This is a genomic window from Vibrio sp. 1078-1 (assembly GCF_033340475.1).
The window spans coordinates 1-57,671 of sequence record NZ_JAWOWM010000007.1 but is presented as its reverse complement, the minus strand read 5'-3'; the positions used below and the strand labels follow the sequence as shown (position 1 = coordinate 57,671).

50 protein-coding genes (1 of these 50 running past the window's edge) are annotated in these 57,671 nt (G+C 44.6%); 21 read left to right on the top strand and 29 right to left on the bottom strand.

Features of this window, described 5'->3' with window-relative positions:
* Nucleotides 1-558, bottom strand: the start of a protein-coding gene (locus R7190_RS14760; RefSeq protein ID WP_186584813.1) for a sensor histidine kinase. 1,275 nt of this gene lie to the left of the window's left edge; 558 of the gene's 1,833 nt are visible here — the first part of the coding sequence; it begins with the start codon at nucleotides 556-558; its stop codon lies off the left edge, out of view.
* A 178-nt stretch (nucleotides 559-736) separates the two neighbouring features.
* Here R7190_RS14760 and dsrO point away from each other — a divergent pair, with 178 nt between their 5' ends.
* The 10 genes from dsrO (at nucleotide 737) to R7190_RS14710 (ending at nucleotide 12,817) form a co-directional block, all read left to right on the top strand.
* A complete protein-coding gene (gene dsrO, locus R7190_RS14755) occupies nucleotides 737-1,504 on the top strand; it encodes a sulfate reduction electron transfer complex DsrMKJOP subunit DsrO (protein ID WP_176311085.1) in 768 nt (255 codons plus the stop codon).
* Nucleotides 1,501-2,631, top strand: coding sequence for an NrfD/PsrC family molybdoenzyme membrane anchor subunit (gene nrfD / locus R7190_RS14750; protein WP_186584812.1), 1,131 nt, complete (start codon nucleotides 1,501-1,503; stop codon nucleotides 2,629-2,631). The genes dsrO and nrfD overlap by 4 nt, the downstream gene beginning before the upstream one ends.
* Before the next feature lie 17 nt (nucleotides 2,632-2,648).
* The gene (locus R7190_RS14745; RefSeq protein WP_186584811.1) at nucleotides 2,649-5,741 is read left to right on the top strand and encodes a tetrathionate reductase subunit A; all 3,093 of its coding nucleotides are present in this window, start codon (nucleotides 2,649-2,651) and stop codon (nucleotides 5,739-5,741) included.
* A gap of 277 nt (nucleotides 5,742-6,018) precedes the next feature.
* Complete coding sequence (locus R7190_RS14740; protein ID WP_390904734.1) at nucleotides 6,019-6,582, top strand: c-type cytochrome; 564 nt, start codon at nucleotides 6,019-6,021, stop codon at nucleotides 6,580-6,582.
* 8 nt (nucleotides 6,583-6,590) lie between these two features.
* Nucleotides 6,591-7,643: a c-type cytochrome gene (locus R7190_RS14735; protein WP_005376684.1), complete on the top strand. Its 1,053-nt coding sequence runs from the start codon at nucleotides 6,591-6,593 to the stop codon at nucleotides 7,641-7,643.
* A 303-nt stretch (nucleotides 7,644-7,946) separates the two neighbouring features.
* Entirely contained in the window at nucleotides 7,947-9,278 is a 1,332-nt protein-coding gene (locus tag R7190_RS14730) for a paraquat-inducible protein A (protein WP_186584807.1), read from the top strand.
* A complete protein-coding gene (gene pqiB, locus R7190_RS14725) occupies nucleotides 9,271-10,917 on the top strand; it encodes an intermembrane transport protein PqiB (RefSeq protein ID WP_017821656.1) in 1,647 nt (548 codons plus the stop codon). Before R7190_RS14730 ends, pqiB begins: the two co-directional genes overlap by 8 nt.
* A complete protein-coding gene (locus tag R7190_RS14720; protein ID WP_186584805.1) occupies nucleotides 10,917-11,495 on the top strand; it encodes a membrane integrity-associated transporter subunit PqiC in 579 nt (192 codons plus the stop codon). Before pqiB ends, R7190_RS14720 begins: the two co-directional genes overlap by 1 nt.
* 102 nt (nucleotides 11,496-11,597) lie before the next feature.
* Nucleotides 11,598-12,371 carry a hypothetical protein gene (locus tag R7190_RS14715; RefSeq protein WP_005385811.1) on the top strand — a complete coding sequence of 258 codons (774 nt, stop codon included), beginning with the start codon at nucleotides 11,598-11,600 and terminating at the stop codon, nucleotides 12,369-12,371.
* Nucleotides 12,372-12,577: 206 nt separating this feature from the next.
* Nucleotides 12,578-12,817 (top strand): hypothetical protein, encoded by a 240-nt coding sequence (locus R7190_RS14710; RefSeq protein ID WP_033905728.1) that lies wholly within the window; start codon nucleotides 12,578-12,580, stop codon nucleotides 12,815-12,817.
* A 60-nt stretch (nucleotides 12,818-12,877) separates the two neighbouring features.
* Here the strand turns inward: R7190_RS14710 and R7190_RS14705 are convergent, their stop codons facing one another.
* The 8 genes from R7190_RS14705 to sohB form a co-directional block, all read right to left on the bottom strand.
* Nucleotides 12,878-14,716 carry an extracellular solute-binding protein gene (locus tag R7190_RS14705; protein ID WP_005376669.1) on the bottom strand — a complete coding sequence of 613 codons (1,839 nt, stop codon included), beginning with the start codon at nucleotides 14,714-14,716 and terminating at the stop codon, nucleotides 12,878-12,880.
* 499 nt (nucleotides 14,717-15,215) lie between these two features.
* On the bottom strand, nucleotides 15,216-15,917 hold the full coding sequence (pyrF, locus tag R7190_RS14700) for an orotidine-5'-phosphate decarboxylase (protein WP_017821659.1): 702 nt from the start codon (nucleotides 15,915-15,917) through the stop codon (nucleotides 15,216-15,218).
* A gap of 84 nt (nucleotides 15,918-16,001) precedes the next feature.
* The gene (gene lapB / locus R7190_RS14695; RefSeq protein ID WP_186584803.1) at nucleotides 16,002-17,177 is read right to left on the bottom strand and encodes a lipopolysaccharide assembly protein LapB; all 1,176 of its coding nucleotides are present in this window, start codon (nucleotides 17,175-17,177) and stop codon (nucleotides 16,002-16,004) included.
* Nucleotides 17,178-17,195: 18 nt separating this feature from the next.
* Nucleotides 17,196-17,492 (bottom strand): LapA family protein, encoded by a 297-nt coding sequence (locus R7190_RS14690; protein ID WP_005376663.1) that lies wholly within the window; start codon nucleotides 17,490-17,492, stop codon nucleotides 17,196-17,198.
* Nucleotides 17,493-17,773: 281 nt separating this feature from the next.
* Nucleotides 17,774-18,055: an integration host factor subunit beta gene (gene ihfB / locus R7190_RS14685; RefSeq protein WP_005385816.1), complete on the bottom strand. Its 282-nt coding sequence runs from the start codon at nucleotides 18,053-18,055 to the stop codon at nucleotides 17,774-17,776.
* 213 nt (nucleotides 18,056-18,268) lie between these two features.
* Complete coding sequence (rpsA, locus tag R7190_RS14680; protein ID WP_005385817.1) at nucleotides 18,269-19,939, bottom strand: 30S ribosomal protein S1; 1,671 nt, start codon at nucleotides 19,937-19,939, stop codon at nucleotides 18,269-18,271.
* A 110-nt stretch (nucleotides 19,940-20,049) separates the two neighbouring features.
* Nucleotides 20,050-20,730, bottom strand: coding sequence for a (d)CMP kinase (gene cmk / locus R7190_RS14675; RefSeq protein WP_021033981.1), 681 nt, complete (start codon nucleotides 20,728-20,730; stop codon nucleotides 20,050-20,052).
* Between the two features lie 208 nt (nucleotides 20,731-20,938).
* Nucleotides 20,939-22,000 carry a protease SohB gene (gene sohB / locus R7190_RS14670; protein ID WP_186584801.1) on the bottom strand — a complete coding sequence of 354 codons (1,062 nt, stop codon included), beginning with the start codon at nucleotides 21,998-22,000 and terminating at the stop codon, nucleotides 20,939-20,941.
* Between the two features lie 254 nt (nucleotides 22,001-22,254).
* Here sohB and R7190_RS14665 point away from each other — a divergent pair, with 254 nt between their 5' ends.
* The 4 genes from R7190_RS14665 (at nucleotide 22,255) to R7190_RS14650 (ending at nucleotide 28,333) form a co-directional block, all read left to right on the top strand.
* Nucleotides 22,255-23,001 (top strand): YciK family oxidoreductase, encoded by a 747-nt coding sequence (locus R7190_RS14665; RefSeq protein ID WP_005372980.1) that lies wholly within the window; start codon nucleotides 22,255-22,257, stop codon nucleotides 22,999-23,001.
* Between the two features lie 129 nt (nucleotides 23,002-23,130).
* The gene (imuA, locus tag R7190_RS14660; protein WP_186584799.1) at nucleotides 23,131-23,823 is read left to right on the top strand and encodes a translesion DNA synthesis-associated protein ImuA; all 693 of its coding nucleotides are present in this window, start codon (nucleotides 23,131-23,133) and stop codon (nucleotides 23,821-23,823) included.
* A gap of 4 nt (nucleotides 23,824-23,827) precedes the next feature.
* Entirely contained in the window at nucleotides 23,828-25,231 is a 1,404-nt protein-coding gene (locus R7190_RS14655) for a Y-family DNA polymerase (protein ID WP_033905737.1), read from the top strand.
* Between the two features lie 27 nt (nucleotides 25,232-25,258).
* Nucleotides 25,259-28,333, top strand: coding sequence for an error-prone DNA polymerase (locus tag R7190_RS14650; protein ID WP_025767229.1), 3,075 nt, complete (start codon nucleotides 25,259-25,261; stop codon nucleotides 28,331-28,333).
* A 72-nt stretch (nucleotides 28,334-28,405) separates the two neighbouring features.
* Here the strand turns inward: R7190_RS14650 and R7190_RS14645 are convergent, their stop codons facing one another.
* Together R7190_RS14645 and R7190_RS14640 are read right to left on the bottom strand one after the other, a co-directional pair.
* On the bottom strand, nucleotides 28,406-29,359 hold the full coding sequence (locus R7190_RS14645) for a chemotaxis protein CheV (protein ID WP_005372976.1): 954 nt from the start codon (nucleotides 29,357-29,359) through the stop codon (nucleotides 28,406-28,408).
* A 363-nt stretch (nucleotides 29,360-29,722) separates the two neighbouring features.
* Nucleotides 29,723-30,940: an ROK family protein gene (locus R7190_RS14640; protein WP_005385828.1), complete on the bottom strand. Its 1,218-nt coding sequence runs from the start codon at nucleotides 30,938-30,940 to the stop codon at nucleotides 29,723-29,725.
* A 407-nt stretch (nucleotides 30,941-31,347) separates the two neighbouring features.
* Here R7190_RS14640 and pyk point away from each other — a divergent pair, with 407 nt between their 5' ends.
* Nucleotides 31,348-32,790, top strand: coding sequence for a pyruvate kinase (gene pyk, locus R7190_RS14635; RefSeq protein WP_005372972.1), 1,443 nt, complete (start codon nucleotides 31,348-31,350; stop codon nucleotides 32,788-32,790).
* 108 nt (nucleotides 32,791-32,898) lie between these two features.
* Here the strand turns inward: pyk and R7190_RS14630 are convergent, their stop codons facing one another.
* Both R7190_RS14630 and R7190_RS14625 read right to left on the bottom strand, forming a co-directional pair.
* Nucleotides 32,899-34,050 (bottom strand): patatin family protein, encoded by a 1,152-nt coding sequence (locus tag R7190_RS14630; RefSeq protein ID WP_005372971.1) that lies wholly within the window; start codon nucleotides 34,048-34,050, stop codon nucleotides 32,899-32,901.
* A 44-nt stretch (nucleotides 34,051-34,094) separates the two neighbouring features.
* Entirely contained in the window at nucleotides 34,095-34,187 is a 93-nt protein-coding gene (locus R7190_RS14625; protein WP_005372970.1) for a YnhF family membrane protein, read from the bottom strand.
* Between the two features lie 127 nt (nucleotides 34,188-34,314).
* On the opposite strand from R7190_RS14625, the gene R7190_RS14620 reads away from it, so the two are divergent.
* The 3 genes from R7190_RS14620 (at nucleotide 34,315) to R7190_RS14610 (ending at nucleotide 37,033) form a co-directional block, all read left to right on the top strand.
* A complete protein-coding gene (locus tag R7190_RS14620) occupies nucleotides 34,315-34,905 on the top strand; it encodes an outer membrane protein (protein WP_005372968.1) in 591 nt (196 codons plus the stop codon).
* A 569-nt stretch (nucleotides 34,906-35,474) separates the two neighbouring features.
* Nucleotides 35,475-36,941 (top strand): sodium-dependent transporter, encoded by a 1,467-nt coding sequence (locus R7190_RS14615; RefSeq protein WP_005372966.1) that lies wholly within the window; start codon nucleotides 35,475-35,477, stop codon nucleotides 36,939-36,941.
* On the top strand, nucleotides 36,938-37,033 hold the full coding sequence (locus tag R7190_RS14610; protein WP_005372963.1) for a MetS family NSS transporter small subunit: 96 nt from the start codon (nucleotides 36,938-36,940) through the stop codon (nucleotides 37,031-37,033). The genes R7190_RS14615 and R7190_RS14610 overlap by 4 nt, the downstream gene beginning before the upstream one ends.
* 68 nt (nucleotides 37,034-37,101) lie before the next feature.
* Here R7190_RS14610 and R7190_RS14605 read toward each other — a convergent pair whose 3' ends face one another.
* From R7190_RS14605 to yceD, 15 genes are all read right to left on the bottom strand, one after another.
* Nucleotides 37,102-37,503 carry a hypothetical protein gene (locus tag R7190_RS14605; protein ID WP_005372960.1) on the bottom strand — a complete coding sequence of 134 codons (402 nt, stop codon included), beginning with the start codon at nucleotides 37,501-37,503 and terminating at the stop codon, nucleotides 37,102-37,104.
* Between the two features lie 212 nt (nucleotides 37,504-37,715).
* On the bottom strand, nucleotides 37,716-39,146 hold the full coding sequence (gene ptsG, locus R7190_RS14600) for a PTS glucose transporter subunit IIBC (protein ID WP_005372959.1): 1,431 nt from the start codon (nucleotides 39,144-39,146) through the stop codon (nucleotides 37,716-37,718).
* Between the two features lie 444 nt (nucleotides 39,147-39,590).
* Entirely contained in the window at nucleotides 39,591-40,358 is a 768-nt protein-coding gene (locus R7190_RS14595) for a TatD family hydrolase (RefSeq protein ID WP_005372957.1), read from the bottom strand.
* On the bottom strand, nucleotides 40,349-41,311 hold the full coding sequence (locus R7190_RS14590; protein WP_033905742.1) for a DNA polymerase III subunit delta': 963 nt from the start codon (nucleotides 41,309-41,311) through the stop codon (nucleotides 40,349-40,351). The genes R7190_RS14595 and R7190_RS14590 overlap by 10 nt, the downstream gene beginning before the upstream one ends.
* Nucleotides 41,312-41,335: 24 nt before the next feature.
* On the bottom strand, nucleotides 41,336-41,968 hold the full coding sequence (tmk, locus tag R7190_RS14585; protein ID WP_005387350.1) for a dTMP kinase: 633 nt from the start codon (nucleotides 41,966-41,968) through the stop codon (nucleotides 41,336-41,338).
* Nucleotides 41,965-42,981 (bottom strand): endolytic transglycosylase MltG, encoded by a 1,017-nt coding sequence (mltG, locus tag R7190_RS14580; RefSeq protein ID WP_005372950.1) that lies wholly within the window; start codon nucleotides 42,979-42,981, stop codon nucleotides 41,965-41,967. Before mltG ends, tmk begins: the two co-directional genes overlap by 4 nt.
* A complete protein-coding gene (gene pabC / locus R7190_RS14575) occupies nucleotides 42,978-43,793 on the bottom strand; it encodes an aminodeoxychorismate lyase (RefSeq protein ID WP_065274708.1) in 816 nt (271 codons plus the stop codon). The genes mltG and pabC overlap by 4 nt, the downstream gene beginning before the upstream one ends.
* Before the next feature lie 107 nt (nucleotides 43,794-43,900).
* On the bottom strand, nucleotides 43,901-45,151 hold the full coding sequence (gene fabF / locus R7190_RS14570) for a beta-ketoacyl-ACP synthase II (RefSeq protein WP_005372948.1): 1,251 nt from the start codon (nucleotides 45,149-45,151) through the stop codon (nucleotides 43,901-43,903).
* A gap of 93 nt (nucleotides 45,152-45,244) precedes the next feature.
* Nucleotides 45,245-45,478 carry an acyl carrier protein gene (acpP, locus tag R7190_RS14565; protein WP_004406112.1) on the bottom strand — a complete coding sequence of 78 codons (234 nt, stop codon included), beginning with the start codon at nucleotides 45,476-45,478 and terminating at the stop codon, nucleotides 45,245-45,247.
* 246 nt (nucleotides 45,479-45,724) lie between these two features.
* The gene (gene fabG / locus R7190_RS14560; protein WP_031781117.1) at nucleotides 45,725-46,459 is read right to left on the bottom strand and encodes a 3-oxoacyl-ACP reductase FabG; all 735 of its coding nucleotides are present in this window, start codon (nucleotides 46,457-46,459) and stop codon (nucleotides 45,725-45,727) included.
* A 45-nt stretch (nucleotides 46,460-46,504) separates the two neighbouring features.
* Complete coding sequence (gene fabD, locus R7190_RS14555; RefSeq protein WP_005387313.1) at nucleotides 46,505-47,428, bottom strand: ACP S-malonyltransferase; 924 nt, start codon at nucleotides 47,426-47,428, stop codon at nucleotides 46,505-46,507.
* A gap of 75 nt (nucleotides 47,429-47,503) precedes the next feature.
* Nucleotides 47,504-48,454 (bottom strand): beta-ketoacyl-ACP synthase III, encoded by a 951-nt coding sequence (locus R7190_RS14550; RefSeq protein WP_017821385.1) that lies wholly within the window; start codon nucleotides 48,452-48,454, stop codon nucleotides 47,504-47,506.
* 5 nt (nucleotides 48,455-48,459) lie between these two features.
* Nucleotides 48,460-49,485 carry a phosphate acyltransferase PlsX gene (gene plsX / locus R7190_RS14545; RefSeq protein WP_017633846.1) on the bottom strand — a complete coding sequence of 342 codons (1,026 nt, stop codon included), beginning with the start codon at nucleotides 49,483-49,485 and terminating at the stop codon, nucleotides 48,460-48,462.
* 10 nt (nucleotides 49,486-49,495) lie between these two features.
* Nucleotides 49,496-49,666: a 50S ribosomal protein L32 gene (gene rpmF, locus R7190_RS14540; RefSeq protein ID WP_005396978.1), complete on the bottom strand. Its 171-nt coding sequence runs from the start codon at nucleotides 49,664-49,666 to the stop codon at nucleotides 49,496-49,498.
* A 59-nt stretch (nucleotides 49,667-49,725) separates the two neighbouring features.
* Complete coding sequence (yceD, locus tag R7190_RS14535; protein ID WP_005387307.1) at nucleotides 49,726-50,250, bottom strand: 23S rRNA accumulation protein YceD; 525 nt, start codon at nucleotides 50,248-50,250, stop codon at nucleotides 49,726-49,728.
* Between the two features lie 149 nt (nucleotides 50,251-50,399).
* Here yceD and R7190_RS14530 point away from each other — a divergent pair, with 149 nt between their 5' ends.
* Nucleotides 50,400-50,981: a Maf family protein gene (locus R7190_RS14530; RefSeq protein WP_017821384.1), complete on the top strand. Its 582-nt coding sequence runs from the start codon at nucleotides 50,400-50,402 to the stop codon at nucleotides 50,979-50,981.
* A 58-nt stretch (nucleotides 50,982-51,039) separates the two neighbouring features.
* On the opposite strand, the gene rluC is transcribed toward R7190_RS14530, so the two are convergent.
* Nucleotides 51,040-51,984, bottom strand: coding sequence for a 23S rRNA pseudouridine(955/2504/2580) synthase RluC (rluC, locus tag R7190_RS14525; protein ID WP_021033985.1), 945 nt, complete (start codon nucleotides 51,982-51,984; stop codon nucleotides 51,040-51,042).
* 639 nt (nucleotides 51,985-52,623) lie between these two features.
* Between rluC and rne the strand changes: the two genes are divergently transcribed.
* The gene (rne, locus tag R7190_RS14520; RefSeq protein ID WP_042523100.1) at nucleotides 52,624-55,698 is read left to right on the top strand and encodes a ribonuclease E; all 3,075 of its coding nucleotides are present in this window, start codon (nucleotides 52,624-52,626) and stop codon (nucleotides 55,696-55,698) included.
* Nucleotides 55,699-56,030: 332 nt separating this feature from the next.
* Nucleotides 56,031-57,590: a SulP family inorganic anion transporter gene (locus R7190_RS14515; protein ID WP_005380840.1), complete on the top strand. Its 1,560-nt coding sequence runs from the start codon at nucleotides 56,031-56,033 to the stop codon at nucleotides 57,588-57,590.
* Nucleotides 57,591-57,671: the final 81 nt, after the last annotated feature.

Below are 57,671 nucleotides of genomic sequence, written 5' to 3'. Positions count from 1 at the left end.
GTTTGGATTAAGCCCCATTTTGACTATTTGATAGCGCATCGTGAGATAACCACCAAAGGCTTTTTCTGATACCGCCGCAACGGGACGTCCTGAGACATCTTGCACCGTTTGATAACTTGAATTGGCTCGAACCACAAGCGCCGAACCAATGCCGTAGTTCGAATTTTGCGGCGCTCGGCTGGTTAGCGTTGCCATCCACGACAGCGCGTATTGCCTGCCCAACCGCACTGCTTGACCTGGGTTGGTTAAGATGAAATCCATCGTCTGAAACTTCACCGCTTCGCCCATTTCATCCAAGTTAAGGGGATGAAGAACAAAATGCACATCGGAAATTTGCTGATTGAGCCAATCAATGGTCGGTTGCCACCTTTGCTCTGCATAGAGGTGGCCGCGTATCGCTAACACGCCCACTTCAACTTTCTGCTTGGCCTCTGGCTGCTCTGCCTTTTGCTCTTGCATTCCTTGCAGATCTGCTTGTTCAGAAACTGCGCCCTGAGCCAAAGATGCAAAGGCAACTAAGCAAAGAATCCAAAGCTGAAGCCACAGTGCTTTTTTCATGATGAGTCGAATCGTTCCGTCAAGAGAGTACGACAAGAGTAACAGCTACCTTCCCTAAACCACATTTGTTTTAGATCAAGTTTGATCTGGGTATGTGGAAATCCACAATATAAGCCTCGCAGTGCATTTCTCACAATGGAATCAGTCAATTCAAATACAACAAAAAAGCAGGTGAGTTATGGATTCCACCAAACGTCGCTTTCTCAGCGCGGTCACAGCCGGAGCCGCGTTAATTCCAGTCGCAGGCATTGGCACGGCAACTGCGGGAAACATTATTCGAAATAACCAGTCCGCTGACCGAAAAGGACAAGTCGGGAAGCGTTATGCCATGGTGATAGATTTGCGTAAATGTGTCGGATGCCAGGCTTGCACTGTGGGTTGCAGCATCGAGAACCAAGTGCCTATCGGTCAATTCCGAACCACCGTAAAGCAATACGAAGTTACGTTAGATGATGGCTCTACAGCCACGCGAGAAGCAAAAGCCTTTATGCTACCGCGCCTTTGTAACCACTGCGACAACCCACCTTGCGTGGCAGTGTGTCCGGTTCAAGCAACCTTTCAGCGCGAAGATGGCATCGTCATGGTGGATAACAGTCGCTGCGTAGCGTGTGCGTATTGTGTACAAGCTTGCCCTTACGATGCTCGCTTTATCAATGAAGACACCCTCACCGCAGATAAATGTACCTTCTGTGCTCACCGTCTAGAAAAAGGTCTATTGCCTGCCTGCGTGGAAACCTGTGTTGGCGGAGCACGTGTAATTGGTGATTTGAATGATCCATCAAGTGAAGTTCGCCGCTTAATTGCGAAGCACCAAGACGATATCAAAGTGCTAAAACCCAATGAAGGCACCAAGCCTCACGTGTTTTACATCGGCATGGATGAACGCTTCACCAGCCACATCGACGGACAACCTGCTATTTACGACCCACAAGGAGATCGCGCATGAACATCACCGAAGTGTTAGTCCAGCCTCAAGCGATGGCTTGGCTCCCGTGGGCGGTGCAGTATTTCTTCTACATCGGTTCGGCTTATGCGGCTGCTGTTTTGTTCCTAATCGCCCTATTATTTGAAAAACACACCAGTCACAGACTGCGCGCTGCGCTTGTTCTGACGCTGGCCATAGGCGCCATCGTGGGACCATTAGCGTTAACTGGTGATTTACACCAACCGGGACGAGCATGGCATTTTTACGCACACATCACTCCGTGGTCATGGATGTCTTTAGGGTCGCTTTTCTTGCCTGTTTTCTCAGGTTTAGCGGTAGTGACTGCATGGCTGTATCTCCGCGAGGATATGATCAACTTACGTAATCAGCCAGGGAAAGTACTGCCTCTAATTTCAAAGCTGTCACTGGGTGACTGGGCGCTCTCTCGTAGAGTCATGCTTATGGTATCTGTTATCACGGTGCTATCAGGCATCACCATTGCAGTCTACACAGGCGCTGAAATTGCAGTCGTTAAATCGCGCTCTTTATGGCACCAACCCGCGTCGCCGGTTCTTTGGTTTGTCACTGCATTTATGAGCGCGGTCGGATTTTCTCTGTTGATTTGGCTCTTGCTGCCTAGTCAGTCAAAGACACTGACATCTGGCGATACTAATTTACTTAAAAAATCAGTGGTTACCAGCGGTGTATTAACGCTGATACTGCTACCGATTTGGGCATCCAACAATTCCGCATTTTCGCTCTATTCTAGCGAACAATGGATGCACAACATTGCCCTGCTCACTTTTGTCGTTTTAGGTTGTGTTTTGCTCGCTTTCATCTTCTTGCGCGATACCAAAAAGTCCGCATCAGCCAGATTTCGTCACGTCATAGGGCTCAGTTTTGTGTCTGCTGCCGCACTGGCAAGTGCATGGCTGATTCGCTGGTTTACCATCATGGAAGTGCAAACCATCGCCAAGTTCGATGCAGGGCTGTATCCATACCAACTCACTATGGATGGAAATGGCTGGATAGGCATTATCGGCATGCTCGGATTATGGCTTGCACTGGCACTGCTCGGTTCGGAGCTGGTTCAGCCAAAACAAAAGATCGAAGTAAAAGCCTCATCACTCACCTTAACTGAACGCTAATCAAAGAGGATTTCATCATGGATAACAAACGCCGTCAGTTTTTGAAATCAGGCATTGCAGTGGGTGGGCTTGGCGCATTCGCTGCGGGTTACGCCACCACCACCAAACACATGGTCGAGGGTGCGCTCGAAGGCACTGCGGGAGAAAAAACGCGTGATATTCACCACGGTAACTCGCTTGAACCTGAGTACACGGTCAACAGCAAAGGCAACCTAATCCCTAATCCAAATCAGCGCGTTGCGCCATCGATGTGCTTTGGTTGTTGGTCACTGTGCGGATTGCGTGTACGCATTGATAACCGTAACGACGAGATTTTGCGTATTACTGGCAACCCATATAACCCACTCTCTCATCAGCAACACATTCCGTTCGAAACGCCAGTCAAAGATGCTTATTTAAGTTTGGCAGGAGAAGCGGGCCTTGACGGTCGTTCAACAGCATGCGCACGTGGCAATGGGATGCTAGAAATTCGCAACAGCCCGTACCGCATTACTCAGCCACTGAAACGAGTTGGAAAACGCGGCGAAGGAAAATGGATTCCGATCAGCTACGAGCAATTGATAGAAGAAGTCGTAGAGGGTGGTGATTTATTTGGTGAAGGCCATGTTGATGGCTTACGCGACATCCGCGATTTAACAACGCCCGTAGATCCTGAAAGCCCGGAATATGGACCGAAAGCCAACCAATTGTTAATGACCAACGCCGGTAACGAAGGCCGAGACGACATATTCAAACGCTTCGCGTTCAATAGCTATGGTACACGTAACTTTGGGCATCACGGCTCTTACTGCGGCTACGCATTTCGTGCTGGCAGCGGCGCATTCATGAACGATTTAGATAAGAACGCGCACTTGAAGCCAGACTTTGATAACGCGGAATACATCATCTTCATCGGTATGTCACCAGCTCAAGCGGGTAACCCTTTTAAGCGTCAGGCGCGCCAACTCGCCAATGCGCGAACAGAAGGTAGCTTGGAATACACCATCATCACACCAAGTTTGCCTGCTGGTTCATCGAGCTTAGCTGCCGGTGACAACAACCGCTGGATACCAATCAAACCGGGTACCGATTCTGCCCTCGTGCTTGGCATGATCCAGTGGATCATCGAAAACCAACGCTACAACAAAACCTTCTTGGCGCAGCCGGGGGCAAACGCGATGAAGCGAGCCGGCACCGCGCACTGGTGTAATGCCACGCACTTGGTAATCAGCGATGAGCAGCACCCGAGAAACGGCACGTTTTTACGCGCATCTGATCTGAACCTGCCATTTGAGGGCGAAGCGTTGTCTGACTCCGACCCGTACGTCATCGTGAATGAGCAAAGAGGCGAATTTGGTGTTCATACCCAAGCTGAGGAAGCGGCACTGTTTATCGATAAAACGGTTTCGCTTGCATCGGGCGAAGTGCGCGTAAAATCGTCTCTACAAAGACTCAAAGAAGAGGCGTTCAAATACAGCCTTGCGTTCTACAGCCAACAATGTGAAATCCCTGTCGAACAAATTGTTGAACTAGCAAAGCGCTTTACCAGTCACGGAACAAAAGCGGTGGTCGATACCCACGGTGGCAACATGCACACCAATGGGTTCTATAACTCGTTTACCATCATGATGCTCAATGCGTTGATTGGTAACATCAACATGAAAGGCGGCGCGATGGCGAAAGCGGGTGGCTACCCAACTTCCGCTGCGGGTCCTCGTTACGACTTCACCAAATTTGCTGGCAAAGTCGGCCCGAAAGGCGTCTTTTTATCGCGCAGTAAATTCCCATACCACAAAACCAGCGAATACAAACGTCGCGTTGAGGCTGGTGAATCCCCTTATCCAACTCGCGCACCTTGGTATCCGTTTGCAGCGCCACTGCTGACAGAACACCTATCTGCGGCTATTGATGGTTATCCATATCGCGTTAAAGCGTGGATCAACCACATGGCGAACCCGATGTATGGGGTGCCCGGTTTGAAAACGCTGCTGGAAGACAAGCTTAAAGATCCAAAACAACTCGGTTTGATTGTGTCTGTTGATGCGTTCATTAACGAAACCACCGCATTGTCGGATTATATTGTGCCGGACACGGTCACCTACGAAAGCTGGGGTATGGCAACGCCTTGGCACGACGTTCCGGTGAAAACCGTCACCGCTCGCTGGCCGATTGTGGAAGCGCGAACAGAGAAAACCGCCGATGGTCGTTCAATTTGCTTAGAAAACTTTTTGATTGATGTCGCCAAGAAAATGCAACTAGGCGGCTTTGGTGACAACGCGATTCAAGATGCGCAAGGGAATTGGCACGCTCTCCACAGCGCTGAAGATTTCTACTTACGTTCCGCGGCAAACTTGGCTTATGTGAAAGGCGGGGTGCCTGAAGTTTCGGCAGAAGACATTGCGTGGTCCGGCCTAGAGCGTTTAATGCCAGCCATGCAGAAGACGCTGACAGCGGATGAGATGAAACGTGTGGCGTTTATTTTTGCTCGCGGTGGACGTTTTGAAAATGCAACCGAAGCGTATCAAGGTGAGCAAATGAAGCACAAATGGACACGACCTGTCGCGATATGGAATGAACGTGTCGGCAGCGCAAGAAACACCATGACCGGTGATTTCTACACGGGTTGCCCAACATGGCATCCACAAAAACTGGCCGATGGCACACCAATGGAAGACCAGTTCCCAAGCTCAGAATGGCCTTTCAGCCTAACGAACTTTAAATCCAACATTCACAGTGCGGTATCCAACCTATCGCCAAGGTTGAACTCGATTAAAGGCGTAAACCCAGTGTACATCCATCCAATCGATGCCGAGCGCGCAGGCATTAAAACGGGTGATGAGTTTGTTATCGAGACACCATCTGCAAGCACCAAAGCACTTGCGATGATAGTCAACGGGATTCGCCCTGGCACACTCGGATTTGAACATGGGTTTGGTCATACCGAGCTAGGACAACGCTCGCACTGGATCGGCGATAAACAACAACCCGTAAAAACGCGCAGCCAAGATGGCGTCAACATTAACGACATTGGCTTAATTGATCCTACCCGAGAAGGTAAAGGTGTATTGTTGGATTGGGTAGTGGGCGCCGCGGCACGTCAGTCCTTGCCGGCCAAAATCCGCAAAGCGTAACGCCGCACGTTAAGACGTCTCTACCACTTAGAGCTGCCGATTTGTGCAGCTCTTCACCACTTTGTTTTTATAGCTTATAGAACAACCAATAAAAACAAATACGGCCATTTACACTTATTAAATATGTGGAAATCCACAATACCTTTCATTATTGACAAGGCCGACAATATCGTCTGAGTGACTACCAAGTAGCACTTAGACATATTAATAAAAATTAAAGTGAGTCAGCATGTCAAAAATTCTTCCAGTGGTGGTGGCCTGTTTGTTAGCAACCACTATGGGCGCAAGCGCCTCGTCTATTCCGGAAAAAGCCAGCGTATGTAGCGGTTGTCACGGCCAAGATGGCATGGGACAGCCAAATATCGCGCCGATGATCGCTGGTTTAAACGCGAATTATCTCAACACTCAAATCGAACTATTCCTTAGTGGCGAACGCCAAAATCTGGTCATGCAAGGCATGGCGAAGGAACTCAGCGATCCCGCAGGCCGTAAGGAAGTTATGGAGTACTTTGCTAACCTCCCGAGCTATGAGTTCACGAATCCAGAACAACGCGGCGACCAAGCTGATATTCGTAACCCGTATCGTAAGTTAATTTTCCAAGGCGATTGGGATAGAAATATTCCAGCTTGCGCAACTTGTCATGGAGCCAGCGGTATGGGCGTCGACAAGTTCCCTCGCCTCGCAAGCCAACATGCTGATTACTTAAAAACGCAATTGATGGCATGGAAAAACGGCACTCGCAGTGGCGACCCGCTCAATATGATGGGGACCATCGCAAAAAATCTCACTGACAAAGAGATCGAAAATCTTGCTTACTACTTTGCCTCATTACGTTACTAGGAGCAGTCATGAAACGTTTCTATTCTTTGTTCGCACTGCCTTTCATTTCTACGCTCGTACTAGCTAACGCTCCATTACCGGACCGCCAGAAAGAGCTACCTGCGATAGAAAAAGAAAAGCACGGTGAATACTTAAAACCGCGTGATCTCAGCACAATCCCAAACACCGCATTTGGTGAGCAAGTAAAACGCGGTTACTCGCTCTTTGTTAACTCACAACAAATGCGCGGAAAATACGTTGGCAACGAACAAAACTGTGTGAACTGCCATATGGAGGCAGGACGAAAAGCAAACGCTGCGCCACTGTGGGCAGCTTACATGGCATACCCGGCATATCGTAAGAAAAACGATCGCGTAAACAGCTATGCTGACCGTATCCAAGGTTGTTTCGAGTATTCCATGAACGGTAAAGCGCCCGCTTACGATTCGACAGAAATTGTTGCCCTTAGTGCTTACGCCTACTGGTTAGCGATGGGCGGCTTGCTTGACAAACATGGTATGGCGGATGAACCCATTCCAGAACTAGACGCAAAAACGTTGCAAATTGGTGGAAAAGCAAAAGACTTCCCGTTGCCCGAAGCCATCGCACAAGCATTACCAATTGAAAAGCGGGGTAATCTCTCTGGGCGTGGCTACCCAAAAATCGCCGCCCCTGAGCAAGAACCATCAATAGAGCGAGGCGCATTGGTCTACGAAAAGAACTGTGAAACTTGCCATCGCGCCGACGGTTCAGGCATCAAAGACACCAACGACCATTCATACATTCCACCACTTTGGGGCGAATATGCGTATAACTGGGGCGCAGGTATGCACCGGATTAACACAGCGGCCTATTTTATTTACGAAAACATGCCGCTTGGGAAAAGTGTGCAGCTGACAGAGCAAGAAGCTTGGGATGTCGCAGCATACGTCAACAGCCATGAGCGTCCACAAGATCCTCGATTCAAAGGCAATGTCACCGCAAACGCGGAGAAATATCACCAGCACCAAGGCTATTACGGCAAAACGCTCAACGGTACGCAAGTCGGCTCCAATGCCTTTAAGAGCGGAACGGTCAAGTAAAGTACAACTAAGTACCTTAAATAAAATGCTCTTTTTCCCTGCTCTGATTATCTGGGCAGGGTTACTTACCCTTAAAAACAAGTAATTACCCCCCTCCACAGACAAGCAATATCACATTATTTTCGACTTCCAACATACTCATCTTCGCCGTAAAATCTTGTACCAAACGCGACTTCGTTTATGTCTTAGATCTCCCATATCCTCTAATGCCAAAAGTAAGAAACTCGTAAACTCCTGAATCAAAACAAGCGTGCCTAGTGAAAAAAGAGTATTCTTAAAGCAAATGAATCTAAAACCTACCCGATGAGTATTCAACCTAATTCCCGTCAGTTAATTTCATGCGAAGAGTGCGGCCTTGTTGTTCGCATTCCCGATATCGAACAGGGGCAAAAAGCACAATGTCCTCGATGTTCGCATTCGCTGACTAAAGTGAATGCCAAGCCTTACCAAAGCGTGATCGCCATATCATCGGCATGTTTGATCATGTTAGTGCTAAGCATTTCTTTCCCTTTTATGTCGTTCAGCGTGCAAGGGTTGTCGCAAGAAATCACCTTGTTGCACGCTGCCAAAATGCTGGCTGAGTTTCAAAATGTGCTTTTGGGTGTGCTGCTACTCGCAACAGTTATCGTTTTGCCTGCAATCTATGTTGGTCTCATTCTCTTTCTTCACCTTGAAGCATTAAAAGCACGTAAACATACCCCCTCTAAAAAGCAGCAACGAATGGCAAAAGTTTTATGCCGTCTTCTGTTTCGAGTCGAACCTTGGTTAATGGTGGATGTATTTTTGATTGGCGTGTTGGTCAGCTTAATTAAAATCGCTTCCCTCGCAGACATAGGAATGGGCACTTCATTCTGGGCGTTTTGTGTATATACCGTTCTGGTAGTCAAATGCATATCAATTGTCGACAAAAGCTGGCTCTGGGGGCACTTTATTCCAGCTATCGAGCTACATGATGTAAAAGAGGGTGATACGCACCATAACCACAACCATATTGGTTGTCATACGTGCCACCAGCTCAACCCTATTGAAGCTAAAAAACACCAACACTGCATTCGTTGTAAAAGCCCTATTCACAAATACAACCCCGCAGACAATTTACAAAAAGCTTGGGCGCTTTTGTTTGCTTCAATCATTTTCTATATCCCTGCGAACCTCTACCCTATGATGTACACCGTAAGCCTTGGACATGCAGAAGGTTCGACTATCATGGAGGGGGTAATATTGCTTTGGCATTTAGGTTCTTACCCTATTGCGATGGTAATTTTCTTTGCTAGCGTATTTATTCCAATGGCGAAAATGCTGGCACTCGCGTGGCTGTATTACAATGCGCAAAAAGCGCGATATCTTCCGCACGAAGAGAGTATTTCACGCTTAAAGATCTACCGCATAACTGAGTTTATTGGCCGTTGGTCCATGATCGATATCTTCGTCGTCGCGATCTTAGTTGCACTGGTTCAGCTGCAAAACTTAATGGCGATTTATCCAGGTCCTGCTGCGCTCTCTTTCGCGGCAGTGGTCATTTTTACTATGCTTTCTGCAATGATATTTGACTCACGTTTGTTGTGGCAATTGCCACAAAACGAAGTGCAGGAGCCGATTTCTGACAACTTAAACGAGAAAGCCAAATATGAGTGATGAGAACAACGTAACCGCTCAAATAAAACCGCAAAAGCAGATTTCTGCGATATGGATTGTCCCGATCCTTGCGCTAGCCATGGGAGCGTGGATGCTGTTCCAATATATCAACAGTACAGGCCCACAAATTACTCTCCAACTGCCAACCGCAGATGGGATTGAGGTTGGCAAAACCGAAATCCGAGCATTGAATGTAAAAGTCGGACTGATTACTGAAGTCACTCTCAGTGAAAATTACGATCACATCATCGCTAAGGCACAAATGAACAAGGATGCAGAACGCATGCTACGAGATGACACCATGTTTTGGGTTGTGAAGCCTCGTATTGGCCGTGATGGCGTTTCAGGTTTAGAGACCTTGCTCTCTGGCGCTTATATCCAACTTCAGCCGGGTAAATCTAAGATAGAGAAAGAGCGCTTTACGGTCTTAGATGTTCCCCCAGTCGCCTCTCCTGATGCAGAGGGGTTACGCCTTGTGTTAACACACCGCGAGGCTGGTAAGCTAGGCGTTGGTGACCCCGTCATTTATAAAGGCTTTACGGTTGGTCGTGTAGAGAAAACCAGCTTTGATGTTGACACTCGCAAAGCGTTATACCAACTCTTTATTTTCAAGCCTTATGACAGCTTAGTGCGCACTCGTACCAAGTTCTGGCTGAATTCTGGCGTAGATTTACAGCTCAACGCTGAAGGGTTCGAAGTCAAGTTTGGCTCATTAGAGAGCATGCTAACGGGTGGTGTTACCTTCGATACCGTTCCAGGTCTTGAATCCGGTGAACAGCTCACTGAAAATATGGTCAACTTCCGCTTGTACGATGATATTAAACAACTTCGAGAAGGCATGTACGATGATTATATTGAATTCGTTATGCTTTTTGATGAATCGGTACGAGGACTTAAACGTAAGGCACCTGTCGAATATCGAGGCTTGAGAATTGGTACTGTGATGCGTGTACCAATGCGACTTCCAACCCCAGAAGAGAACTTTTCTGCGAAAAAAATTCCTGTATTGGTACGTATCGAGCTCGGCCGTGTTTATGGCGATTTCCAATCCCAATCTTTACCAATGTTAAAAGATAAATTGAAGAGTGAGTTTGCTAAAGGCCTACGTGGTACTTTAAAAACAGGTAACTTATTAACAGGCGCACTATATGTTGACGCCGACTTCTATCCAAATGACGAGCCTTACGTACCGAGTAAGTTTGCTGATTTAGATGTTTTCCCAACTATGCGTGGTGGTTTTGCGCAGGTTCAGCGCCAAGTGAACGACTTCCTAAATAAGATTAATAACTTACCGATGGAAGAAACGCTAGATTCTCTCAATTCAACGTTAAAAACGTCCGAAAAAACGTTAGCTTCAGCAGAACGCGTGGCGGACAGTATTGATAAACTTTTGAATCAAAAAGAGACGCAAGAGATCCCAACAGATATTCGCCAAAGCTTACAGCAATTACAAAAAACACTCGATGGTTATGGGCCCAACTCAACCATGTACAGCGAAATGGAAGCCACGCTAAAAGAATTAGAAAGCGTAATGACAGAGTTTAAACCCGTACTTAAACAGCTAAACGAAAAGCCAAACTCTCTCGTGTTTGGAGAAGATGAAATCAGTGACCCAATACCAGTTAAAGGCAAAAACTAATGAAACGAGTATTCTTTCTGTCTATCGCGCTATTTGTCGGTCTAACGGGTTGCAGTAGCGCTCCGCAAACTAAAGGAGCTATGTACCTTCTACCTAAGGCGGAACCAGTCACGCTGAGCTCTTCTGATATCGCTCAGCGCCCAACTTTAGTTGTTCGTCCAGTGACATTGGCGAGTTATTTGAATGATAATGGCATTGTTTATCGAACCTCTGAGACCCAAGTTATTCAGGCAAAACACAATCAATGGGCGCACAGTATTTCTGAGCAAATCACTCAGAGAGTCGTCTCGGAACTACGCCACAAGCAAAGTCATTACTGGCCGACTGAAATGAACAATCTGTTGGATCAAAGCGGTGAAGCCAAACTACAGCTTACGTTAAATAAATTTAATGGCAGCTACAAAGGTAATATCGAAATTGAGGGAGAATGGTTGCTCATTAATGCCGAAGGTAAGGTCGAAAACAGTGCGCCAATACAAATCTCACAGCCGCTTCAAGATGAGGGCTATGAAGCGCTCGTCAACGCTTTATCCATAGGCTTAGAAAGCCTAACCTCAGACATTGCCAAACAACTCTAAGTCAATGTTAATTACAGGGAAGCAAGTTGCTTCCCTTTTTTATGCAGAGTGTAGCGACTTCTACTAAGCTGAAAGCTGACGAAAAGCCGAAAAGGAAATTGGATGAAACCATGTAACCTGCTATCACTCTCCTCACTCATTCTTGTATTACCTACATCAGTAGCGCTCTCAGCCGAGACACAAGAATCTCGTTGGCGAAATAGCATAGAAGTGTACATGCTAGGACTGAATATCCACGGGGATACCAGTATTGGTCGCTTTTCATCAGAGGTGGATGTCGATCCTAAGTTCATCGTAGACCACCTCGATATTGGGGCGATGTTGCGATTCGAGAGTATTTACCAAAGTAAGTGGGGCTACTACATAGATTATAGTTTCATGAACTTAAGTGGTGATGTTAATAATATCAAGGGCGCTCTGCCTAACGCTCGTTATCGTGCGGACATCGAAATACGGCAAGGTGTTCTAGAAGCAAAGGCATTCCAACGCGAACAATATTCATTTGGTAAACTGGATTATATGTTTGGATTACGTTGGTGGGACAATGACATCACCGGCAAGCTGTATCGTAATGATAACCGGGTACTAGAAGATAGACTGTCATTACAAGAAGATTGGGTCGATTTTTTAGTTGGCTTGCGACTCATTGATGAATTGAGCGAAAACTGGCGATTTCATGCCAGCATCGACGCCGGACTTGGCAACGATACTCACTTCACTTATGCCATTCAAACTGGTGTTCGTTATCGTTTTAACGAATGGTCTGATCTCAACTTAGCTTACAAGTCGACCTGGGTTGATTACAAAAATGAGGGAGTATTTGAATATGATACAGCTTCTCAAGGGCTTTTAGTCGGACTTGGCTTTTACTTTTGATCAGGTGAAACCCTAGCCTATATTCAAGCGTTGTAACGTGTACTAGCTCTAGGCACACGTCTAGTGTCGCGTTACAGATGCTTAAATAAGGCAAATTGATCTTCATCAGACTATAAATTGCTCTTCGGTGTTACTCTCTGTCGCAAAATATAAAACCCCACTCTATGACCTCATATAGGTCTTATTGATAAGGTTCCCGAGTAGCAATGTCGATTAACATTTCCGATTTAACCACCGCCCTAAATAAGGTGGAGCATATTCATAAAGTTCAGCTTGAAAACGTACATCAGTTCTTCAAAGCAAACGAAGCTTTTTCGTTGCAAACATTCAGCCAGCTGATATCCAGCGACTCGCTTGATGATCGATTTAAAACCATCGATAGAGCGTTCTCTTTGCTTGGTGATGCAAAAACCTACCTTTTAGAAGTGTCTTACCTTATTAAGTAAAAAAGAAAGCCCCGATAAAATTCATTATCGGGGCTATCATTTTCTATCTAAACTACTGATTTACAATTTGTAACGATCATCAATTACCGTTAGTTCTGGGAAGGTTTTACCCTCGTCCATCGCTTCTTCTGTCTCTTCTTTTACTTGGTTATCAATCCAGAAATTACCGATATCCATTGGATGAAGCACCCATTCTGTCGCTTTTGTCATGCCGTTTTTAGGAATTTTAACCCAGCGCCAATGAGCAACTCGAGAATAAGGCACCATGTAGCCAGGAACGATGATGTTCGCTTTGCTGACATAGTTTTGGATTTGATGCGACAAGTCGTAACGCTTTTCCTGATCAAACTCAGAATCATACGCTTCAATTAACTTGTCTAGCTCAGGGCTGCTGTAGTTGGTGTGAGCATTCGTTTGTGGTCGATTTGCATTATCCGAGTGTAGGTATTCCCAATACGCAGGGATCTCACCAGAGCCCATATTCAAAAACGCTAGCTGATGCTTTTTCTCAAGAATGTATTTAAACGCAGATGAGCCATCCACCAAGTTTAACGTGAACTCAAGACCAGCAAGTTTCGCTTGCTCTTTCAGGTATGCAATACGCGGTGTCCAAGAGTTGTATCCATAGGTGATAGCAAAGCTCAAGCGTTGGCCCTTGTCGTTAATACGAATACCATCTGCGCCCACTTTGTCAAAGCCCGCTTTTTCGAAGTGTTTAACCGCCGCATCAGCATCAAACTTTGGCGGTGTATTGTTAGGATCATCGTATTCGCCATGACCAAAGCCGAGTCCATGCGGTTTACGTGAATAATCTCCACGCATGATGTTTTCAATCATGCCGTCATAGTCAGTGGCTGCCATAACACCTTTACGCACTTCTAGGTTATCCAACATCGGCATCGCTGTGTTCATCCAAAGACCACCTGCTCCTTGCGGTGCTTCGTTAAAGCCCCAGTACTTTTGGATATAGCCTTTTTTGTACACATCACTATTGGTTTTGTCATGCCAAAAGCTTGGTAGCACCATCTCAAAGTAGTCTAAGTTGCCTTTCTCAAAGTGCTTCATGGCAATATCAGGATCGCGAATCACCTTAATGCGAACCTTTTCAACGTTATAACGGTTTTTATAGTAGCGGTTGTTGTATCCCCACCAATCTTCACCGACATGTTTGAATGTCACGCTCTTACCTTTCTTCACTTGATCAATGTAGTAAGGCGCTGCGGTTGGCTCAGATTTAAAGTTAAACTTTCTGACGAAGTTATCAGGCATGCCATCGTTATTTGCGTCCTTTTCTCCTTCAAAGAAGTGTTCAGGACGAGGCTGAAAACCATTACTTGGCATGTTAATCATAACCATAAGTGAGTCATGACTTTGAGCTACAGCAAGATTGACTTTGATCGTGTAGTCATCAATTTTTTCAACACTCACAATACTGTTTGTGAAGAAGTCGTTATACCACGGGTCGATAATGTCTTTTGACGTGTAGTACTTCATCATAAAGACGTAATCATCTGCTGTAATTTTTTCACCATCTGACCACTCGGCCGTTTCGTCGAGTTTAAAGAATACGGTTTTGTTGTCCTCTCCAAATGCCCATGACTTAGCAAGTTGAGGGATCCATTTGCCAGTATTTGGATGACGCTGAGCCAGTTTTGGTGAACCATCCATTAAGTATTGGCGCAAACCTGAGTTCGCATCTGGACCAACACTTCGTAATGTTTGCGGAAAGCTCTGAATGTAAGTGCGATAGGTGCCACCTCGTACCGCTTCTTCAGAGGCAAATAGAGGTTCGTTGTTGTTTGAAATCCATTCGATATCAGCTGGCAATTCTGCCGCACTCAGTTGAAAACTGGCAGCGGTCAGTGTTGCTAGTACTGAAAATGGCAGTTTTTTAGTCATGTTTCTTCCTTGTTGTGTTTGCGCACTAAGGTCGTAACAAGGAAGACAGCGTGTGAAAGCTCACAGAAAGCTGCGATTTAAAATACGCAGATAGGAAATAATAGGAACGTAATATGAAGTGACGTCCTGCCAGCTTCTATATTAATTTCAAAGAGTTTCACTAGGTCATCCTAGACCTTACAACGCAGTGAATGCATCTTCGCCATAGTATTCTTTAGATATTTGTAACGCAAGCCATCAATAACACATGATTGCATTTTCGAGGCATCACAGTGAGTTATGTTACAAAAGTGTGATCAGCATAGTACCAAGCCCTACTTTACTCAGAATAAACCGCAGAACCTTTATCTCAATTGGCCCCGATATACCAGTTACAGCGAGTAAATGATCAGACATAGCTGGTTAAAAGGAATGGTTGTTTACCGCGATCAGTATTTTCATTCGATATAAAAAGTGAGGCATCTTAGCCTCACTTTTCTCCATACAATCGAGACAGTGCTTACATTTTAGATAAGCTCTCATTGATCGACTTCAGCACTTCTGCAGGATTTGACGCTTGAGTGATAGGGCGACCAATCACAAGATAATCTGAACCTGATTGGATAGCGTCTACTGGCGTCATGATACGGCGTTGGTCACCTTGTTCTGAACCAGCAGGTCGAATACCAGGGGTCACTAATTTAAATTCTTGGCCTAGTTCGCTCTTCAGTAGTGAGGACTCTTGCGCTGAACATACGACACCATCTAAGCCCGCGTTTTTGGTCAAGGTTGCTAGACGAATCACTTGCTCCTGAGGCGCAACATTCAAACCAATACCAGCTAAATCACTTTGTTCCATACTGGTTAGTACCGTTACACCGATAAGAAGTGGACGATCTTTACCATATGGCTCAAGAATTTCACGTGATGCCGTCATCATACGCTCACCACCGCTCGCGTGTACGTTCACCATCCATACACCCATTTCAGCCGCAGCGCGAACTGCTTTCGAACAGGTGTTTGGAATATCGTGAAATTTTAAATCTAGGAATACCGAGAAACCACGTTTATGGAGTTCACGTACAAAATCAGGACCAAATAGCGTAAACATCTCCTTGCCAACTTTTAGTCGGCATGACGCAGGATCAATTCTATCTACAAACGCAAGTGCATCTGCTTGGTTATCATAATCCAGTGCGACAATAACTTTTTGGTCGATCATTTCATCTCCTAACTGTTTTGGTTCTTATTAAATAAAAAGTTAAAAAAATGCAGCGGACAGAAACTCTGCCAGCTGCATTAAGAATTATTCACCATCCAATCCGCGGATTGGCTTGATCGTCCCCCATCCTTTACAGGACGGACAATGCCAATAAAGGGAATGGGTAGAAAATCCACACTTCCGGCATCGGTAATGCGGTTTCACTTTTAACTGTTCACCCACCATCGCTTGTAGTGTTGATAGGCTGTCTTTCGCTCGACCATCTTCTGCTTCTGCAATGTGGTAGTCAATTAAACGGTAGAAGCCCTTCATGGTTGGGTTTTTCAGCAATTGTTTCGTCAGTAACTCTTGAGCAGCCCCAACGTTCTCGTGATGAGCAACTAATTGAGCCAACATCAACTCGGCTGATACGCCTGCTTTCTTATCAATACAAGCTCTCAGAAACTCGACAAGTTCATCTTCCTGACCCAGATGATGATAGCATTCTGCAATAGTTGGCAAGACATCACTGATAAAGTCTTTATCTTGCTCAAGTACCCCCGTCAGATATTTGATGGTGTACTTATAGTCTTCAGACTCTAGGTAAATTCGTCCCAAAGCAATACTTGCTCGAACACACTTCGGGTCTTCCGCTAACGCTTTTTTAAAATGCTGTATTGCCTTATTAGTATTCCCATCAGCTTGGTCGAGCATGGCTATTTCACACCAAAAATGGGCAATATTTGCACGCATCCTTGAGCGTTTATTACCTAGCTTAGCCAATTGGTTCGCGTAATAAATCGCCTTTTCCCATTCTCGTGTTTGCTGATAAATGGTCACTAATTGTTGAAGAGCCGCCTCTTTGTAATCTGGCTCTTCGACTAACTGTTCGAAGATTTTCTCTGCACGATCAAGAAAACCAGAGACCATGTAGTCTTTCGCTAACTGTTGAAGGGCGAGGTTCTTTTGGTCCAGTGTTAAGCCTGAACGAGAAATAAGATTTTGGTGAATTCTGATTGCGCGGTCGACTTCACCACGAGACCGGAACAGGTTACCCAACGCAAGGTGAGTATCGATGGTCTCGTTATCAACTTGGAGCAATTCAATAAAGTGATCGACAGCCTTATCTGATTGGTCAGAGAGCAGCAGATTAAGACCCGTCATATACTGACGAGAGATTTGATGAGATTGCTTCTGCTTGTCTTGCTGAGCGCTGCGATGCCCCATATACCAGCCATACGCAGCAGCTATAGGCAACAACAAGAAGAGTAGTTCAAGCATTAAAGTTAAGCCTTATCCTTATGCCTGTTTTTCAATGGCTGGCTTATCAGCAGCGTTGTTTGATTCAGTTGGTTCGTACTTTTTCAGTTTTTTCTTTAAACGACGGACCTGTAGCTGAGTTTTCAGTTGGATGCTACCAAATATAACCCACGCTAAAGCAAAGCCAACCACAAATACTACACCTAATAGCGTAGATAAGTGGAACTCTCCTTTTGCTAGAAGATAGTTAAAAGTCACGAGCTCTTGGTTTTGGGAACCTAACGCCAATGCAATTAAAAAGAGAGCTAAAACAGCAACGATTTTTATAATTTTCATGTTACATCACCCTTCTAGGAGTAAGTCGGTAAGATTATGCAGGAAAATGCTTCTTCAGACTACGTATATTAGCAATAATCTATACCCAAGTAACCTCAAGATGCTTAGTTTGTAGACATGCTTAGAAGTTAAAGTTATTTGGGTATAGAAAGCAGCAAAGAAAACAGCTGAATCCACAATTAGATTAGTAAACGATCTTGGATGTATGACTAACTTGGATACATTACAAAAAAGCGGCATACACAAACGTATGCCGCTTTTTTCAAACTAATAAGAGTGCATTAACCAATATTTACACGCTCACGAAGTTCTTTACCAGGTTTGAAATGTGGAACGTATTTACCTTCCAATTCCACTTTATCGCCCGTTTTAGGGTTACGACCTACGCGAGGCTCGCGGTAATGAAGAGAAAAACTACCAAAGCCACGGATCTCGATACGGTCACCGCTCTCTAGTGTAGAGGCCATGTGCTCTAAAATATCTTTTACAGCATCCTCTACCTCTTTCGCTGATAAGTGTGTTTGCTCAGCGCAGAGTCTTTCAATCAGTTCAGACTTAGTCATAGTTGCCCTCTTTGAGTATCTTTATCACTTATTATAGTAAGTAATACTAATTCCAACAAACACTTGCTGACAATTCTAGACAAATTTTATGCAAAATGCGCAATGAAGAAATGCCTTTTATTAAGATAGTTTACTGTCATTAGTATTACTACTTAAATATGACCAAATATAAAAAAGGAGCCTTGCGGCTCCTTTTTTGCTTAAGCGAGTATATTATTCGCCTTTAGCAGCTTTGAAAGCGTCAGCCATTGCGTTACCGAATGCATTGTCATCTTGCTTGTTGATAGATGCCATTGCTTCTTGCTCGTCAGCTTCGTCTTTAGCTTTGATAGATAGGTTGATTACGCGGTTCTTACGGTCTACACCTGTGAACTTCGCTTCAACAACATCACCAGCGCTTAGGATTAGAGAAGCATCTTCTACGCGATCGCGTGATACTTCAGAAGCACGGATGTAACCTTCAACGCCTTCTGCGATTTCAACAGTAGCGCCTTTAGCGTCAACAGCAGTTACAGTAGCGTTAACTAGAACACCTTTCTTGTTGTCAGCAACGTAAGCATTGAATGGGTCATTTTCCATTTGCTTGATGCCTAGAGAGATGCGCTCACGCTCAGCGTCTACTGCTAGAACAACTGCAGAGATCTCGTCGCCTTTCTTGTACTCACGTACAGCTTCTTCGCCAGCAACATTCCAAGAAATGTCAGATAGGTGAACTAGACCGTCGATGCCGCCTTCTAGACCGATGAAGATACCGAAGTCAGTGATAGACTTGATCTTACCAGTAACTTTGTCGCCTTTAGCTTGTGCTTCAGCGAATGACTGCCATGGGTTAGCTTTACACTGTTTCAGACCTAGAGAGATACGACGACGTTCTTCGTCGATTTCAAGAACCATAACCTCAACTTCGTCGCCAACATTAACAACTTTAGAAGGGTGGATGTTCTTGTTAGTCCAATCCATTTCTGAAACGTGAACTAGACCTTCAACGCCTTCTTCGATTTCAACGAAGCAGCCGTAGTCAGTTAGGTTAGTTACGCGACCAGTTAGTTTGTGACCTTCTGGGTAACGCTTAGCGATTGCTACCCATGGATCTTCGCCTAGTTGCTTAAGACCTAGTGATACGCGAGTACGCTCACGGTCGAACTTAAGAACTTTAACTTGGATCTCGTCACCAACGTTAACGATTTCAGATGGGTGCTTAACGCGCTTCCAAGCCATATCAGTGATATGTAGAAGACCGTCAACGCCACCTAGGTCAACGAACGCACCGTAGTCAGTAAGGTTCTTAACGATACCTTTAACTTCAGAACCTTCTTGTAGAGTTTCTAGAAGCTCGTCACGCTCAACGCTGTTCTCTGATTCGATAACTGCACGACGTGAAACAACTACGTTGTTACGTTTTTGGTCAAGTTTGATAACTTTGAACTCTAGCTCTTTGTTTTCTAGGTGAGCAGTGTCGCGGATTGGACGTACGTCTACTAGAGAGCCAGGAAGGAAGGCACGGATACCGTTTAGTTCAACAGTGAAACCGCCTTTAACTTTACCGTTGATGATACCAACAACAGTTTCAGCTTCTTCGTAAGCTTTCTCAAGTACAATCCAAGCTTCGTGACGCTTAGCTTTCTCACGAGAAAGTTGAGTTTCACCGAAACCATCTTCAACAGCGTCTAGAGCTACGTCTACTTCAGCGCCAACTTCAACTTCAAGTTCGCCAGCAGCGTTCTTGAACTGTTCAGCAGGGATAGCAGATTCAGACTTAAGACCAGCGTCAACAAGAACGAAACCGTTCTCGATAGCTACTACAGTACCTTTAACGATGCTGCCTTGTTGGAATTCTGTTTCGTTTAGAAACTCTTCAAAGAGTTGAGCAAAAGATTCAGTCATTTAATTAATCTTCAATAAATTAAACTTCCACGGGTATCCTACCGCATGGGGTTATTAAATTCGCCAGTCATCATCCTTGCGACCAACGCTCTTAGCCTAGTCGAGTATTATTACTCAGCTAGCTTCGATTCGATATATTGTAGTGCCTTTTCTACTACTTCGTCGATAGTCATCGACGTAGAATCTAGCACAAGCGCATCCTCAGCAGGGCGTAATGGCGCCACTGGGCGGTTACGATCTCGGTCGTCACGCTCTTGGATCTCGCTTAAAAGGTCAGCAAATCTAACATCTAACCCTTTCTCTTGCAACTGTTTAAGGCGTCGATTTGCACGCTCTTCAGCACTCGCATCAAGGAAGATTTTTGCTTGCGCACTCGGGAATACAATTGTGCCCATATCACGACCATCAGCAACCAGACCCGGAGCGGTCTCAAATGCACGCTGACGACGTAGTAATGCTTCACGAACACGTGGCAAAGCCGCAACTTTAGATGCTGCCATACCCGTTTCTTCTTTACGAAGCTCCCCTGACACGTCTTCGCCTTCTAGAATGACCTTAACTAAGTCACCTTCCGCGATAAATTGAACGTCTAGGTGTGTTGCTAGTGGGACAAGAGCATCTTCTGACTCGGTGTCGACACCGTGGTGAATCGCAGCGAGTGCAAGTACACGATAAATTGCGCCAGAATCTAAGAGTTGGAAACCCAATTTTTTCGCCAGCAACATACATAAAGTGCCTTTACCTGCACCACTAGGTCCATCTACGGTTACAACCGGAGTTTGAGAGGACATGTTCTTCTCCACCAATAGTTTCTTTTCAGCAATTTGCTCGGTTTTCGAGGCGCACATTATACGGGTAATCAGTCTTTGGAGCGAGGAAAAATGTCGTGTAAAGCATTACACCTAATGCGTAATTGGATTCATCAATAAACATAAAGTTCAACAAAAACGGCGAGAGCTTCCGCCCTCGCCGTTTTAAATGTCATGAACTTAAGCTCGATTAAACAATCGGATTTTGACCACGCTCAGCTAACTTTAAAATCACACTATCAGCGACTTTACCCGCCACACCTGCTAGCTTGTCGGCCAGTTTTTTCTTTTGTACATAATGCACAGAAAGTACAGTTTTATCTTTGCATGCCGCAACAACGATATCATCAGATGTACTAATGTCATCCACCAAACCAAGCTCTTTCGCTTGTGTACCGAACCAGTGCTCACCAGTGGCTACTTTGTCTAGGTCCAAACTAGGACGACGCTCACGAATGAAGTCTTTAAACAAGACATGTGTTTCTTCAAGTTCTTGCTTAAACTTATCGCGCGCTTTATCGGTATTCTCACCGAACATCGTTAGCGTGCGTTTATATTCACCCGCTGTTAGTTGTTCGTACTCAATGTCATGTTTCTTCAACAGTTTGTTGAAGTTAGGAATTTGTGCGATAACGCCAATAGAACCCACAATTGCAAATGGTGCAGAAACAATTTTATCTGCTACACATGCCATCATGTAACCGCCACTTGCCGCAACTTTGTCAACAGAGATGGTCAGAGGAAGACCCGCAGCTTTGATTCGGTCCAGTTGAGAAGAGGCAAGGCCGTAACCATGAACCATACCACCGCCAGACTCTAAGCGAAGTAACACTTCATCACCTTCACGTGCGACAGCCAAAATAGCGGTGATTTCTTCACGTAGAGACGCGACTTCTTTTGCGTCTATGCTACCGTTGAAATCAAGAACAAATAGGTGTGGTTCACGCTTGCTATCTAATGAACCGTCTTTGCTCGCTTGTTTGATTTCTTTCTCGCGAGATTTGTTCTTCTCTTTTTCTTCTTTCTTGACGGCTTTATCTCGAGCCTTGATGAAAGCATCGTCATGCAAATGATGCTCTAACTGCTCAACAGATTGTTTGTGTTGCTCTGAAAGGTTGGTAATCTCTAACTCCCCTTTCGCCGCACCCGATTTGCCACCAGCCGATTTTGCAATAATGAGCAGAACAATTATCGCAGCAACCACCGTGATAATTTTGGCCAGAAACAGACCATAATCTAATAAAAATTCCAACGAGAGCTCCTTTATCTCATTTCAGATGATGTTAGTATGTTACGCAGAAACATCAGCGAGAAGGCAGCGCGGTTTGTAACCACTTGTTCTGATTGATAGCATACCTAACGAAAGTTCTGGAATTGGTATAACACATGAATTGGTGTATTGTAACCATCTTGTCACGATTACCAAGATTTTCCATTGAGAAACAGGCGTTTTTTAGCGTCAATTAACTATCATGGACCCTCTTACAATAATAAGGATTTATCGCCGTGAACTACTCCGTTTCAGCTGATGCTCTAAAAGGTAAAGTCATTCTTGTTACTGGCGCTGGTAATGGCATCGGCCGTCAAGCCGCGCTTTCTTATGCCGAGCACGGTGCAACTGTTATTCTCTTGGGTAGAAATGTGCAAAACCTTGAATCTATCTATGATGAGATTGAAGCTGCTGGCTATCCACAAGCAGCTATCATTCCATTGGATCTCAAGGGTGCAACTCAGCAGAATTACATTGATATGGCAGAGACAATCGAAGGACAGTTTGGTCGCTTGGATGGTCTATTACACAACGCAGGTGTCTTGAGTTCGCTGTGTCCATTTGATCAAATCAAAGAGGAAGACTTCGACGATATCATGCAGATCAACGTGAAAGCCGAAGTGCTAATGACTCAAGCATTACTGCCTGTGATGCGTAAATCAGAAGCTGGGCGTATTATCTTTACCTCTTCAACTGTCGGCCACTCTGGCCGCGCATTCTGGGGGCCATACGCTATCTCTAAATTTGCCGTAGAAGGCATGATGCAAGTTTTAGCTGACGAGCTGAGTGATACACCGATCCGCGTTAACGCAATTAACCCTGGTGCCACTCGTACTCGCATGCGTGAAAAAGCATATCCGGGTGAAGATGCGAATACTCTCAAAACGCCACTGGATATCATGCCGCTATATTTGCACTTAATGGATCCTGCGGTTACCGATGTGAACGGTCAGTGCATCGACGCTCAACCGAAGCGTAAATAACTCATTCAGGTTACCTCACATAATCGATTGAAAAGGCAGCAAACGCTGCCTTTTTTCATTTCTCTCTTCATAAAAATCTTGCGACTTTCTCCCACAGAAATATACTGTACATATATACAGGTATTTATTATGCAAGATATTATTCAGAACTTAAAAAGCCAACACCTTGTTTGGCAAGCAAATTTAACGAAAGCAGATCCTCAGCAGTTGCAGACTAGTTCCGGTTTTTCTGAATTAGATGATTTGCTCGGCGGAGGCTTTCCACCTCATGGCGTAGTGGAGATGGAATCTATTGGTAGTATTGGTGAATTGCGTTTGCTCGCTCCCTATTTAAAAGCCACTCAGACCAATGGTATGACCGCATTTATTCAACCACCTGCGCTAGTGAATTCTCTGTTTTTACACTACATCGGGTTGGATATAAACCAAGTGTGGGTTGTTACTCCAACTCACCCCAAAGATGCTCTTTGGGCTGCAGAGCAATGTCTGAAAAGTGGGGTATGCAGTAATGTTTTGTTATGGCAAGAAGAGCTTGAAATACATCAAGTGAAACGCTTACAGGTAGCAAGTGAACAAGGGAGTTGCCCTCTCTTTATGCTTAAAACAGATACTATCAACCGCTTGTCTTTGCCTGTGTCACTCAGTTTAAAACTGAAAGGCGACGAGCAAGGGATTAATGTTGAAGTGCTGAAAAGGAAAGGAGGCTGGAATAGAGGTAGCGTTAGTATCGGCTTCCAACACCATTACCCGCAACTGGTGAAACCATCATCTGAAACTGTGCACTCGACTGTGGTCAATTTCCCACTGGCGAACCAAGGTTAGTGATATGGCTCTGTGGATTTACTTGCACTTCCCTCGCCTGCAGCTAGACGCACTCTTTGGTGATAACCAAGAACAACCCGTGGTGATTGTCGAAAGCCAACGTTGCCAGATTCTTCAATACAACGAGATTGCCGAACAACAAGGCATTAAGCCTGGTATGGGCCTAGGCAGTGCTGCGTCCTTGTGTCGAGATTTACAAGTGCATCCTTATCATCCGCACACCGAATTGAGCAAGTTACAAGAAATTGCTCAATGGCTGTATTTGATCACATCTGACGTTGTGTTGATGCCAAACCAAGGTATTTTGCTGCGTGCTACTCCAATGCTCGCTCTGTATGAAGGGCTTGAAAACTATTGGAATAAAGTCAGAGCTCACTTATCGGAGCTGAAACTGAGTTTTCAATTCGGATGTGGTTTTTCGCCTTTTGCTGCCAAATTGATGGCAATATCAGGAGCGAACGTCATCAGTGAAGACAAATCTGCCATACAAAAAGCTTTATCACCACTACCGTTAAAACTGACAGATTTATCAAACGCTACCGTAGAGAAGTTACAACGTGTAGGCGTCACCACATTGCAAAACCTGCTTGAACTGCCATTGCAAGACATCGCACGACGCTTTGATATCGATTTGGTGAACTACGTTGGTCGACTGACTGGGCAGTTTAAACACCCTGTCGACTTTTATCACCCTACCGAATCCTTCCAAGTTTATTTAGAGCTCTTGTTTGAGATCGAAAACGTTCAGTGGATTAAAAAGCCGTTGACCAAATTACTTCGTCAACTCGAAACCTTTCTAAAATTAAGAGATAAGGTCGCTTTTGAACTGTGTTTAACACTCCACCAGCGTGAGAAACAAGAGCAACACCTTCAACTCACTTCTGCGCAAGGTGATTACCTATGTCAGCGTTGGCAACAGTTAGCGAGTTTAAGCTTAGAATCACTCTCGCTTAATGGCCCAGTCACAGGGCTAACGTTAAAAGTCATCCGTCAAGGTGAGCCTCTTAGTGCATCACGCGATCTCTTTGCTGGGCAGAAAGGAAACATGAATGCTTTAGAGCTGCTCTCTTTACTGCAAGCTAAATTGGGAAAAAGTGCCGTTTTAAAACCCAATATTGCTTGCGATCCTAGACCAGAAAAGGCCAGTCAGTATCGCCCTGCTGATGCTCCGGATGAAAAGGGGCACGCCATACCATCCATACTACGCCCAGCAATGCAATTACCGACTCCCATTGTATTGCAAGAGCAAGTTTCTTTGGTCCACGGACCTGAGCGAATAGTTTCTGGGTGGTGGGATGGTGATGAGATCATGCGTGATTACTACATTGCACACACCAAGCAAGGCCGCTGGTTATGGATATTTCGCGATCAGCACAAGCACTGGTTTCTTCATGGCTATTTTTGTTAAATCGACAGTTATTTTTGTTGGGTCATTATGAGTTACGCGGAACTATTTTGTCAGTCTAACTTCTCTTTTTTGACTGGGGCTTCTCATGCAGAAGAGCTGGTACTCCAAGCTGCTTTCTATCGCTATCAAGCTCTAGCTATAACGGATGAATGTTCAGTCGCGGGCGTTGTCAAAGCCCATGCAACCATCGAACAACATAAACTCGATATCAAACAAATCGTTGGAAGTATGTTTTGGTTAAATGATGAATGCCAAATCGTACTGCTTTGCCCTTGTCGCAAGGCTTATGCCGAGTTGTGTCGTATCATCACAAACGCAAGGAGACGCAGTGAAAAAGGCAACTATCAACTGTTCGAATGGGATTTGATGTCGGTTCGACATTGTTTGGTATTGTGGCTGCCCACACATCAAGAGAGTGATCACTATTGGGGGCGCTGGCTCAATCAACACCACGCTAATCGTTTGTGGGTAGCGATTCAGCGCCATTTGAGTAACAACGATACTGAGTACATTGCGCACTGCGAGCAGTTAGCACATGAATTTCAATTACCTATAACTGCCTGCGGAGGCGTTCTCATGCATGATGTTGAACGCTTGCCATTACAGCATGTACTTACTGCTATAAAACATGGGTGTAGCGTCGATAAACTCGGTTTTGACCGTATTTCGAATACTGAGCGAGCGCTTCGTCCTTTTAAAAAGTTGATTCGGATTTACAAACCAGAATGGCTGGAAGAAAGTACTTACATCGCCGATTTATGCGAGTTTAAGCTCTCCGATTTAAAATACGAATATCCTACCGAGCTGATCCCAGATGGTTATACACCCGACTCTTACTTACGTATGTTGGTCGAACGTGGTAAAAAGCTGCGTTTTCCTGAAGGCGTGCCAGCAGAAGTCAATCAAACCATCGAGAATGAACTGGCGCTTATTCAAGAGCTTAAATACCACTACTACTTCCTTACTATTCACGACATCGTAATGTTTGCGAAACAGCAAGGTATTCTTTACCAAGGGCGAGGTTCCGCTGCAAACTCTGTAGTGTGTTATTGCCTGGAAATTACCGCCGTCGATCCTCGACAAATCGCTGTCTTATTCGAACGATTTATCAGTAAAGAACGTAAGGAACCGCCGGATATTGATGTGGACTTTGAACACGAGCGCCGTGAAGAAGTTATCCAGTATATTTACAAAAAATATGGTCGTGAGCGTGCAGCACTTGCTGCAACAGTGATCAGCTATCGCTTTAAAAGTGCCGTGCGTGAAGTCGGTAAAGCACTAGGGATTGAAGAGACCCAATTAGATTTTTTCATTAAGAACGTTAATCGCCGAGATCGCAGCCAAGGCTGGCAAGCTCAAATTATTGAACTTGGCTTACAACCAGAATCTCTCAAAGGGCAGCAGTTTATCCAATTGGTCAACGAGATCATTGGCTTCCCACGCCATTTATCTCAGCACGTAGGTGGCTTTGTAATTTCATCTGGCCCTTTATATGAGTTGGTACCTGTTGAAAATGCCTCGATGGAAGATCGCACTATCATTCAATGGGATAAAGACGATTTAGAAAGCTTGAAGCTACTAAAAGTCGATGTACTCGCACTCGGCATGTTAAACGCCATCAAAAAGTGCTTTCAACTGGTCGAGAAACATCACCAGCGATCCCTCTCGATTTCCGAGATCACTCGCCGACAAGATGATCCACACGTGTACCGCATGATCCAAAAAGCTGACACGATAGGCGTATTCCAAATTGAATCTCGTGCACAAATGAGCATGCTTCCTCGCCTAAAGCCTGCTTGTTATTACGACTTAGTGATTCAAATTGCAATTGTTCGTCCAGGCCCTATTCAGGGTGATATGGTGCATCCTTTTTTAAAACGACGAGATCACAAAGAGCCTGTCAGTTATCCATCGGAAGAAGTAAAAAGCGTTCTGGAGCGGACTATGGGCGTCCCTATTTTCCAAGAGCAAGTCATCAAGCTAGCCATGGTAGCCGCAGGGTTTAGCGGCGGCGAGGCCGATCAACTCCGTCGAGCGATGGCATCATGGAAAAAGAATGGCGATCTCGCTAAATTCAGACCAAAACTGATCAATGGTATGCAAGAGAGAGGTTATGACTTAGCGTTTGCTGAGCGCATTTTCGATCAGATTTGCGGCTTTGGTGAGTACGGCTTCCCTGAAAGTCATTCAGCGTCTTTCGCAGTGCTGGCATATTGTTCTGCATGGTTAAAATATTATTACCCAGCCGAATTTTACACTGCATTATTGAACAGCCAACCAATGGGATTTTATAGCCCATCGCAATTAGTACAAGATGCTCGCCGACATGGCGTCGAAGTATTGCCGGTGTGCGTCAATCATTCAAAATATCAACATCATCTCGTCTCACGTCCGAATGGCAGGCTCGGCGTGCAACTTGGTTTTCGCTTGGTGAAAGGCTTTAACGCAGAAAGCGCACAAAGGCTTATTGAGCGCAAACCACTTAATGGTTACCGATCGATTCAAGAAGTAAAGCAGATATTAAGAAGCCGAAGTGACATTGAATTATTGGCTTCAGCCAATGCATTTCAGGCCTTATCGGGAAATCGTTATAACGCTCGCTGGGCAGCAATGGATTCCTTATCTGACCTACCATTGTTTCACAAGGTCGAAGAACCCAATGTTAGCTACCAGACTCAACCCTCTGAATATGAAAATTTAATTGAGGATTACGCAAGCACGGGACTATCTCTTAGCCGCCATCCAATTAAATTATTAGAAGAAACGGGCAAACTCCCTCACTTTACCCGCATGAGGCAACTGACAGAGAAACCGCATAAGTCACTGGTCACAGTGGTAGGTGTGGTAACAGGAAGACAATCTCCAGGCACCGCCGCTGGCGTGACATTTTTTACGTTAGAAGATGACACGGGCAACATTAATGTGGTCGTTTGGCAAGCTACAGCACGAGCCCAAAAGCAAGCGTATTTAGGCGCTAAAGTATTAATGGTGAAAGGCATTCTTGAAAGAGAGGGAGAAGTCACGCACGTCATTGCTGGTAAGTTGATTGATTGCACGCACTACTTGAACAATCTACAAAGTAAATCTCGGGATTTCCATTAGTACAGAGGAATTAAGGAGAGAGATGTTAAAAATCAGAGAGAGGTGCGCTCCCTCTGGTTTCACTAGATCTAATCATGCACTTTTAGAAAGCATCTGGCGTAACCGGTCTTGAGCAACTTCAACCAACAGATCTGGTTGGAATTTAGAGATAAAACGATCACAACCTACTTTTTGTACCATGGCTTCATTAAAACTACCGCTCAGAGAAGTGTTCAATGTGATAAACAACTTAGACATACGTGGATCTTGGCGCACTTCATGGGTCAGTTTATAACCGTCCATTTCAGGCATTTCAGCATCCGTAATCATCATCAATAGCTCTTTTTCTACATCTTTACCTTCATCACACCAACGTTTTAAAACCGTTAACGCTTCTAGCCCGTCACGACACTCGATGATATTCATACCTAATTGAGAAAGCGTATCGCGAACTTGATTACGAGCTGTAGAGGAATCATCCACAATCAGAACATTACGCCCGACCATTGCTTGGGCCAATTCTTGATCGAGAATGTCCTCCGAGATAGTCACGTCGTAATGCACGATCTCTGCTAAAACTTTTTCAACGTCAATAATTTCGACAATTTGAGAGGCATCCCCCTCTTTGATTTGCGTGATAGCCGTGAGGTAATTCGAGCGACCAGACGTGGAAGGAGGCGGCTGAATTTCAGTCCATGCCGTATTAATAATGTTTTTAACCGGACCGACTAAGAAGCCCTGCACCGTGCGGTTGTACTCTGTCACGATCAAATTTTCTTCTTCCGCTTCACCACGTAAAGCAGGAAAACCAATTGCGCCTCGTAAATCAATCACTGGTACCGCTTCACCTCGTAGAGAAGCAACCCCACGAATATTGTAGTGCGATCCTGGGAGCTTGGTTAACGGCGGAAGCTTGATGACCTCTTTCACTTTGAACACATTAATCGCAAATAATTGGCGACTATTTAAAGTGAACAGCAGAAGCTCTAGTCGATTTTCACCAACCAAGTTTGTACGCTGGTCAACCGTATTTAACACTCCGGACATACTACTACCTAAATTATGGATAATTCTTATTTTACTCGAAATCAGTACAGACACAGCAAGGTTATATAACCAAATAACCTTAAAATATTTGGCTTTTCGAGCACAGCTTTAAAGTACAACAGTTTTAGCGTATTACTTCTCTTTGCATCAGACGCAAAGTCACGCAGCACATTGAAAGCCATTTTGTTTATTTACTTGAGCTTTTTAGGAAATTACATGAATGGCGCAGATATAGCAATGCAACATAACTCAAATTCCCTTTCTAGTAATAGGCGATCAAAAAGGGTGAGCCGTTAAGTCTCACCCTAAATCACCTACAAATGCAGTCTCAACAGCCAGGCACATCATCATGTTAAAAAGTACTTAACCTTCCACAACCTTCATCAATAGTTGACCATCGTACAACGCTTGCTTAATCAACGCGGCACCAGGCATTGTGGCTTGCTTATAGAAACGAGACTCCACCAGCTCAAGATCTTGGTGATAAACAGGTAAACTCTGTTCTTCGATACAGCGACGAACCGCAGGATAAAGCACATCTTTTGCTTGGTTAATCACACCACCGATCAAGATTTTCTCAGGGTTAAATAAGTTGATCACAATAGCAATTGCAGAGCCTAAGTAGCGTCCAAGTTTTTCAATCACATCGACGGCCAAAGGATCACCGTTTGCAGCGGCTTCACAAATGCTCTCAATACTCATTTCCTCTTGTTTAGCAAGAATAGAGTCTTCGCCATCAGCGATTCGTCTTACGACTTCTTCACGAATTGCCTGAGAACTGGCAACGGTTTCCAAACAGCCTATATTGCCGCAATGACAACGTTTTCCATTTGGGTCAATTTGAATATGCCCGAGTTCACCAATGTTACCGTGACGGCCTTGCAAAACGCGCCCATCCAGAATGATGCCCGCACCTAAACCGTGGTGGATAGAGATAAGAACGGAGTTGTCATTATCTTGAGAATGACCAAAAAGCTTTTCTGCTAATGCCCAAGCTCGCGTGTCATTGGCAATGAAAACTGGCAAGCCCGTTGCTTTGTATATCTCTGGTCCAAGAGCAAGATTTTCGACATTGTAATGAGGCATCTGCAAAACGACACCTTGCTCTGAGTTCACGAGACCAGGCAGCGTAAGGGCAATACTGGTAACACGATCAAGTTGATCCGCGTAAGTCTGAAAGAATTCATCAATTTCGTAAAGCAGGCGCTCAAGCACATCGTCTTGATCAAGCTCGTGTATCTCGATTTTAGTATCGATCAGTACATCACCGCCTAACTCATGCAAAGCAATGGTTAAATAACCCCGCCCCAAACGCATTGACAAAAATTGCCAGCCTTCATTATTGACCTGCAAACCGACAGCAGGTCGACCACGACTCGTCGCTTCTTGTACTGTCGTTTCATGAATCAAGTGCGCTTCAATTAATTCTCGAGTGATTTTGGTGATACTAGCAGGAGCAAGCTCACTCTGCTTGGACAAATCAATTCGAGAAATAGGACCTTTTAGGTCAATTAGTTTATATACACGACCAGCATTGACCTGTTTGATATGATCAATATGGCCCGGTTGAGCCATGTACATCTTGCACTCCGAAATTCTATAACGGGACAATTTTTTTACTTTGCGAACTAATTGTGAAGTGAATTAATAAATCCCCGTGACAAGCATCACGTATAAACCTGTTTGTTTGTGTATTCAATCAAATAACGAAGAATCTACTCCTGTTAAATTGTTTGAAAAATAACTTATTTTTATTCACTAAATTATGAAGTAATGCCTTTAAAGCAGCGTATTTTTATCAATAAGGCCATTGCCTGTCGAATATCTGTCTGTTTTACCGGGGTTACTCTTAATGTAAACATTCTGTGCATATACTTATATTCAAGTAGCTTTAAGGTGTGGGCTAAGCGAGGCTAACCTTGAGAGCGATTGCGTAAAGTAAGGATAGAGTTCAAGTTACCTGTACACACACATTCATCGGAGAATCTATGACTTCCAAATTAAGACGAACAAAAATTGTCACTACGCTGGGTCCTTCAACGGATAAGGACAATATACTTGAGGAGATCATCAAAGCCGGTGCAAACGTTGTCCGTATGAATTTTTCACATGGAACCAGTGAAGACCACATTCAACGTGCGAACAAAGTCCGTACCATTGCAGCAAGACTTGGGCGTCAGGTTGCAATTCTTGGTGACTTACAAGGCCCTAAAATCCGCGTATCAACGTTTAAAGACGGCCAAGTCATTTTGAATGTGGGCGATAAATTCACATTAGATAGTGATTTACCAAAAGGTGAAGGCAATCAAGAATCTGTAGGGTTAGATTATAAAGAACTACCGCAAGATGTTTCACCAAATGACATTTTATTACTCGATGATGGACGCGTTCAGCTGCAAGTTACCAAAGTAGAGGGTAATAAAGTTCATACCCGTGTGATTGTCGGTGGTCCACTGTCCAACAATAAAGGGATCAACAAAAAAGGCGGCGGATTGTCAGCCGATGCGCTCACAGAGAAAGATAAAGCCGACATTCTTACCGCCGCAGCAATTCAAGTAGACTACCTTGCTATTTCATTCCCGCGTAACGGCGAAGACATGCATTACGCTCGACGCTTAGCCAGAGATGCAGGCCTTGAAGCCATGTTAGTGGCTAAAGTCGAACGAGCAGAAACCGTCGCGACCAATGAGTCTATTGACGACATTATTCTCGCATCCGATGTGGTGATGGTTGCACGTGGTGACCTTGGTGTAGAAATCGGTGACCCTGAGCTCATAGGTGTCCAGAAAAAACTGATTCGCCGCGCACGCAGTTTAAACCGTATCGTGATTACTGCGACACAAATGATGGAGTCCATGATTACTAGCCCAATGCCAACGCGTGCTGAAGTGATGGATGTGGCCAATGCGGTTCTAGACGGCACTGACGCGGTGATGCTTTCTGGAGAGACCGCTGCAGGTAAATATCCTGTAGAAACGGTCAAATCCATGGCCGAAGTATGTGTGGGGGCAGAAAAAATGTCGGAGGCAAGTCTATCAACCTATCGCTTAGATAGAACCTTCGAAACCGCTGAAGAAACCATCGCAATGGCAACCATGTACTCTGCGAATCACATGGAAGGAATTAAAGCGATGATCTCGTTAACTGAGTCCGGCAGGACTGCGTTGATGATGTCTCGCTTAAGCTCTGGCTTGCCAATATTTGCCTTATCACGGAATGAATCGACACTAAATCGAGCAGCATTATACCGAGGCGTGACACCTGTATATTTCGAGTCAAAAAGTGATGCGGGTTTACCAACGGCTCAAGCAGCGATTACTAGCCTTAAAGAGCAAGGGTTCTTGCACAAAGGTGATTTAGTCATTATTACTCAAGGCGATGTAATGGATGTTGTTGGCTCAACCAACTGCATGCGCATTCTACAAGCGTAGTCGTTATACCTAACCGGAGTTAACCACAAGAACCCGCAAATAAGGCTCCGAAAATGGAGCCTTATTTATATGCTTTGTATATTGCGCACATCGTGAACGTAAGAAGGTTTATGCACTCTCTCTACCATCAATTTCAACATCCAGCTGGTCATAGAGTTGAACTAGGTTAAACCCAGCTTGAAGCCCAAGTTGATAGTCATGCTCTAGTGACTCTTGGTCACTTAACAAAGAAGAAGAACGAAGTCCCTCTTTAGGCGCAACTTGTAAAATAAAAGTGTCGTCAGGTGGAGCAGATATAAAGGCCTGAGTGAGCTCAAATGTTTGATAATGAATCATCAGCATGTCGGCTAAACCTGAATCAAAATTCTCACCAATCAGATGACTTAAACGATACAAGTTATCGGCACCGAACAACCAACGGCCTCCATTTAACAGCATTTTCCCTGCAAGCTTCGATTGATGTGCTGCATTAATTTTTTGTTGGAAGAACGACGCCCAATCCAGCTTCCACTGATTCACTTTTTGCTGCCATGATTGCTGTACTGAGTTGATAGACTCCCGATACCATTCGACAGGCACATCCCCCACCTCACTTTGGGCTCTCGCTTCAATCTCTGAAAACGGCTCTGTGCGAATGACAATAATGTTGCGAGCATTCTGACGCCACGCTTCTTGAACAGGGATAGAGGCAGACACGCCGCCATCCACAAACTTATTGCCATTTACGTCGACAGGTCCGTGATATAACTTGGGAATCGCACATGTCGCTAGCATAGTGTTAAACCACGAGTCATCCAAGATTGGTAGATATTGATCTGATAGCGTCTCTATATTCGTTACCGCAGCAAACGCCCCTCGTTTTCCCAATGCACTGCGACCTAAATCAAGGTCAAGCTTGTATGGGAAATCTTGAATCCGTTCTAATGCCCACTCTAAACCTAAGTACTGCTGCTTTCGGATATAGCGAAACAGATTAAAAAATTCAGGAGACGTTGTCAGCTCGGTAATAAAAGCTTTGCCCATGCCATGTTGACGACACAAGTAAGAACATAAGTTAAGTGCTCCGGCAGAGGTGCCATAGAATTCATCGAAAGGATCGAAGTTGGAAAGTAAAAAGGCGTCTAAAACGCCAGCGGTAAAAATCCCTCTCTGCCCTCCACCTTGCGTGACTAAAGCAGTTTTACCATGCCTAAAGTGCTCATAAACTTTTACATCAAGCTCTGCATGGCTTTCTGTGATTATACCGCTGTTACGTATCATAGGCTCACGCCGTTTTGTTAAAACGTTTGGTAAAAGTGGTTATCTTAAGCTGTTGTAATAGCAATGATGCCAAATGACAAAAGCACTGCAAAAACAGTCACCACAATGATTAATGCGGATTTTAGATCGTGTTCCATAAACACCTCCTTAATATGTAACAAATTAATAACACCGGTGTGAAATATGTTCAAGATTTGCTTAATTTAGTCGCGCAATTTTGACTAACCCATCACAATTAGCTTAGTCATAATAAGGAGATAGGGCATGAACCAAAAACTCAGCTGGCTAGTAGGAATCATGATGATGAGTACTGCTATCAATGCACAAGCGAATATCATCGTTACACCATACATAGGCTATACAGGAGGCGGCCAAGTAGAGGATGAAAGTGGTAATACATACGATCTCGACCCCGCAGTGAATTACGCTCTTTCAGTCGAGACTCCCTTAGAAAAAGGAAGGATCGGATTGTTTTACTCCAATCAATCGACGGAACTTGAAAAGCTGTCCAACTCGGCAGATATCCATTATCTGCACTTCCAAAGCAGCATGTACTATCCTGTCGCAGAAAAATGGCAAACCTATATCGGTGTAGGTTTGGGCGCTTCTTACGCCGATGTGGATTGGGTAGACAAAAAATACGGATTTTCGGCTAGCGCTTTTGCAGGGCTGGAATATGAATTTTCAAAGAACTTTGCATTAACAGCCCAACTGAGATGGTTAGGAACGGTCGTTGATAACGATACATCTGGCGCCTGTACTCTACCTAATGACGGCTCAAACTGTATCATTAAGTTCGATACTGATTGGATGAACCAATTCCAATCAAATGTCGGTTTTAGTTTCCGCTTCTAATTTTTATGCATGTTCCTTTATAGGACTCGTCACAAAGAACGCTGAACGAGTCCTGCACAGAGCCGATAAAGGATATCGTCTAAACACCATTGTTTGGCAAAGTAACGAAGCATCATCTAGATAGGTGCACAAAAGATAGCCGTACGCCCTAATTAATCAAAATAGTCTTAAACACCAAAGCAATTATTAGATCCCAGTCATTTATTCCAGACAAACAACCACACACCCACATAAAACCACAATCAAACTCAAATTTAACAAGATTAAAACCAGACAACGCATCTGAATTAACATTTAGATTCTATTGCGCTAAGTATTATTAGAAGTTAGTCTGATCAGTGAAAACAGATAAATATTTCAGTTTTATCAAACACACATCAAAATTTTAAGATTAATAATCTACTTTCTCTTACAGTAGCCAGAATATAGCTCTATAAAATTATAAGAAGTTAGAATTAAGGATAGAAAAGCTGATGGATAACAGCGGTCCTTTCTTCCAACTATTTGCGCAATTATTACTGTGTTACGTAGAGAGCTTCATTCCTCAGGGAGTCTTATAGGAGTCAAATATGAAGCGAGAACAATGGGGATCCCGGGCGGGATTCATCTTAGCAGCAGTTGGGTCTGCTATCGGTTTGGGAAACATTTGGCGTTTCCCATACATGGCCTATGAAAACGGTGGCGGCGCATTTTTTATTCCTTACATTTTTGCCATGATCACTGCCGGTATTCCATTTATGATCCTTGAGTTCAGTATGGGACAAAAATACCGAGGCTCGGCACCAAAAACACTTGCGAAAATTCATTCTAAATTTGAATGGCTTGGCTGGTTCCAAGTTGGTGTGGCTGCAGTTATTGCCGTTTACTATGTGGCTGTTATCGGTTGGTCGATTTCTTACTTTGGGTTGTCGTTCACTCAAGGTTGGGGAACCGATACCAACGCATTTTTCTTTAGTGAATACCTAAAGCTAGGTGACAACTCACCAACAGACTTAGGCAGTATTCAATGGAAGATTGCTTTATCCATGGTAATTGCTTGGGCAATTACTTACACCGCCATTGCCAAAGGCGTGAAATCAGGAATTGAACGAGCATCTAAAATTATGATGCCAATCCTATTCTTGATGGTGATTTTCTTAATCGGACGTATGATTTTCTTGCCAGGAGCTCTAGATGGCGTGAACTACATGTTCGAACCCGATTTCAGCAAAATTTGGGATGTGAAAGTATGGGCAGCGGCATATGGTCAGATCTTCTTTACGCTAAGTATCGGCTTCGCCATCATGCTAGCTTACTCTAGCTACCTACCAGAAAAGTCAGACATAACGAATAACGCGTTTATGACCGTGTTGATCAACTGTGGCTTCTCGATCCTAGCCGGCATCATGATCTTCTCAGTATTGGGTTACATGGCTCAAGAGCAAGGTAAGCCGTTAACAGAGGTGGTATCTGCAGGCGTTGGCTTGGCTTTTGTTACTTTACCTGCGGCAATTAACCTACTACCTGCCCCATATATTCTTGGTCCACTGTTCTTCTTTGCACTGGTGGTTGCTGGTCTAAGTTCGCATATTTCAATTATGGAAGCCGTAACTTCAGCCATTATCGACAAGCTGAAGTGGAGCCGTAAAAAAGCTGCAAATGTTGTGATTGGTATTGGCTTCGTTGTCTCTATGGCGTTTGCTACCAATGGCGGTCTGCTGCTACTCGATCTAGTAGACCACTTTGCAAACAACGTTGGCATCATGGTTGGTGGTCTGGTTGAGATTGTCTTGATGGCGTGGCTATTGAAGCGCGTGCCAGAAGTACGTAATTACGTTAACGAGCGCTCTGATTTCTCTGTTGGTCAATGGTTCGAGATCTGCTTACGCTTCGTTACACCAATCATGCTCGCCATTATCTTAGCGACCAAGCTATACGCCCTAATTACTGAAGGCTACGGTGGCTATGATCTAACTTTAGGCTGGGCACTTATCGCCGCACTCTTTATCTTTGGTCTAGTGATCAACGCAGTGAACCGCAAGGAGACAGCAAAATGACAATCAGCGCAATTATTATGATGGTTATTGGTTTAGGTATCACTTGGGGCGGCGCTGCCGTTTGCATCAAGCGAGCCATGGATAAACAATAGAACGTTAAGTTCCACATAAAAAACGCCGGTAGTTACCGGCGTTTTTTTATACATACATTAGTTCAATTCTAGAAACTGTACTTGATGCCAACGGCGCCGCCAAGTTGCAAGTCAGCACCTTTGTAAAGATCTAGCTCTGGGTGTATTTGACCATAAAGGTCCCAGCCGCGTGATAAATCCCAGTTCACACCAAGTGGTACTCTCACACCAAACTCGTCATCCCATTCATACCAGCCACCAACGCCGACATACCAAGTCACAGGCATGTTTTGATCGAATGTTCCACGCTTAGCGATGTAATCAAACGCCATACCATCGTTTCCGATAATGCCACGATATTTGTTATCTAACTCTACAACAACACTTAATTGTTGATCGACAGCCATACCAACTGATAGATCCGTTGGCTCGCTTGCCGCCATTGCCGTACTAGAAACTAGTCCCAAAACTAAAATGAATTTGTTCTTCATACACGTTATCAATTATTCAAAAAAACATTATTCGCTATTCAAACATAATGGCATATCAATATGTCAACGATGGGTAAGCTCGATGTATGAAAAAGCTGACAAAAGTAAAGATGAGTTTAGGATCACACTAAAAAGGAACTGTCAGTTAATAAAATAGGAACTAAAAAAGGAGGCCGAAGCCTCCTTTTATGCATTACTATGAATGACTGCGATTAACCGTGGTTACGAATCCACTCATCCATTTCAGTTTTTAGGTTATCAGACTTAGTACCGAAGATAGCCTGTACACCACCAGCTACAACTACAACACCAGCAGCGCCTAGTTGTTTTAGCTTGTCTTGGTCAACAGCTGCTGTATCTGCAACTGCTACACGTAGACGTGTGATACATGCATCTAGACCAGTAATGTTAGCTTTACCGCCAAACGCTGCAACCAGTTCACCGCCCATATCAGAGCCAGAAGTTACAGCTGCACTTTCCGTTTCATCTTCACGGCCAGGTGTTTTTAGGTCAAGCGCTGTGATTACACCACGGAACACTACGTAGTAAATTACTGCGTAAACTAGACCAACGGCAATCATTAGCACCATCTTCTGAGCGTTACCAGATAGAACTAGGAAGTCGATCAGACCGTGAGAGAAAGAAGTACCGTGTACAAAGCCTAGAGTGTTCGAAACGATGTATGCAGAACCAGCTAGTAGAGCGTGGATACCGTATAGTAGTGGAGCAACGAATAGGAATGAGAATTCGATTGGCTCAGTAATACCAGTTAGGAATGAAGTCAGTGCAGCTGACGCCATGATACCCATTACTTTTGCACGGTTTTCTGGTTTAGCACAATGAGCAATTGCGATTGCTGCAGCTGGTAGACCGAACATCTTGAACATGTAACCACCCGCTAGCTGACCGAAGCCATTACCAGCAGCACGAGATGCTTCATCAGCAACTAGGTAACAAGTTAGTACACCATTTTGAGCTTCACCGGCAGCGTTAACACAAGAACCTGCTTCGAAGAAGAACGGTACGTTCCATACGTGGTGTAGACCGAATGGGATTAGAGAACGCTCAACAACACCGTAGATACCGAATGCTAGCTGTGGGTTTTGGTGTGCAGCCCAATCAGAGAATGCAGAAATTGCACCGCCAATTGGTGGCCAGATAACAGAAAGGATAACACCTAGGATGATCGCAGCAAAACCAGTGATGATTGGCACTGCGCGCTTACCAGCGAAGAAGCCAAGGTACTCTGGAAGTTGGATTTTGAAGAAACGGTTGAATGCCCAAGCAGCCACACCACCGACAAGGATACCACCTAGTACACCTGTATCGATTTTCTCAACACCCATAACGCCCGCCATTACACCTAGCGTTGCCGTCATGATGCCGTAACCAACGATAGCTGCAAGACCTGCAACACCGTCGTTGTTAGTGAAGCCTAGAGCTACACCTACTGCAAATAGAAGTGCCATTTGGCCGAATACTGAACCACCAGCTTGTTCCATAAGATTAGAAACGATCTCTGGAATAAAGCTTAGATGGGCAGCACCCACACCTAATAAAATACCTGCAACTGGTAAAACTGATACTGGAAGCATCAGAGCCTTACCAACTTTTTGCAGGTTAGCAAAAAGGTTCTTAAACATGTTTATGCTCCTGATAAATTTATAAGTATTATTTGGGCACTAACGGCACACCCCCGTAGCCTAAAGGTTAGCACCCAATGAAAATGTAACCACAACTGCATTATATTTTCCGGCTCTAAATATATATTGATGACCCTCAAACTTTCCACACAGTTACGAAATTTAGTTTCAAAACAAGTCTTGGATCACACCCAAAAACAGCCGATGAAAAGGTTTGCATTGCACTTATATTACTGTTTTATAAAGAATTAATTATTTATATAATTAATTTTAAGGCGTAAATAAAATACGCCTCAATGTTATTTTTAGTAACAAAATTACATTTGTGATTTTTGAATGTTATTAAATCAACATTTTTAGTAAACATTAAACTCGTGAGCGTATCTGTTGTTTTTATCAACAAAAAAGGAGCCTAAGCTCCTTTTTTATGCTCTTATTATTTTTTCATCGCAAAAAAAGATTTCGGAAGTTTTCGGTGGTTTTTTGTGCCACTTCAGAAAGAGAGCACGATTTGAGTTGCGCAATATAAGAAGCGACTTCGACAACGTAAGCGGGTTGATTCTCTTTGCCACGATGAGGGACAGGAGCCAAGTAAGGAGAATCTGTCTCAATAAGAAGCTTCTCTAAAGGTAGAGTCTTCACCACTTCTTTTAACTCTGTAGCTTGACGGAAAGTAACAATCCCCGAGATAGAAATATAAAACCCCAGCTCCAGTGCAGCTTCAGCAAATGGAAGATCTTCTGTAAAACAATGGATAACACCACCACATTTCTCTGCCCCACCCTTACGCAAAATATCTAGAGTATCCGCACGTGCGTTTCTGGTATGGATAATTAAAGGTTTGTTGAGCTCCACTGCAAGATCAACGTGTTGCTCAAAGCGCTCTTTCTGTAACGCGGCCGTTTCGGGCTTGTAATGATAATCTAAACCCGTTTCGCCAATAGCGACGACTTTTGCATTCGACGCATGGTGGCGCAATACGTCCATCGAAAAGTCGCTTTCAACATCAAGTGGGTGCACACCGCACGAAGCATAAACATTGTCATAAGGCTCGATCATTTCCATCATTTTCGGGAAAGAATCCAGCGTTACTCCAACAGAAAGTAGCTCAGTTACGTTTGCTTGTTTAGCTTTGTTAATAACGTCTTCCACATTGATGTGGAGATCGTCGTAATTCAATTTGTCTAAATGACAATGAGAATCTACGAACATAATGCCTCTCGTGATTCAATTAACCAATTCATTGATAGTAGCTCAAGGTTCAGGCCAGGAAAGGCTTGCACCTGAGCTTTCAGGTTCATCAGCGCCTTCGCTGATGAGTACAAACCGTTATAGTTGTCCGGTTGAAACTTTGTCGCGCCCGGAAGCATTTGAGCTTCTGATACACCAAACTGCGCTTTCTGAGCATCTGTCAGTAAATACCATGCCCAGTCTAGTGATTGCTCTGAGTGTTTAGCGATTAAAGAAGCACACTCAGAAACGTCTGAAACAGGCGAAGACATTGCCTTAATAAAACTGCGTTCAAAAGCCAAGTAAGCTTCGAGCTCACCATTATTTAACGCATCCAATGTTTTTATTGGAGAGCCCATATTCAGTTTTAAGGCATAAGCAGGAACTTGCTTCGCCCCTTGTTCGTGCATCCATTGCATCGCTTGTTCCGCTGACGGAGGCGCAACAACCCAGTGTTGGCAACGGCTACGAATCGTTGGGAGCAGACGCTCCTGATTGTGGGTAACGAGCAAAAACAAGCACTTTGCCCCAGGCTCTTCTAGCGTCTTTAACAGCGCATTCGATGCCGACTCGTTCATAGAGTCCGCCGGTTCTATTACAAATAGGCGGTAACCATTAAGCTGAGATGATTCCTGAGCAAGACGGTTACAAGCGCGAATTTGGTCCACCGTTATCGCCTTTCCTTCTTTCTCTGGCTTGATCCAGTGTAAATCAGGGTGGTTTTGAGATTGATTTAGCTGGCAGCTATGACAAAAACCGCATGCTTCACTCGCGTAATTTTGGCAAAGAAGCGCTTGGCTAAAAAACTCGATAAGTTTTTCGATGCCTAAGCCCTGATCGCTTTGTAATAAAAGCGCACCTGGTATTCTGTCCGACTCTAACCCTACTTTGAGGTTATCCCATATTGGCTGTAGCCATGGATAATCATTTAACATGAGTCACCTAAATTTACATTTCACTTATTGACGAGCTAGCCACTCGTTTAGAGCGTCCCGAATATCACGCGACACGCCTTCAATCGTCTGTTCTGCGTTAATGATAACGATGGAAGGATCGGCATGAGCAATCTCCAAATAACGCTCACGTGTACGCTCGAAGAAACTAATATCCATCTTCTCTATACGATCTAACTCACCACGCCCACGCGCACGCTCAAGCCCAACACGAGGGTCAATGTCCATATAGAGAGTAAGAGCAGGTTTAAAATCACCAAGCGTTGTATCCCGGAGATTTTTCATTAACGATGCGTCAATCTGACGGCCACCACCTTGATAAGCTTGCGACGACATATCGTGTCGGTCACCAACCACCCACTGACCGTTTTCCAAAGCTGGTTTGATCACGTTCTCAACCAACTGAACACGTGCAGCGTACAGAAGAAGCAACTCCGTCATGTCCTTAAGTTCTTCGCCTTCGTGCTCTTCTTTCACCAGAGCGCGCATTTTTTCTGCTAGCGGTGTGCCTCCTGGCTCACGGGTATTTACGATATCCTCAATACCGGCCGCTTTTAGCGTATCTAAAACGGTTTTAATCGCAGTGCTTTTACCCGCGCCTTCTAGGCCTTCAACGACAATAAAGTTTGCTTTCATCATTTGTTCTTTCTTAGTTCTCTTAAATAGGCACGAACAGCACGGTTGTGCTCAGCAAGGGATTTCGAGAATACATGTCCGCCCTTTCCACTTGCTACAAAATATAAATAGTTGCTGCTTTCTGGATTCAAAGCCGCTTCAATGGAAGCTTCACCAGCCATCGCAATCGGTGTTGGTGGCAAACCATTGATGGTATAGGTGTTATATGGTGTCGGCGTACGCAAATCTTTCTTACGAATGTTGCCATCGTAGGCGTCACCCATACCATAAATAACTGTCGGATCAGTTTGTAACCGCATACGTTTGTTCAATCGGTTGATAAACACAGAAGCGACGCGCTCACGCTCAGAATCAATAGCCGTCTCTTTCTCGATGATAGACGCGAGAATCAAGGCTTCATATTTATCCTGTAATGGCAGCTTTTCTTGACGAGCTTCCCAGCTAGCGTCGAGTATTTTATTGAGTTTTCGATGCGCTCGTTTTAATAACTGGCTTTCACTCGCACCCGCTGTGTAATGGTAGGTTTCTGCTAAAAACAACCCTTCTAGCTTTTCTCTCTCAATTCCGAGCTTCGCAGCCATTTCTTTTTCTGAAAGATCGGTTAAATCATGCTTTAAATAAGGAGCACTTTTTAGTTGATCTACCCATTCAGAAAAGCGGCTGCCTTCAACAAAAGTGATCGCAAACTGGTATTCTTTTCCAGTATTCAGATGCTCCAATGTTTGCGAAAGTGACATACCAGGCTCAAGTTGGTAAGTACCCGCTCGCACTTGCAACAATTCTGGATATAAGTGAGGAATTAAACGGATGTACTCCGATGTTTCAATCACCTCATCTTCAACTAAGGCGCGCATGACATGATGAAAGCTTGTACCACTTTCTACAGTAAACAGCTGAGGTTGTTCCAATAGAATAGGCTTTTCAACGTATTGTTTAGCCTGTGAAATTATATAAAAAACAGCTGCTGCGCCTATCACTGCGATCAGCACAACAAAAGCCAACAGTTTTTTAATCACGTAGTTAAATTCCCTTGCAGTCGTTGAGTCAATTTTCCTATCGGAAATATAGTCTTAGAGTTCGATGTCACTATGCTGCGAATAGGTGCGACACCTAATATTGAGTTACACATGAAAGCCTCGTCAGCACTCAGCAAATCTGGAAGTATAAAACGCCCCTCGATGACTTCAATATGACTTACTTTAAGTAACTCAAGCACCTTACGACGCATTACGCCCGTAACGCCTGATAAGGTCAGCTCCGGCGTAAATACTTTATTACCTTTAACCCAAAAAAGGTTGGCCATTGTAGTTTCAATGACATGGTTTTGCACATTTAACGTTATTGCATCTGCAAACTCTGTATTGTCGATTTCAGCCTTGGCGAGAATCTGCTCTAAACGGTTATTGTGCTTATGTCCCGCAAGTAAAGGTTGAATCCCTAGACGAGTATTACAAACGCCCAAGTCCACACCTTGTTCTTGCCAAGATGAATAATGAGAAGGAAACGCAAAATTGGAAATCGTCACGATAGGGCTTTCAATCCCATTAGGGCTATACCCTCGCCCGCCAATACCGCGGCTAACGTGAATCTTCACCCCCGCTCGTGCGTCAGATAAAACCGCTTTGCTTGCCCAATCATGCACAACTTTCCAGTCAGGTGAAGAGATCTTCAAAGCGTCAAGGCAAGCACTCATGCGCTCAGTATGTTCCTGCCAGTAAACCAACTCTCCATTTTGGGTCAGGATGGTGGTAAAGCCTCCATCACCGTATTGGAATGAGCGATCACCTAGCTCTACATGCGTTTGCGGAACTCCATTTACCCAAAACATTCACGTACCTTCAAATTAGCAGACAACAAATAAAACAAAACGGCTCAATGCTAAGCATCGAGCCGTTAGAATACAAGTTTCGCTTATCTAAATTAGGTTAGATAGTGTTACTCAGCGAACTTCTTGAAGATCAAAGAACCGTTTGTACCACCAAAGCCAAACGAGTTACAGATAGCGTACTCCATACCTTCAACTTTGCGCGCTGTATGCGGCACAAGGTCGATGTCTAGACCTTCTTCTGGATCATCAAGGTTAATGGTTGGCGGAACAATTTGGTCAACCAAAGACATAACCGTGATAATTGCTTCAACAGAGCCAGCAGCACCTAATAGGTGACCCGTCATCGACTTAGTTGAAGACACAAGAACTTGCTTCGCACCTTCTTCACCAAGAGCACGTTTCACGCCTTTGATTTCTGCAACATCACCAGCTGGAGTAGAAGTACCGTGAGCATTCACATAACCTACTTGAGTACCTGTGATGTTAGCGTCACGCATCGCCGCTTCCATCGCAAGTGCACCACCAGAGCCGTCTTCGCTTGGAGATGTCATGTGGTAAGCATCACCAGACATACCAAAACCAACCAGTTCTGCGTAAATCTTCGCGCCACGTGCTTTTGCGTGTTCGTACTCTTCAAGCACCATCATGCCAGCACCATCACCTAGAACAAAACCATCACGGCCTTTATCCCATGGGCGAGACGCTTTTTGAGGCTCTTCATTACGAGTAGATAGCGCTTTAGCTGCACCAAAGCCAGCCATGCCAAGAGGCGTAGAAGCTTTTTCTGCACCACCAGCAACCATCGCATCTGCATCGCCGTAGGCAATCATACGTGCTGCATGGCCGATATTATGCAGGCCAGTAGTACATGCGGTAGAAATCGCGATATTTGGACCACGAAGACCACGCATGATAGATAGGTTACCTGCAACCATGTTTACAATGGTCGAAGGAACAAAAAATGGGCTAACTTTGCGAGGGCCTTTGTCTACTAATGCAGTATGGCCAGTTTCGATAAGGTCAAGACCGCCAATGCCTGAGCCGATAGCAACACCAACTCGAGCCGCATTTTCTTCGGTAATTTGTAAGCCAGAGTTATCAAGAGCTTGAATACCCGCTGCAATGCCGTACTGGATGAAAAGGTCCATCTTACGAGCATCTTTTTTAGACATGTACTCTGTGCAATCGAAATCTTTAACAAGACCTGCAAAACGAGTTGAGAAGTTCGTAGTATCAAAGTGCTCGATATTTACGATACCACTTTGACCTTCTAGCAGGGCTTTCCAAGATGATTCTACTGTGTTGCCTACCGGTGACAACATACCCATGCCAGTGACAACTACACGACGCTTGGACACGATATAATTCTCCGGGAATTGAATATTTCTATGAGAGGATAGAAGAAGTTAGAAAGAACACAGGCGGTCTAGGAGACCGCCTGGGAGAGCTAATTACTGAGCGCTGTTTACGTAGTCGATTGCAGCTTGAACAGTAGTGATCTTCTCAGCTTCTTCGTCAGGAATCTCAGTGTCGAATTCCTCTTCTAGAGCCATAACTAGTTCTACAGTGTCTAGAGAATCAGCACCTAGATCGTCAACGAAAGAAGCTTCGTTTTTAACTTCTGCTTCGTCTACACCTAGCTGTTCAACAATGATTTTCTTTACGCGTTCTTCGATGTTGCTCATTTTTCTTTTCCTTTACAGATTTCGCCTAATGCGATGATTCCGTAGTTTATTCGAACTATTGAAAGTTGCAAGGGGGTCCTTGCTGGTCAAACCACAAAATTAGCGAATTTAACCGAATTTCAATACATTTTTGACTTAAATCATGCACAAATCTTGCGCATAAGCATGACAAGTTCATGACAGTTAACTGCAACTATAGGCTATTTTTCACAATGTAAAATAGCTTATTTTGCATAAACTGTCGCATTAAACCATGTACATGCCACCATTTACATGCAAAGTTTCACCAGTAATGTACGCTGCTTCAGGAGAAGCAAGGAAAACTACTGCTGATGCAATTTCACGTGGGTCACCTAAACGACCTGCTGGCACGTTCGACAAAGTTGCCGCACGTTGGTCATCATTTAGCGCCTTAGTCATGTCAGTTTCGATGAAACCAGGAGCAACAGTGTTCACTGTTACACCACGAGACGCAACTTCACGAGCCATTGATTTAGTAAAACCAATCACGCCCGCTTTCGCTGCTGCGTAGTTAGTTTGACCAGCATTACCCATGGTACCAACAACAGAGCCTACGTTGATGATACGACCCGCACGTTTTTTCATCATACCGCGTAAAACCGCTTTAGACATGCGGTAGATAGGCGTTAGGTTGGTATCGATGATGTCGTTCCACTCATCATCTTTCATGCGCATCAATAGGTTGTCACGAGTAATACCAGCGTTATTCACCAGAATATCGATCACACCAAATTCTTCGTTGATCGTTTTTAATGTCGCTTCGATAGACTCGACATCAGTCACGTTAAGCGCTAAGCCTTTACCGTTATCACCAAGATACTCGCTGATAGCAGCCGCACCACTTTCAGAAGTAGCAGTACCGATAACCGTAGCACCTCGCTCGACAAGAAGTTCCGCGATCGCGCGGCCAATACCACGGCTTGCGCCGGTAACTAGCGCGATCTTACCTTCTAGATTCATCATGTTGTGTTTCCTTTTCTTATCGCAAATTTATCGCTTGATGGATTACTTCGCAGCGTCTAGCGATGCGATATCATTCACTGCTGCTGCAGTTAGCGTTTTCACGATACGTTTTGTTAGACCTGTTAAAACTTTACCAGGGCCAAGCTCAAGAAGATTTTCTACGCCTTGTTCGTGCATCAGTTCAACTGTTTCAGTCCAACGAACTGGGCTATGTAGCTGACGAACAAGCGCATCTTTGATTTTTGCAGGATCTGTCTCAGCAACCACATCAACGTTGTTGATAACTGGCAGCTGTGGTGAGTTAAATTCGATAGACTCAAGAGCTACAGCAAGTTTTTCCGCTGCTGGCTTCATAAGTGCACAGTGTGAAGGTACTGAAACAGGAAGAGGAAGCGCACGCTTCGCACCAGCTTCTTTACATAGCGCACCAGCTCGCTCTACTGCGTCTTTGCTACCAGCGATAACGACTTGGCCAGGCGAGTTAAAGTTTACTGGAGAGACCACTTCGCCTTGCGCTGCGTCTTCACACGCTTTTGCAATCGCATCATCAGCCAAACCGATAATCGCGTACATTGCGCCAGTACCAGCTGGTACTGCTTCTTGCATAAGTTGACCACGTAATTCAACCAGCTTGATGGCTTCTTTAAAGTCAATAACACCCGCACATACAAGTGCTGAGTACTCACCTAGGCTGTGACCAGCTAGGTTGGCTGGTTGCTCTAAGCCAAGTTCCTGCCATACACGCCAGATTGCAACAGATGAAGCTAGCAAAGCTGGTTGAGTACGGAAAGTCTCGTTTAAATCTTCTGCAGGTCCATTTTGAACAAGCGCCCATAGATCGTAACCTAGTGCGTCAGATGCTTCTGCAAATGTTTGTTTTACTACGTCATATTGTTCGCCTAGTTCTGCAAGCATACCTACAGCTTGAGAACCTTGACCTGGAAATACGATAGCAAACTTGCTCATGTTGTTTTCCTTTAAGCAAAGTAAAAAGAAATAAGATGCACCAAGTGCACCTTAAATTTTGAATTCTTGTGAAACTTAGAACTTCACAAGGGCCGAGCCCCAAGTGAATCCGCCGCCAAACGCTTCAAGAAGCAGAGTTTGACCGCGTTTAATACGACCATCACGTACCGCTTCATCTAGTGCTGTTGGCACAGTAGCAGCTGATGTGTTGCCGTGTTTATCAAGTGTAATCACGACTTGGTCTAGTGACATCGAAAGTTTCTTCGCTGTCGCTGAAATAATGCGGTAGTTCGCTTGGTGCGGCACTAGCCAGTCTAGTTCAGACTTATGCATGTTGTTGGCTTCAAGCGTATCTTTTACTAGTTTCGATAGCTGAGTGACAGCGACTTTGAATACTTCGTTCCCAGCCATATGAAGCCATTTATCCGCATCTTGCCCCCGCACAGGTACAGGTAGGCTTAGAAGCTCTCCGAATTGACCATCCGAGTATATGTGGGTAGAGATAATGCCAGGCTCTTGGCTAGCGCCTACGACAACGGCTCCGGCACCATCACCAAATAGGATGATGGTTGAACGGTCTGTCGGATCACACGTTTTAGACAAAGCATCTGAACCAATCACAAGTACGTTTTTGCACATACCAGATTTGATATGTTGGTCTGCAACAGATAATGCGTACACAAAACCAGAACAAGCAGCGGCTAAGTCAAAAGCTGGACAACCTTTAATGCCAAGCTTTGCCTGCACCTGACACGCAGATGAAGGGAAAGTATGGCTACTGCTCGTTGTGGCTACGATAATCAGGTCGATATCGTTTTTATCAATACCCGCCATATCGATAGCGTTTTCAGCTGCGTAGAATGCCATGTCTGCTACAGTTTCGTTTTCTGCAGCAATTCGACGCTCTTTAATACCCGTGCGAGCAACGATCCACTCATCACTTGTATCTACCATTTTCTCTAGATCTGCGTTTGTACGCACCTGAGATGGCAGGTAGCTGCCAGTACCTAAAATTTTGCTATACATGAAGACTAATAATGCCTCTCGAGTAAAACCGCTTCCAAACGATCGCTAATACGGCTTGGTACTTGTCGTTTGACCTCGTGTACTGCCTCGCCAAGTGCATTGACAATCGCAGATACATCCGCACTTCCATGGCTTTTTATGACAATGCCGCGCAATCCTAGCAAACTTGCGCCGTTATACTGGTCGGGGTTCAGTGTTTTTAGTTCATTAAACAGCCTAGAAAACAACTTTCTAGCTATCCAACCCTTTATCGTTGATGCCATTATGCTGGTTTTAATTTTTTCGATAAAAAGTTGAGCTGTTCCCTCACTGGCTTTTAAGCATACGTTGCCGACAAATCCATCACAAACAATGACGTCAGCAACATCATGCAAAATTTGATTACCTTCAATATAACCGACAAAGTTAATCGCATCGGTCTGAGAAAGCATTTCTGCGCAACGTTTGACTAAATCGTTACCTTTAATCTCTTCTGCGCCAATATTGAGTACAGCAACGCGAGGAGGACGACCCAAGTGTTCTTCAGCTAATGCACTGCCCATTACAGCAAATTGGAACAAGCTATCAGCATCGCACGATACATTCGCCCCCAGATCCAGCATCCAAGTACGCTTTCCGGTAATCGTCGGTAAAGCGGAAACTAAAGCAGGACGTTCAATGCCAGGAAGTAACTTAAGAATGAAACGCGATAGTGCCATTAATGCACCGGTGTTGCCACCACTAACACAAGCATCCGCTTTCTGCTCAGAAACCAAATCGATAGCCATACGCATAGAACTATTTTGGCTATTACGTAACGCCAATGAAGGTTTTTCTGAGTTCGAGATAACTTTCTCGCTGTGAAGAATAGTCAAGCGGGAACTGGTCGAGGTACCGAGTTGAGATAATTGAGACGTGATCAGAGATTGATCACCAATAAGAATCACTTTTAGCTCTGGGAAATGAGACAGTGCCTGCACGGCGGCAGGCACTGTTACGCGTGGACCGAAATCCCCGCCCATTGCATCAAGTGCAACGGTAATACTTTGCAAAGGTTCAACCTTACTTGTTGATAACCTTTTGACCACGGTAGTAACCTTCAGCAGTTACGTTGTGGCGTAGGTGAGTTTCACCAGAAGTCGCGTCTACAGATAGAGCAGCTGTAGTTAGCGCATCGTGTGAACGACGCATACCGCGCTTAGAACGAGTTTTACGGTTTTTCTGTACGGCCATTGACCCTACTCCTATACTATTGGGTTAAAAACCTGAAGAAGAATCGGCTACCACACCTATTACTTTTTCAGACTTTTCAAAACGTCGAATGGATTCGGTTTTTCTTCCTCAATTTCTTCAGGAATCTCACCAAAAACCATGTTATTTGAATCAACGCTACAATCCGCTTCATCGTGCATCGCAATTTGAGGTAATGCTAAGATGAACTCGTCTTCAACAAGTTGTATGAGGTCTAATTCACCATATTCATTTAGATCTACCAAATCATAAATTTCTGGTGCTTCCTGTTCTGTTTTCTCACCGTAGTAAGGAGTAGAAAGGAATTCAACTTCGCACTCATGTGCGAATACCTCATTACAACGCTGACACTCTAAATCGACTTCGATGTTAGCTTTACCAGAGATAACAACGAGTCGCTGTTCATCCATCCCAAATGACAATGAGACTTCTGCGTCGCGTTTTACGCCTTCAGTTGTTTCCACTAAGCGCTTGAAAAGACTAGCTTGGATGATGCCATCGTAATCCAATCGTTTCTGTGCAGCTTTAGCTGGGTCAACCGTTCGCGGTATTTTTACCTTTTGCATAGGGCGCGAATATTATCTTCCAAATCAAAATTAGTCAAAGAAAAAGGCAAAAAAGTTGTACTTTTTTACGCTTAACATACAGAGCATTAGCCAGAATCATTTTTGATCGATTATCCTATTGGAAATGCTCCCACGAATTGTAATTCAAAATGAAAAATTACCAACTGGTTTTAGCCTCAACTTCCCCTTTTCGTAAACAACTGCTTGAAAAGCTCTCACTACCATTCGTTTGTTTACCACCTGATTGCGATGAAACACCTTTTGACCAAGAAACGCCAACTGAACTTGTGCAGAGACTGGCCCAAGAGAAAGCAATATCTTGCCAGACGGATAAAGCAAGTTTAGTTATCGGCAGTGACCAAGTTTGTGTCATTAATGGTGAAATCGTTGGCAAGCCTTTAAATAGAGATAACGCGATAAATCAACTTTTGGCTCAAAGTGGAAAAGTCATCACTTTCTATACTGGTCTTGCGGTACATAACACCGTGACAAACCATACAGAAGTCGGCTTTGATTCTTTCGAGGTGCACTTTAGAGATTTAACGCTTGAACAAATCGAACGCTACGTCGACAGGGAAGAACCTTTTTACTGCGCAGGCAGCTTTAAAAGCGAAGGCATGGGAATTTGCTTGTTTACGAAATTAGTCGGTAAAGACCCGAACACACTTGTCGGACTACCATTGATTGATTTGATTGATATGTTGAATGTTCAAGGACTCGATGTCCTTTAACCCAAATACGATAAAAGGGAGCCACGGGCTCCCTTTTGCATCCGCGAGGAAAACATGGTTACGCGTTTCTTAAACCCGCCAACACTTTTTCTAGTTTCGGTTCCATCGGTGCGTTGATTTCCATCCACTCATCATTTGATGGGTGTTGGAACTTGATGTTTGCCGCGTGTAGGAACAAACGATCTAAACCAACTTGACCTGTGTAAGCATCAAAGCGACGATCACCGTAGCGATCATCCCAAGCGATTGGGTGACCAGTGTATTGCGTATGAACTCGTATTTGGTGAGTTCGACCAGTAATCGGACTCGCCTGAATCAATGTAGCTTGTTCGAACTTTTCCAAAATCTTAAAACGCGTTTCTGACGGCTTACCATTAGGGTTAACACGAACAATACTGTTCACTTCGTTTTTGAGCAGTGGCGCGTTCACAACCTTACAACTGCTTTTCCATTGCCCCATGACAAGAGCTAAGTAAAACTTCTTTACTGTCTTTTCACGAAACTGGGCTTGCAAGTGACGAAGTGCAGAACGCTTTTTAGCAACCAGCAAAATCCCTGAAGTATCACGGTCAATACGATGCACAAGTTCAAGAAAGCGAGCTTGAGGACGCAGAGCCCTAAGCGCTTCAATCGCACCAAACTTTAAACCACTGCCACCATGCACAGCGGTGCCAGATGGTTTGTTTAGAATCAACATATGGTCATCTTCGAAGATAATCATATTTTCCAACTCAGCGACTTTGTTAAGTTTCGTACTTGGTGCGACATCGTCATCTTTTTTCTCGACGGTCACCGGTGGAATACGAACGAGATCGCCTGCTTTTAACTTGTACTCTGCTTTTATACGCTTTTTATTTACGCGCACTTCGCCCTTACGCACAATTCGGTAAATCATGCTTTTAGGAATGTCTTTTAATTGGTTGCGCAAAAAATTATCAATGCGCTGACCCGCCATATCTTCGTCGATGTCGACGAACTGGACTTTTGTTCTTATTTCGTTCATGGGCGGTATTGTAAACTCAATTTCGTGCGACTTCACATTATTCTTGTCGTAAAAGAAACACTCGGTGGCACATACTGGTCTAAATTTCGCCAAGCTTTTGTTTAAATTATTAAAACTCTCAATCAAGTTCTCAATTTGTTTTCTGTCTTGAACAGTTTGCACATCTCAATTGCTTATGAAACAGCCAGTTATAAAATAGAAATTTTGAGTTTAGCGGCAAATTTTCTATCGTTTGCGTGAAAGCAGATTGCTGATAGCCACGCGCACTGCTATAGTTCACAGCTGCTAAGGAAGGTTTGGTTACATTTTATTCATTACCAATCATTTATCCTCAAGCAATGTGAGTAGATCGTTGAAGGTCGAGTGCAGCATTGGCGTGAGACACATCGAATTCAACACTCTTGCCACCCTACTCCTCGCATATTCACGTTGAGTACCTACCGCCCAAATAGCGGGTCACAAGTCTACGTTTCCAACAGAAACCACAAGAGGCTTGTGATGACTGAAGTGCCCGAGAGCATCCCCTTCCAGCCGGGAGGCTGCAAAATACAAGCCATGGGATCAGGCACCGTGAAAGAGCGAAAAAACAGTGGCAAGTCGACAAGAAAGATATAAAAGAAAAGACAACGAGAATTTTCAATGAAAAGAATGTTAATTAACGCAACTCAAAAAGAAGAGTTGCGTGTCGCTCTGGTTGATGGCCAGCGACTTTTCGATCTTGATATCGAGAGTCCAGGTCATGAATCTAAAAAAGCGAATATCTACAAAGGACGTATCACACGTATCGAACCAAGCTTAGAAGCCGCATTTGTTGATTACGGCGCCGAGCGTCACGGTTTCCTCCCTCTCAAAGAAATTGCCCGCGAATATTTCCCTGAAGGTTACACCTACCAAGGTCGTCCAAGCATCAAAGAAGTGCTAACGGAAGGCCAAGAAGTTATCGTTCAAGTGGAAAAAGAAGAACGTGGAAGCAAGGGCGCAGCTCTTACTACTTTCATTTCTCTTGCTGGTAGTTACCTTGTTCTGATGCCTAACAACCCTCGTGCTGGCGGTATTTCTCGTCGAATCGAAGGTGACGAGCGTACTCAACTAAAAGCCGCATTAAGTACTTTGGAACTGCCTCAGGGCATGGGCCTAATCGTACGTACTGCTGGCGTTGGCAAGAGTGCTGAAGAGCTTGAGTGGGATTTGAATGTACTACTTAACCACTGGGGTGCAATCAAAGGTGCAGCGGACTCTAACCCTGCTCCATTCTTAATCCACCAAGAAAGTAACGTTATCGTTCGTGCAATCCGTGACTATTTGCGTCGTGATATTGGCGAAATCTTAATTGATAGCAACACCATCTACGAACGTGCAAAAGAGCACATTCAATTGGTGCGCCCTGATTTCCTTAACCGCGTTAAGAAATATGAAGGCGAAGTTCCACTATTCAGCCACTACCAAATCGAAAGCCAAATTGAATCGGCTTTCCAACGTGAAGTGCGTCTGCCATCTGGTGGTTCTATTGTTATTGACCCGACTGAAGCACTAACGTCTATCGATATCAACTCTGCTCGTGCAACCAAGGGCGGCGATATTGAAGAAACAGCTCTAAACACGAACCTAGAAGCAGCCGACGAAATTGCTCGCCAATTACGTCTACGTGACTTGGGTGGCTTAGTGGTTATCGACTTTATCGATATGACCCCAGTTCGTCACCAACGAGAAGTAGAAAACCGTCTACGTGAAGCCGTTCGTCTTGATCGCGCTCGTGTACAAATCGGTCGTATTTCTCGCTTTGGTTTGTTGGAGATGTCACGCCAGCGCTTGAGCCCTTCTCTTGCAGAAGCAAGCCATCACATCTGTCCTCGCTGTAGCGGAACTGGTGTCGTTCGCGACAACGAATCTCTAGCACTTTCTGTACTTCGTTTAATTGAAGAGGAAGCGCTAAAAGACAACACAGCACAAGTACTTGCAGTCGTACCTGTGCCAATCGCCTCTTACTTACTGAACGAAAAACGTCGTTCAGTAAACCATATCGAACGCATTCAAGAAGTGAAAATTACGGTTGTTCCTAACTCTGATATGGAAACACCGCACTTTGAAGTTATCCGTGTTCGTGAAGGCGAAGAGTTCGATCTGATTTCTTACTTACTTCCTAAGAAACTGGAAGCAATGAAAGAAGCAGAAGGTAAAGAGCCAGCGGAAGTTGACGTAAAACCAAAACGAATTGAAGAGCCAGTTCTTAAAGGCTTTGCTGCTCCGTCTCAAACCGCACCTGCACCAGCAGCTAAACCAGCTCCTGAGGCGAAGAAGAAAGAACAAAACGTTGAACAAGAAGAGAAACCTGGATTGTTCAGCCGTCTGTTTAAAGCACTTGGTAGCTTCCTATTCGGTGGTTCTGAAGAAACAAAAGAAGAACAGAAACCTCAGGAAGAGAAAAAACCAAATCGCGATAATCGACGTAACAAACGTGATCGCAACGATCGTCGTCGCAATAACAACCAGCGTGATAATCGTGATAACCGCGACAATCGCGATAACCGACGTCGTCGTAAGCCTCGTGATGAGCAGGCTAATGAGCAAAACGAAGCTCAACAACAAACAAATAAACCGCAAAACCGTAACCAAAAGCGTAAACCTAAAGCTCAACAGGCAGATAAAGCCCAAGAGCAGAAAGCAAACGCAAAAGTAGCGGAAAAAGGTCTGCAGCTAGCAGCGGAAGCTCGTACTGAAACAAAACCAGAAGAGAGCAAACCGAAGCAGCAAAATGCGAAAGCAGAAAAAGTGAAAGAGCGCCGCCAACGTCGCAAATTGAACAAGTCTGTACGCGTTAAGGACCAAGAAGCTATTGAGAAGAAAGCCGAAGAAACAGCGGTTAAGACTCAAGAAACGGTTGAAGCTAAAGTTGAAAAGCCAACAGAAGCAGCGGTAGAGGCACAGCAAGACAACAAGCAAGCAGAATCTAAGCAACGTCGTAATCGTCGTTCGCCACGTCACCTGCGTGCAAGCGGCCAGCGTCGTCGCCGTGGCCGTGATCGCCGCCCTAACCCGTTCCGCCTACGTAAGGGAGGTGTCGCTTCTCCTGAAATGGCTATGGGTAAAGTAATGCCACGTTACATTCCGAAACCAGCACCTAAGAAGGAAGAGCGAGTTAAGGAAGAAGCTGTAGCAGCAGTACCTACAATCCAAGGTGGCTTTGCGTGTCCAGAAATGGCAATGGGTAAAGTGATTATTCGTCGCGAGCAACCTGTCGTAACAGATGCGCCAGTTGTTGAACACAAGGTTCAAGAAACCGTTGAAGCGAAAGTGGAAGCTCCAGTAGTAGAAGCACCTGTTGTTGAAACAGTAATCGCAGAAAAAGCTGAATCGGCAGTAGTAGAAACAGCATCGGTAGAGCCTATCGTTGAAACTCCTGTAACTGAACATGCTGAACCGGTTGATGCCATTGTAGAAACGGCACCTACTGAAGAGCCTATCGTTGAAGCAGCAAAAGAGATTGTAGCCGAAGCGCCAGTAGATAAACCAGAGCCTAAAGTCGAAGCCATTAAAGTTGCTGCTAAGCTAAACGCTAGCGCACCGATGACGAAAGCACCTGGCCCTCAAGAGCTACGCGAAATCACGGTTGCAGCAGCGCCGTTCAAAACCGAACGTTACCAAGCTAAAGGTGCAGGTAGCCAAGTGGCTAAAAACCGTGCATCGGCAGAGATGACAAAGCCTAACTTTAACTAGGCTAAATCATTACGTTCAACTGCTTAACGGCATAAATAAATTAAAGGCTACCATCTGGTAGCCTTTTTTATCTTCATATTTGCCCAATAAATTGTTCATATAAATACCAATTCGTGATCACATTTGTACGCCATTATTCGTATCATTCTTGAACTTAATCACACTTTTCGGTAGCATGCGCCGACTCAAGTTTTCGACACCATTCTGATGCTGCTCTTTTAATACTACGGTTTACACTGCAATGTTTGATTAAAAATCAACCTTCCAGTGGCTTGTGCAAATACGAATATGTGTCGGGTTTAACTCATTGCAAAGAGAACTTAAAAACAAACATGTTCGAATTTCCCCAATTTTCTAAGCACTCCGTAAAAAATGATGTGCTATCAGGCTTAACCGTTGCGCTAGCATTGGTTCCTGAAGCTGTCGCATTTGCGTTCGTCGCAGGCGTAGATCCGATGGTCGGTCTTTACGCTGCATTCATCGTTGGTCTTATTACTTCCATTTTCGGTGGTCGTCCTGGCATGATTTCTGGTGCAACAGGTGCCATGGCAGTCGTAATGGTTTCGCTTGTCGCGACTCACGGTGTCCAGTACCTATTCGCAGCCATCATGCTCGCTGGTATTCTTCAAATTGCCGCTGGTATGTTTAAATTGGGTAAGTTCATCCGTATCGTACCTCACCCTGTGATGATCGGTTTTGTGAACGGTCTGGCTATTGTTATCTTCCTAGCTCAGTTGGGTCAGTTTAAAGCGCCAGACATCAACGGCATGCTTACTTGGCTACCACAAGACCAGATGCTGCTAATGCTTGGTTTGGTTGCGCTGACTATGGCAATCATTCACTTTCTACCAAAAATCACAACAGCTGTACCCTCTTCACTTGTTGCGATCGTAACGGTGACGGCTTTAGTGGTTGGCTTGGATCTGGAAACTCGCACTGTTGTTGACTTCCTGCGTACAATGTCTGGTGATGAAGCTGCAACACTCGCAGGTTCACTACCAACCTTCTCTATTCCTGCGGTACCATTTACACTAGAGACACTACAAATCATTCTTCCATACGCGATCATTCTCGCGGCCATTGGTCTAATTGAATCTCTACTAACACTGACAGTTTTAGATGAGATGACGAATACTCGTGGTCAATCTAACCGCGAATGTATCGGTCAAGGTATGGCAAACATGACGTGTTCTGTGTTTGGCGCAATGGGTGGTTGTGCGATGATTGGTCAGTCGATGATCAACGTAAACTCAGGTGGTCGCGGCCGTCTATCTGGTATCGTTGCGGCTATCGCTCTATTGATGTTTATCTTATTCGCTTCTTCGCTAATTGAAATGATCCCACTCGCTGCTCTGGTTGGTGTGATGTTCATGGTTGTCATTGGTACATTCGAATGGGCAACATTTAAGCTAGCACGCCGCGTACCGAAGCAAGACTTCTTCGTTATTGTTCTTGTGACCGTTGTTACTGTTCTTACTGACCTTGCTGTTGCCGTAGCGGTTGGTGTTATCGTTTCTGCATTAATGTTTGCATGGCAACACGCTAAGCACATCTATGCCGACACGTGCTTAAACGAGGAAGGTTCAAAAGAGTACAAGATTCACGGCCCTATTTTCTTTGGCTCTGCGGCTAACTTCCTGGAGTTGTTTAACGCGCCTGAAGATCCAAAAGATGTGATTGTCGATTTTGCAGACTCTCGCGTGACAGATCACTCTGCAATTGAAGCCATTGAAACACTGGCTGAGCGTTACAATGCTCAAGGTAAAACGCTGCACCTTCGTCACCTAAGCCCAGATTGTCGTAAACTTTTGGACAAAGCTGGCAGCTTGGTTGAAATTAACGTGAAGGAAGACCCAAGCTACAAAGTCGCAACCGACATACTAGCGGGTTAACACGAGTAAATTACCACCTTCTAAAGAAGGTGGCTTTGTGTGAGCCCCCTAAAAGGGGGCCTTTGTTTAGTCCAGCGCCAA

What these genes read in the sequence shown, in the direction of transcription:
- dsrO (WP_176311085.1), top strand. Translation starts at nt 737, where the DNA reads ATGGATTCCACCAAACGTCGCTTTCTCAGCGCGGTCACAGCCGGAGCC.
- nrfD (WP_186584812.1), top strand. Translation starts at nt 1,501, where the DNA reads ATGAACATCACCGAAGTGTTAGTCCAGCCTCAAGCGATGGCTTGGCTC.
- R7190_RS14745 (WP_186584811.1), top strand. Translation starts at nt 2,649, where the DNA reads ATGGATAACAAACGCCGTCAGTTTTTGAAATCAGGCATTGCAGTGGGT.
- R7190_RS14740 (WP_390904734.1), top strand. Translation starts at nt 6,019, where the DNA reads ATGGGCGCAAGCGCCTCGTCTATTCCGGAAAAAGCCAGCGTATGTAGC.
- R7190_RS14735 (WP_005376684.1), top strand. Translation starts at nt 6,591, where the DNA reads ATGAAACGTTTCTATTCTTTGTTCGCACTGCCTTTCATTTCTACGCTC.
- R7190_RS14730 (WP_186584807.1), top strand. Translation starts at nt 7,947, where the DNA reads ATGAGTATTCAACCTAATTCCCGTCAGTTAATTTCATGCGAAGAGTGC.
- pqiB (WP_017821656.1), top strand. Translation starts at nt 9,271, where the DNA reads ATGAGTGATGAGAACAACGTAACCGCTCAAATAAAACCGCAAAAGCAG.
- R7190_RS14720 (WP_186584805.1), top strand. Translation starts at nt 10,917, where the DNA reads ATGAAACGAGTATTCTTTCTGTCTATCGCGCTATTTGTCGGTCTAACG.
- R7190_RS14715 (WP_005385811.1), top strand. Translation starts at nt 11,598, where the DNA reads ATGAAACCATGTAACCTGCTATCACTCTCCTCACTCATTCTTGTATTA.
- R7190_RS14710 (WP_033905728.1), top strand. Translation starts at nt 12,578, where the DNA reads ATGTCGATTAACATTTCCGATTTAACCACCGCCCTAAATAAGGTGGAG.
- R7190_RS14705 (WP_005376669.1), bottom strand. Translation starts at nt 14,716, where the DNA reads ATGACTAAAAAACTGCCATTTTCAGTACTAGCAACACTGACCGCTGCC.
- pyrF (WP_017821659.1), bottom strand. Translation starts at nt 15,917, where the DNA reads ATGATCGACCAAAAAGTTATTGTCGCACTGGATTATGATAACCAAGCA.
- lapB (WP_186584803.1), bottom strand. Translation starts at nt 17,177, where the DNA reads ATGCTTGAACTACTCTTCTTGTTGTTGCCTATAGCTGCTGCGTATGGC.
- R7190_RS14690 (WP_005376663.1), bottom strand. Translation starts at nt 17,492, where the DNA reads ATGAAAATTATAAAAATCGTTGCTGTTTTAGCTCTCTTTTTAATTGCA.
- ihfB (WP_005385816.1), bottom strand. Translation starts at nt 18,055, where the DNA reads ATGACTAAGTCTGAACTGATTGAAAGACTCTGCGCTGAGCAAACACAC.
- rpsA (WP_005385817.1), bottom strand. Translation starts at nt 19,939, where the DNA reads ATGACTGAATCTTTTGCTCAACTCTTTGAAGAGTTTCTAAACGAAACA.
- cmk (WP_021033981.1), bottom strand. Translation starts at nt 20,730, where the DNA reads ATGTCCTCTCAAACTCCGGTTGTAACCGTAGATGGACCTAGTGGTGCA.
- imuA (WP_186584799.1), top strand. Translation starts at nt 23,131, where the DNA reads ATGCAAGATATTATTCAGAACTTAAAAAGCCAACACCTTGTTTGGCAA.
- R7190_RS14655 (WP_033905737.1), top strand. Translation starts at nt 23,828, where the DNA reads ATGGCTCTGTGGATTTACTTGCACTTCCCTCGCCTGCAGCTAGACGCA.
- R7190_RS14650 (WP_025767229.1), top strand. Translation starts at nt 25,259, where the DNA reads ATGAGTTACGCGGAACTATTTTGTCAGTCTAACTTCTCTTTTTTGACT.
- R7190_RS14645 (WP_005372976.1), bottom strand. Translation starts at nt 29,359, where the DNA reads ATGTCCGGAGTGTTAAATACGGTTGACCAGCGTACAAACTTGGTTGGT.
- R7190_RS14640 (WP_005385828.1), bottom strand. Translation starts at nt 30,940, where the DNA reads ATGTACATGGCTCAACCGGGCCATATTGATCATATCAAACAGGTCAAT.
- pyk (WP_005372972.1), top strand. Translation starts at nt 31,348, where the DNA reads ATGACTTCCAAATTAAGACGAACAAAAATTGTCACTACGCTGGGTCCT.
- R7190_RS14630 (WP_005372971.1), bottom strand. Translation starts at nt 34,050, where the DNA reads ATGATACGTAACAGCGGTATAATCACAGAAAGCCATGCAGAGCTTGAT.
- R7190_RS14625 (WP_005372970.1), bottom strand. Translation starts at nt 34,187, where the DNA reads ATGGAACACGATCTAAAATCCGCATTAATCATTGTGGTGACTGTTTTT.
- R7190_RS14620 (WP_005372968.1), top strand. Translation starts at nt 34,315, where the DNA reads ATGAACCAAAAACTCAGCTGGCTAGTAGGAATCATGATGATGAGTACT.
- R7190_RS14615 (WP_005372966.1), top strand. Translation starts at nt 35,475, where the DNA reads ATGAAGCGAGAACAATGGGGATCCCGGGCGGGATTCATCTTAGCAGCA.
- R7190_RS14610 (WP_005372963.1), top strand. Translation starts at nt 36,938, where the DNA reads ATGACAATCAGCGCAATTATTATGATGGTTATTGGTTTAGGTATCACT.
- R7190_RS14605 (WP_005372960.1), bottom strand. Translation starts at nt 37,503, where the DNA reads ATGAAGAACAAATTCATTTTAGTTTTGGGACTAGTTTCTAGTACGGCA.
- ptsG (WP_005372959.1), bottom strand. Translation starts at nt 39,146, where the DNA reads ATGTTTAAGAACCTTTTTGCTAACCTGCAAAAAGTTGGTAAGGCTCTG.
- R7190_RS14595 (WP_005372957.1), bottom strand. Translation starts at nt 40,358, where the DNA reads ATGTTCGTAGATTCTCATTGTCATTTAGACAAATTGAATTACGACGAT.
- R7190_RS14590 (WP_033905742.1), bottom strand. Translation starts at nt 41,311, where the DNA reads ATGTTAAATGATTATCCATGGCTACAGCCAATATGGGATAACCTCAAA.
- tmk (WP_005387350.1), bottom strand. Translation starts at nt 41,968, where the DNA reads ATGATGAAAGCAAACTTTATTGTCGTTGAAGGCCTAGAAGGCGCGGGT.
- pabC (WP_065274708.1), bottom strand. Translation starts at nt 43,793, where the DNA reads ATGTTTTGGGTAAATGGAGTTCCGCAAACGCATGTAGAGCTAGGTGAT.
- acpP (WP_004406112.1), bottom strand. Translation starts at nt 45,478, where the DNA reads ATGAGCAACATCGAAGAACGCGTAAAGAAAATCATTGTTGAACAGCTA.
- fabG (WP_031781117.1), bottom strand. Translation starts at nt 46,459, where the DNA reads ATGAATCTAGAAGGTAAGATCGCGCTAGTTACCGGCGCAAGCCGTGGT.
- fabD (WP_005387313.1), bottom strand. Translation starts at nt 47,428, where the DNA reads ATGAGCAAGTTTGCTATCGTATTTCCAGGTCAAGGTTCTCAAGCTGTA.
- R7190_RS14550 (WP_017821385.1), bottom strand. Translation starts at nt 48,454, where the DNA reads ATGTATAGCAAAATTTTAGGTACTGGCAGCTACCTGCCATCTCAGGTG.
- rpmF (WP_005396978.1), bottom strand. Translation starts at nt 49,666, where the DNA reads ATGGCCGTACAGAAAAACCGTAAAACTCGTTCTAAGCGCGGTATGCGT.
- yceD (WP_005387307.1), bottom strand. Translation starts at nt 50,250, where the DNA reads ATGCAAAAGGTAAAAATACCGCGAACGGTTGACCCAGCTAAAGCTGCA.
- R7190_RS14530 (WP_017821384.1), top strand. Translation starts at nt 50,400, where the DNA reads ATGAAAAATTACCAACTGGTTTTAGCCTCAACTTCCCCTTTTCGTAAA.
- rluC (WP_021033985.1), bottom strand. Translation starts at nt 51,984, where the DNA reads ATGAACGAAATAAGAACAAAAGTCCAGTTCGTCGACATCGACGAAGAT.
- rne (WP_042523100.1), top strand. Translation starts at nt 52,624, where the DNA reads ATGAAAAGAATGTTAATTAACGCAACTCAAAAAGAAGAGTTGCGTGTC.
- R7190_RS14515 (WP_005380840.1), top strand. Translation starts at nt 56,031, where the DNA reads ATGTTCGAATTTCCCCAATTTTCTAAGCACTCCGTAAAAAATGATGTG.